Genomic DNA, 55,767 nt, shown 5'->3' with positions numbered 1-55,767 from the left:
CTCGCCCTGGCCGGCATCTGGTCGGTCTGGGAGTCCGACGCCGAGACCCGGCTCACCTTCAGCGTGCTGACGACCGCGGCGCTCGGCGACCTGACCGAGGTGCACGACCGGATGCCGGTGCTGCTGCCAGCGGAGCGTTGGTCGTCGTGGTTGGCCCCGACGGACGAGCCGGAGCGGCTGCTCAGCCCGGCGTCAGCGGAGCAGTTGGCGGGGTTGGAGATCCGCCCGGTGGGCGCGGCGGTGGGAGACGTCCGCAACGACGGGCCGCACCTGACCGCCCGGGTGCCGGTGGCGCCAACGGTGACGCCGCAGGAGTTGACCCTTTTCTGACGCTGTCGCGCATCGTTGGCCGCCGATTTGCCAGGGTTCCGCGTGATTCGTCTCCCGACTGTTCAGTCAGGTTCCCGGCAGACACTTGTCCCGATGTTGCGAAGTGCGATAGAACACAGCGCCGGTAGTGGACATCGATTCGCACGGGGCGGACGACGTCCACCGATTTTGCCGGTCCCACGGGGGAGGTGGGCGGATGACACGGGCACGTATGCCGCGTCCGCACGAGGTGGCGGCGGCGCGGCGAGATCCGCGACTGCTGCGGGCAGTGCGGGAACGGCGACAGGACGACGCGTGGCGTACCAGGGGTACCTGCCAGAGCGTCGATCCGGAGACCTTCTTTCCGGCACCGAACGAACCGGCGGACGCCGCCGTCGCGTTGTGCCGCAGTTGTGACGTACAGGGGTCCTGCCTGGCCTGGGCCCTCGACGTCGGCGACTGCCACGGCGTCTGGGGCGGCACCACGCCGCGGGAACGACGGGCGATGCTCGTCGCCTGGCGCGGTGAGGTCGACCCCGACCCGGACGCCATCGACGACGCCGGCCCGCCGGTGCGCGATCGCCTGCTCGCCCTGGTCCCGCTGAGCTGATCGGCGGCCGGGTTCACACCCGTCGGCGGTGCGGCGGCGCAGAATGGGGCGGTGCCACCCAGCGACGACATCGACACCCCGCGCGGTCCGGCGCGGATCGACACCGACCTGCCGGCCCGACCGGCCACCGCCCTGCTCGTCCTCGGGCACGGTGCGGGCGGCAGCGTCGACGCGCCTGACCTGCTCGCGGTCCGGGACGCGTCGGTCGCTGCCGGGCTGGCGGTGGTCCGGGTGACCCAGCCGTACCGGGTCGCCGGTCGACGGGCGCCGGCACCGGCCGGTCACCTCGACGAAGCCTGGGCGGCGGTGCTCGGCGTGCTGCGTGACCGGCACGCCGACGTGCCGACGGTGCTGGTCGGTGGGCGTTCCAGTGGCGCGCGGGTGGCCTGCCGGACGGCCCGCGCGGTGGGCGCGGTGGGCGTGGTCGCCCTGGCCTTTCCGCTGCACCCGCCCGGCCGGCCGGAACGCTCACGGGCCGCCGAGCTGGACACCGGCCTGCCGACGCTTGTCGTCAACGGTGACCGGGACCCGTTCGGGACGCCGGAGCCGGGGCCGGCGGTGCAGGTGGTGAGCCGTCCCGGTGAGACGCACGATCTGCGCCGGGATCCGGCCGGTACCGCCGCCGCCGTGCGCGACTGGCTGTCCGCCCAGGGCTGGGCGGCCGGCTGACCGGTCGCGTCGGCTCGCCGGGGCGACCGTTTCCGGTGCCGGGCACGGGTCGTTGCATCCGATGGTGCCGCCGGCCCGATCCGGGCTGGTGACACCAGTCCTCCCAGGCCCTTCCTGGTCCCAGCGCCGGCCGCCGTCGGGGCCGGGACCAGGAACGGGGAGAGCCGGCCGGAATGCCCCAGTGGTCATCTCGCGTTACTACCCCCGGACGACTTTTCTGCGAGGGGGGTGACCGGTGCCAACCGAGACACGAAGCCTGGAACAGGATGAACGGGACGCCCGGCAGTTGAAGCGGCTGCTGGACGGCCCGCAGTGGCCCGCCACGGCGGGACCGGGCGGGGTGGGTGCGGTGAGCACGGGCACACCAGCCGGAAGTGAATCTGTGGGTAGGTCTGTGCGCGTATCCTCGGCGGGAAAGCATCCGACGCGAGGGGATGTGCGGTTGACCACCGAGAAGACGGACGAGCGCAGGGCCCGATTCGAGCGGGACGCGATGCCATTCGTCGATCAGCTCTACGCTGCTGGGCTGCGAATGACGCGCAACCCGGCGGATGCCGAGGACCTGGTCCAGGAGACCTACCTGAAGGCGTACGCGGCCTTCCACCAGTTCGAGCAGGGCACGAACCTGAAGGCCTGGCTGTACCGGATCCTGACCAACACCTACATCAACTCCTACCGCAAGCGGCAGCGCCAGCCGATCCAGGCGCCCACGGAGGAGATCACCGACTGGCAGCTCGCCGAGGCCGAGTCGCACACCTCCAGCGGGTTGCGCTCCGCCGAGACGGAGGCACTGGACCGGCTGCCGGACAGTGACGTCAAGGAGGCCCTCCAGCAGTTGCCGGAGGAGTTCCGCCTGGCCGTCTACCTCACCGATGTCGAGGGCTTTTCCTACAAGGAGGTCGCGGACATCATGGGTACGCCGATCGGCACCGTGATGTCGCGTCTGCACCGTGGCCGTCGTAATCTGCGCAAGCTGCTCGAGCGCTACGCGGGGGAGCGGGGCTTCAGTGCGGCCCGCTCGGCGAAGGGTTCGACCGCCGCCGCTGCCGGCCGGGAGGTGTGACGTGAGCTGTGGGGAGCCGCACGAGACGGACTGCCGCGAAGTCCTCGCGGAGGTGTATCTCTACCTGGATCTGGAGTGCGCCGACGAGCGCCGCTCGCTGATCCGGCACCACCTGGACGAGTGCGGGCCCTGCCTGCGCGAGTACGGGCTGGAGCAGGAGGTGCGGGCGCTGGTGGCGCGTTGCTGTGGCAACGAGACCGCGCCGGACGAGCTGCGTGAGCGGCTGCGGGTCAAGCTCACCGAGCTGGTGGTCTTCGAGACCAGCGATTCCCGTGAGCTGGCCGACTGAGCGTCGGCATGAGCTGGCAAGACCGGTGGCCCGGGTCGATGTCGACCCGGGCCACCGGTGTATCCGGCCTCGGCCGGCTGAGCGACGACGGGCAGTGGGCCCGTCGACCCGTTCAGGAGTTGGGACGCTTGCCGTGGTTCGCGGCGCTCTTCTTACGAGCCTTCTTCTTCCGGGACTTCTTCGCCATGCTGACCTCCTCGTGATGGGTCGGATCCGTCCTGCGCACGACCTCGGCGCGGATGCGGCCACCGGCGGTCCGGCGTCGGGTCCGACCCGCTGATGGTAGTGCGGTCGGCACCCGCCGCCTCCCCCAGGGCGGGACTGCCGTCGCGGCTGTGCCGCTGCGCGCCCACCACCGGTCGACGCATGATTGGATACATCGGCAGGCACGTCGCGAAGAGGGAGGGCCTGAACATGGCCGAGGAGATCCGCGCCGAGATGGTGGCCAACGTCTGGAAGGTCGTCGCCGCGGCGGGTGACACGGTGGCCGAGGGTGACACCCTGGTGATCCTCGAGTCGATGAAGATGGAGATCCCGGTCGTCGCCGAGTCCGACGGTGTGCTGCAGCAGCTCGCCGTGCACGAGGGCGACGTCGTGCAGGACGGTGACCTGATCGCGGTGATTGCGTGACCGGTTTACTGGTCCGTCCGGCCGAGCCCGCCGACTTTCCGGCGGTGGCCCGGCTGACCGTTGCCGCGTACGAGGCGGACGGTCAGCTCAAGGGCGAGCACGGGTACGGCGAGGTGCTGGCCGACGTGGCGACCCGGGCCGCCAGCGGCGAGGTGCTGGTCGCTGTCGACGAGCTGACCGGCGCGGTGCTCGGCTCGGTCACGTTCGTGCTGCCGGGCACCCCGTTCGCGGAGCTGTCCGGGCCGGGCGAGGCGGAGTTCCGGATGCTCGCCGTCGACCCGGGCGCGCAGGGTCGTGGCGTCGGTGCCGTGTTGGTCGAGGCGTGCGTCGACCGGGCTACCGGGTTGGGTTGCACGGCGGTGGTGATCTGCGTCCGGGCCGGGATGGCCGATCCGGCGCACCGGCTCTACTCGCGGCGCGGGTTCGTCCGCTCGCCGGAGAAGGACTGGTCACCGGCACCGGGCGTGGACCTGCTCGGCCTGCGCCTGGAGCTGGCGCGCCGCTGAGCCGCCGGGCCGTTCCCGCTGAACCGCCCACCGCCGGGCCGTGCTGAGCCGCCGGGCGGGCCCGGGTCAGGCGTCGGGCTCTGTACCGATGGCGGCCAGCAGCTCGTCGGCCACGTCCAGGGCGAGCTTGCGACGTTCGTCGTCGCTGATGTGCGGGGCGCGGACCGCGAACCAGCTGGTGTGCACCGCGAACAGCGACAGCACGGCGCGCAGTTGGGCGGCGGGGGAGTCGTCGCCCCGGCAGAGCGCCCCGGCCAGCTCCATCATCCGGCCGCGCATCTTCTGGCCGGAGGAGAGACTCTTGAGCGCGGTCTGGTTCTGCTCGAAGAAGCGCATCACCGACGGCTGACTGCCGTCGAACATCGTGTCGGCGTATCGGGAGATCAGCTCCCGCCGGGTGGCCAGGGTGGCGGGCTGGGTGGCGGCCCAGGCGGTCAGCGCGTCCATCCGCTCCAGGCGGTCCTCGACGAAGCTGGCGACGATGTCGTCCTTGCTCTTGAAGTGGTAGTAGAGCGCAGCTTTGGTGACGTTGAGGCGCTCGGCGATCTCCCGGAGCGAGGTCTTCTCGTACCCCTGCTCGGTGAAGAGTTCGAGCGCGACGGCCTTGATCCGTTCCCGCGTTCCGCCGCCTGTGCTCTCGCTCACGCACGCCCTCCAAATGGCTTGACCGTTGCTCGTACCCAACTTACCGTGCGGCTAGTAAGGTGACTAGCCGGGCGGCAAGTAAGTACGGCAATCCTCGGGGGGAGCTTATCCATGACTCAGGCAACCCAGGTCGGCACACGACCCAACAACATCAGGGTCGTGCTGTTCGGGCTGATGATCGCGATGATGCTCGCGATGCTCGACAACATGATCGTCAGCACCGCGCTACCGCGGATCGTCGGCGAGTTCGGCGGGCTCAACCACTTCACCTGGGTGGTCACCGCGTACGTCCTGGGCACCACCGTCTCCACCCCGATCTGGGGCAAGCTCGGTGACCTCTACGGCCGCAAGTCGGTCTTCCTGACCTCGGTCGTCATCTTCCTGGTCGGCTCCGCCCTCTGCGGCATGGCCGGCTCCGGCATGTTCGGCGGCCCGCAGGACGGCATGGTCCAGCTCATCGCCTTCCGGGCCGTGCAGGGCCTCGGCGCCGGTGGCCTCATGGTCGGCGTGATGGCGATCATCGGTGACCTGGTCCCGCCCCGCGAGCGCGGGCGCTACCAGGGCATGATCGCCGGCATCATGGCCATCGCCATGGTCGCCGGCCCGCTGGTCGGCGGCTTCATCACCGACCACCTCTCCTGGCGCTGGGCGTTCTACGTGAACCTGCCGCTGGGCGGTGTCGCGCTGCTCGTGCTGATCACCACCATGCACCTGCCGAAGTACCGCACCGAGCACCGGATCGACTGGCTCGGCGCCGGGCTGCTCTCGGTCGGCATCACCGCGATCGTGCTCATCACCACCTGGGGTGGCAACGAGTACGACTGGACCTCGACGCAGATCCTCGGCCTGGCCGTGCTGGCCGTCGTCGCACTGGTCGTGTTCGGCCTCGTGGAACGCCGGGTCCAGGAGCCGATCCTGCCGTTGGCGCTCTTCGCCAACCGCAACTTCGCGCTGATCTCGGTGATCGGGTTCCTGCTCGGCTTCGCGATGTTCGGCGCGATGAACTTCCTGCCGCTCTACCAGCAGACCGTGCAGGGGGCGTCGGCGACAAACAGTGGTCTGCTGCTGCTGCCCCTGATGTTCGGCATGCTGGTCGTCTCGCTGGTCATCGGCCGGGCGATCACCCGCAACGGCAGGTACCGGGCGTACCCGATCATCGGTGGTGTGGTGATGACCGCGGGCATGGCGCTGCTGTCCATGCTCGACACCGACACCAGCAAGCTGATGTCCTCGCTGTACATGATCGTGCTCGGCGTCGGCATGGGCTTCCTCATGCAGACGTCGATGCTGATCGCGCAGAACAGCGTGGAGCAGAAGGACCTCGGCGCGGCCAGCGGCGCGGCCACCTTCTTCCGGTCGATCGGCGGCTCGTTCGGCATCTCGCTGTTCGGTGCGATCTTCGCCAACCGGCTGGCCAGCTCGGAGGGCGGTCGGGCCTTCGGCGGCGGCGAGGCCGGCGCCGGGATGGACCTGGCGAAGCTCAGGGAGCTGCCCGCTCAGGCCCGCGAGGCGGTGCTCGGCGGTCTCTCCGACGCCATCTCGCACGTCTTCCTCTGGGCGGTCCTGTTCACCATCGTGATCCCGGTGCTCGCCTGGTTCATCAAGGAGATCCCGCTGCGGACCGCGAACGAGGCCCCGCCGCAGGCCACCCCGGAGGAGGACGCCGAGGTCGCCCTCGGCAAGGCCCCCGTCGCGTAACCCCCCACCCCACCCCACCCCGCCCCTAGCCCCACACCCCCGCGATCTTGCACTTTGTGCGGTGACATAAGCCCTCTATACCGGCAAAACGCCGACAGAAAGTGCAAGATCGCGGGGATGGGGCGCGGGCAGGGCCGGGGGGTTGGCAGGGAGTCAGCGGCGGAGCAGTCGTTGCCAGAGGCGGCGTAGGGGGTTGCGGGGGCGGGGGAGTCGGGGGGAGTGGACGTTCAGCAGCTCGGTGGCCAGGGCGGCGGTCGCCGGGTCGAGCTGTGGGGCGGCCAGTGCCAGGTGCGCCAGTGACGCGGCGATCGGGACCGGTCGGGTCCGCGCCACGGCGGCCACGTCGGCCAGCCGCTCCGCCACCACCCGGGCCACGTCCGGCCGGACCGAAGGGTCCACCCAGGCCGCGGTGACGAGGGCGAACAGCGCCGCCTCGGTGACCCAGTCCTCGACGCCCCAGACCAGGTCGAGCAGCACCCGGCGGCGCGTCGAGCCCTCCCACGGCTCGTCGGTGCGGTGGTGCAGCAGCCCCAGACAGGCCCACACCTGCACGCCACGGACCCAGACCGACGGGTCGTGAGCGGCGAGCAGCCGACCTACCGCGTTGGCCGGCGCGGCCGGCGGGTGCACCAGCAGGCCGAGCAGGTCGGCCAGCTCAAGGCCGGCCAGGCCCACCGCCGCGTCGTACGCCGCGGGTGGGTGCGCCCACGCCGGGTGGGCGATCTGCCCGATCCGTTCGACAGCAGCCGCCGAGGGCGCGGCCAGCGCGGGCGTGGGGACGGCGTCCGCGTAGTGCCACAACCGCTGCGCGGACGCCCGTCGGGGTTCGCGCGGGTCGGGCTCCGGCGCGCCGACGACCTCGATCCGCAGCCCGGGGGCGGTGGCGATCGCCGTCCCGACCGCGCTGGGCGGGGCGGCGGCGGGTAGGCGTACGGCGCCGCCGAGACCGTTGTCGTCATCGGCGACCGCCTGGCGCATCGCGTCGACCAGGGGCCCGCCGGCCGGGGTGAGCTGGCCGAGCCAGGGCCGGCCCCGGCAGCACTGGGCCAGGTCGCCGTGCTCGTGGCTGTCGTCCGGGTGGTCCCGCACGAAGTCGGCGAGCGCGACCAGGTGGGCGAGGTCGCCGTCGCGCAGGTGCCGCAGGCGGTGGGCGGTGTGCACCGCGCAGTCGAACGACGGATCGCGGGCCAGCGCCCGCTCGGTCCACTCCAGCGCTTCGTCCAGTCGGCCGATCTCGGCCAGGGTGCCGGCGATGTCCGCGTAGATCGCCAGGTCGTCGGGGTCCAGCTCGACGGCCCGACCGAGGGCCGCGAGGCCGTCGCGGGTCCGGCCCGAGCTGCGGTACGCGTACCCGAGCCACACCTCGCCCATCTTCGAGGGCTGTGCGCGTACCCCTCGGGTGGCCCAGCGGACTGCCAGCTCGGTCTCGCCGAGGCGCCGGGCCAGCGCGGACGCCGCGCCCAGCAGCAGGCCGTGTTCGGGGTGCACGGTGGCCGCGTTGCGCGCGAGGGTGAGGTACGGGGACAGCGGGGCCCGGCCGATCCGCGGCACCGGGTCGGGCAGCGCGGCGCAGACCTGCATGAGGACGCGGGCGATGTGCTCCGGCTCCAGTCGTTCGGCCAGTTCGGGCGCGGTCACCCAGGGCACGGCTGCCCACTCGGTGCCGGGTGCGTACGCCGTCGCCGCGGCCAGCAGCTCCAGCCCTTCGGCGGGGCGGCCGGCGGTGGCGAGGAGGTGCGCGCGGGCGACCACCGCGCCCACGAAGGTGTGGTGGTTGATCGGGAAGAGGTCGAGGCCGCCGCCGCTCGTCGCAGCAAGCCGGGCCAGCGTCTCGTGCACCTCCGGAAGGGTGGGGGCCTGCGCCAACGCGCCGGCGAGGTGGCCGGCGGCGTGGTGCAGGTCGCCCTCGTCGAGGGCCAGCCGGGCCAGCGCCAGCTCCTCCGTCACGGAGAGCGCGGGATCGTCCGTTCCCTCAGGCACGTCGTCCTCTCGTGGCAGCTAGACCGGGTGCGGCGGGTGAAGCTTAGTTGATATTGAGATCAACTGGTGATCAGCTGCGCAGTCCTGCTCGTTCGATTGCTGAGATACGGTTAAAAGTGCAAGACTGAGCAAGAATCGCGCGGCAATCGCGCAGGGGAGGGGTTTCCGTGACACGTGCAGGGGCTGGAATGGCCGCCGACATCGACGAGCAGCCGGCTGGCTACGCGCGCCTGCTCTCCGCGGCCAACGCCGCGGAGATCGCCCGGGTCGCGGCGGTCATCGCCGAACGGCGGCCACGGCACGTCGTCTTCACCGCGCGGGGCACCTCTGACCACGCGGCGCTCTACGGGGCCTACCTGACCGAGATCCGGCTCGGCCTGCCCGCTGGGCTCGCCTCGCCCAGCGTCGTCACCCTGTTCGGGGCCCGCCCCGACCTGTCCGACGCGCTGGTCGTCGGGGTCAGCCAGAGCGGTGGCTCGCCCGACCTGGCCGAGGTGCTGCGCGCCGCCCGCGCCTCCGGGGCGCTGACCCTCGCGGTGACCAACGCCCCCGACTCGCCGCTGGTCGACGTGGCCGAGCTGAGCGTCGACATCGCCGCCGGGCACGAGCGGGCGGTGGCCGCTACCAAGACGTACACCGCCGAGCTGCTCGCCCTGTTGATGCTGGTGGAGGGGGTCCGGGCCGGCGACGGGGTGCTGCCGACCGCCGAACGGGAAGCGCTCGACGCGCTGCCCGAGCTGGCTGCCCGCACCCTGGCCGACGACACCCCGGCCCAGCTCGCCCCGCGCTACCGGTTCGCCCGCCAGTTGGTCACCACCGGCCGGGGGTACGCCTACCCGACCGCCCGGGAGGCCGCGCTCAAGCTGATGGAGACCTCGTACCTGCCGGCGCTCGCCTTCTCCGGTGCCGACCTGCTGCACGGCCCGCTCGCGATGACCGACCCGGAGGTCCCGGTGCTCGCCGTGGTCGGCTCCGGCCCCGGTGGCCGGTCGATGGGGGAGGTGCTGCCCCGCCTCGGCGAACGCCGCGCCGACGTCGTGGTGGTCGGCTCCGCCGACGTGCCGGGCGCGACCCGGCTGGCCGTTCCCGAGGTCGACGAGCGGTACGCCCCACTGCTGGACATCCTGCCGATGCAGCGGCTGGCGCTGGCCCTGGCGCTCACCCGGGGCGAGGATCCGGACGCGCCGCGCGGGTTGAAGAAGGTCACCGCGACGATGTGAGGCGTGGCGTGGCACCCTGGTCACCGTGTCCACGCTGCGCGACCTCGCCGAGGAGCACACCCATCTCCGTCCGGCCGACATCGACCACCTGCACCGGATCGCCGGCGACTGGCAGCTGCTCTCCGATCTGTCCTTCGCTGACCTGCTGCTCTGGGTGCCTGTCGACACCGAGGGCACGTTCCTCTGCGTCGCCCAGGTCCGTCCGACCACCGCGCCGACCGCGTACCAGGACGACCAGGTGGGTCGGATCGTCGGCGGACCGGAGGTGGCCCACCTGGGGGTGGCGTACTCCCAGGGTCGGATCTGGCGGGAGGGCGACCCGGTCTGGTACGGCGACGTGCCGGCCCGACACGAGGCGATCCCGGTTCGGCTGCGTACCGCCGAGGGGGAGGCCGGCGAGGTGATCGCCGTGGTGGGGCGGGACACCAACCTCTCCACCGCGCGTACGCCCAGCCAGCTGGAGCTCAACTACCTCACCACCGCCGACGACCTGGCGCAGATGATCGCGGACGGCACCTTCCCGCCGCCCCGGCATCCGGGCGAGACCACCTCGGCGCCCCGGGTCGGCGACGGTCTGGTCCGGCTCGATGCCGGCGGCAAGGTCACCTACGCCAGCCCGAACGCGCAGTCCGCGTACCGCCGACTGGGCTACGCCGCGCACCTGGTGGGCGAGGATCTGGCCGCGCTGCACCGCCGACTGGCCGGCGACCCGCTGGACGGCACCGAGGCGTCGAACGGCATCCTGGCCGCGCTGCGCGGTGAGGCGCCACCGCGCCGGGAGATCGACGCACGGGGTGCCACGATGCTCACCAGGGCGCTGCCGCTGATGCCGGCCGGGGTGCCGATCGGGGCGCTGGTGCTGGTCCGGGACATCACCGAGGTTCGACGCCGGGACCGGGCACTGATCACCAAGGACGCCACCATCCGGGAGATCCACCATCGGGTGAAGAACAACCTCCAGACGGTGGCTGCGCTGCTGCGGTTGCAGGCCCGCCGGGTGGCGATGCCGGAGGCCCGGGTCGCGTTGGAGGAATCGGTCCGACGGGTCGCCTCGATCGCCCTGGTGCACGAGACGCTCTCCATGTCCAGCGACGAGGCGGTCGAGTTCGACGGCATCGTCGACCGGGTGGCCAGCGCGGCGACCGAGGTCGCGGCGACCGAGGTGAGCGTCGGCATGCGGCGGCGGGGCAGCTTCGGCGTGCTGCCGGCGGAGATCGCCACCTCGCTGGTGATGGTCCTCAACGAGTTGCTGCTCAACGCCGTCGAGCACGGCTTCCCTCCGGCCGACGAGGCGGACGAGGTCCCGGTGCCCGCCGCGTCCGGCATGGTGCCGGTCGCCGCCCCCGAGGTCGACCCGTCGCTGCGGCCCGAGGTGGTGGTCTCCGCGCACCGGTTCCGCAAGATGCTGCACGTTTCGGTGACCGACAACGGCCGCGGCCTGCCGCCGGACTTCGACGCCGAACACGGCAGCCGGCTCGGCCTCCAGATCGTCCGCGCCCTGATCACCGGGGAGCTGCGCGGCACCATCGAACTGCGGGCCGGTGCCAACGGTGGCACCGAGGCGGTGCTGATCATCCCACTGGCCCGCAGCGCCCCGGAGGGCCGCTCCCAACCCTGACCCGCCCTGCCGCCTCCAATGGGGCGGGGTCCGCAGCGGGAGCGGATGTCGGGATGGGCGTGATGCCTCTCAGTCATCAGGATGACTGAGAGGCATCAGGCACATCGAGGTGGGCGGGCCTGGTCGCCGGCCGGCGCCCCGGGGCCGGGTCAGCGGTCGGAGCGGGTGGTCAGCAGGGCGACGGTCAGGCCGGGGCGCTGCCAGACCTGCGCGACGGTGAAGTCCGCACGGAGCGCGTCGCCCTTGGCGTCGGGCACGGCGGCCAGCGGGTCGGCGTGCCGGCCGGAGACGACGAGCCACACCCGCGTCGTACCGGCCAGGCACTGTGCCGGCTGGGGGCACTCGGCAGCCCACAGATCGCCGCGGCGTGCCTCGTCCTCGGTGACCAGCACGTCGCGTGGTGGGTCGGCGAGGTGGTACTCGATGCCGAGGTCGAGGAAGAGCCAGCTGCGCCTTGGCGAGTAGACCACCGCGTCCCCCGGTCGTTGACCGTCCGCGATCACCCGCGCCGCCCCCGCGTAGTCCACCGGGGCGCTGCGCGGCCACTCGTGGGTGCGTCGCAGCGCCGCCTGGTCGGGCAGGCCGAGCAGCCCGGCCAGGACCACCGCCACCAGCGCGCCCGGTGCGCTCACGGCGGCGAGCGCCGCCCCCGCCAACAGGCAGGCGAAGGGCACCACGAAGACCAGGTACCGGGGCACCCACAGCGGCACGACCGCGCCGGCGGCGAAGAGCAGCAGTACGGGCAGCAGCACCGCGCTGACCGGCAGCACCGCGCGTCGCCCGAGCCGGGCTGCGCCCAGCGCGGCGACCCCGACCAGCAGGCCACCCACCACACTGCTCTGGGCCACGCCGCCGGGCAGCGCGCTCAGGTCGTCCGGCCGGACCAGGTGGACCCAGTTCAACTGCCGGGACTGCTGGGTCCGGGCCTTGACCAGCAACGGGCTGACCAGCAGCGCGGCCGGCAGCACGGCGACCAGCCACCGCCACACCCGCCGGTCCCGCTCGGCGTCGAGGCGCGGGGCGGTGCTGCCGGCTGTGGTCGGGGCGGCGCTGGCCGGGGCGGCGATGCCGGCCGCAGCCGGGCCGCGCCACCAGGCGATGAGGACGACCAGCGCGTGCGCGGCGAGCAGTGTGAGTGCGATCAGATGGATGAGCCCGAGCGCGGCGACGGCGACGGCGTAACCGCCCCAACGGGCCCAGCCCGGTCGACGCAGCGCCGTCACCAGCAGCACTGTGGCCAGCACGGCGAGCATGGTGGCCAGCGCGTACGGGCGGGCCTCCTGCCCGTAGCGGGAGGTGCCGGGGAGCACCGCGAACAGCAGCCCGGCGAAGAGGCCGGCGCGCCGGTCGACGAGCCGCGCGCCGAGCACGGCGAGCAGCCCGGCGGCCACTGTCATCGCCAGCACCGCCGGTAGCCGCAGGGCGATCATGGAGTCGCCGACGACAGTGGTCCACCAGTGCATCAGCAGGTAGTACGGCCCGGTGGCGGCGTCGATGGTGCCGGCCAGCCGGGCCAGGTCGGTGGGCGAGCGGGTGGCCGCGCTCCACGTCGCCAGCTCGTCGCGCCAGAGCTGGGCGGAGCCCAGCCCGGTCACTGTCACCGCCAGGGTCAGCAGCGCCGGGGGGAGCCAGACCGGCAGGCGGCGCAGCCGCTCCCACGCCGACCCGGCCGACCTCTCGGACAATTGCCCCACGGTTCGAGCCTGCCACGGCCACCCCCTCCGTGGGCGTCACCCAGCGGCAGGGGGCGGGCGCCAGGCGGACATCACGTCGTTCGGTCTGGCGGTCTTCGCCGGATCACGCTCCACGAGTTCGTCGAGCACGGTGTCGATCCGGGCGATCAGCTCGTCGTCGAGCCGTACCGTGGCGGCCTTGGCCGTCTCGGCGAGCTGCTCCGGCCGGGACGCGCCGACGATCGCGCTCGCCACGGTCGGACGGGCCAGCACCCACGCCACCGCCAGCTGGGCTATCGTGCAGCCGGCCGCCTCGGCGACCGGTCGGAGCTGACGTACCCGGGAGAGCAGCAGATCCGAGGAGTAGCGGGCGATGAACGAGCCACCGAAGCCGTCGGTGGCCCGGGAGCCGGCGGGCGGACGTCGACCAGGTTCGTACCGACCGGTCAGCACGCCCATCGCGAGTGGCGCCCAGGCGAGCTGGCCCAGGCCGAGGTCCGCGCAGGCGGGCGACACCTCGGCCTCCACCACCCGCCACACCATCGAGTACTGCGGCTGGTTGGCGATGAACGGGATGCGCAGCTCGGCGGCGAGCCGCAGGCCCTCGCGCAGCTGCGGGGCGGTCCACTCGGAGGCGCCGACGTAGAGCACCTTGCCCTGGCGGACCAGGTCGGCGAAGGCGAGCATCGTCTCCTCCAGCGGCACGCTGTCGTCGTACCGGTGCGCCTGGTAGAGGTCGACGTAGTCGGTGCCCAGCCGGCGCAGCGAGGCGTGGCAGCCCTCGATGATGTGTTTGCGGGACAGCCCGGCGTCGTTGGCCCCCGGCCCGACCGGTAGGCACACCTTCGTGCACAGCTCGATCGAGCTGCGCCGGACGCCGCTCAGCGCCTTGCCCAACGCCTCCTCGGCCCGCCCCTGGGCGTACCGGTCGGCGGTGTCGAACGTGGTGATGCCCGCATCCAGGGCGGCCTTCACGCACGCGGCCGCCGCGTCGTCGTCGAGCTGGTTGCCGTGGGTGACCCAGTTGCCGTACGCGACCGCGCTGACGCGCAGGCCCGACCGGCCCAGTTGCCTGTACTCCATACCGAGGATCCTCGGGCCGCCCCGCGCTGTCGCCGAACCGTTCGACCGTGGTCGAATCCGTGGGTGATCGAGGTTCGGTTCTCGCCCGACGACCTGAGCCGGGTCCGGTTCGTGCACTCGCCGCTGGCCGAGTTGGTGGCCAGCTCCTGGGCGTTACGCAAGCCGACGAAGTACTGGATGCACCGCCCGTGGCGGGAACGCGCGGAGCGGCTGCTGCCGGACGCCGGCCTGGAGCCGCTGCTGACGGTGCTCAGGTCGTCCAACGGTTACGTACCGGATTTCCTCACCCCGATCGGGGCGGCACCGAACCTGGCCGCCGAGCTGCGGGCGGTCGCCGGCACCGACCCGTCCGTGGTGCGCCGGCAACTGGACCGGGCCGGCGCGCCCCGGCTGACACCGGACGAGCTGGTCGCGCAGCTCCACCGATACTTCACACTGCTGATCGCACCGGACTGGCCCCGACTGCGGGCGCTCGCACTGGCCGACATCCGGCGGCGGACGCTGCTCGCTGCCGAGCAGGGTGGGCGCATCCTGCTCCGCGAGCTGCACCCGTTGATCCGCTGGGACGGCGCGGCACTGCGGGTCGCCGTCGGCACGAGCCTGCCGGCCGGCCTGGACGGACGCCCGTGGACGCTGCTGCCCACCTCCTTCTCCGGGCCGACGGTGCACGCGATCATGGAGGGCGATGCCGGCCCGGCCCTCTGCTATCCGCCCAGTGGGCTGGGCGGGCTGTGGGCTTCGCCGCCGCCCAGCGCCGCGCTGGCCGCCCTGCTCGGCGGTACGCGGGCGGCGGCCCTCGCCCTGCTCGACGCACCGCTGAGCACCGGTGAGCTGGCCGCGATGCTGGGTCTCGCGCCGGCGACCGCGTCGCACCACCTCACCACGCTGCGGGACAACGGCCTGATCGTCGGCGTACGCCAGGGACGGGTGGTGCGTTATGCCCGAACTGTCCTCGGTGACCAACTGGTCGGCTGACCTCCGGCCCGTGATGTGGGATCCAGCACGCGGACATTGGCCGGCCCCCATGGGGTGTGGCAGCATGAGCCCATGACCGCCGCAGTAGTCCGCCGCTTCGTGGCACGTCGCCACGTCGATTACGGCCGCGTGCGCAGCGCGATCTGTCCGGCCAACTGACGACGCCCGACCAATCCGTCTCGGGCGCGCTCCGCGCCGGCTGTCCCCGACACCGTTGTCTTGCCCGCTTCGCCGGGCCGGCCGCCGCGCCCCGCGTGCCCCGAGGCACAGCAGACAACGGAGGACGCCGCGATGGCGGTCAGCAGCATCCCGGCCCGTTCCGAGGACCCGACGGCTCGCCCGACCCGAGCGCCGCGCCGGCCACGGGGTGAGGGTCAGTGGGCGCTCGGCCACCGTGAGCCGCTCAACCCCAACGAGCGGATCAAGAAGGACGACGACCCACTCAACGTTCGAGCCCGCATCGAAACCATCTACGCGCACCGCGGCTTCGCCTCCATCGACCCGCAGGACCTGCGCGGCCGGTTCCGCTGGTGGGGCCTCTACACCCAGCGCAAGGCGGGCATCGACGGTGGGCGCACCGCCGTGCTGGAGCCGCACGAGCTGGAGGACGAGTTCTTCATGCTCCGGGTCCGCATCGACGGCGGTCAGCTCAGCCTGGCCCAGCTGCGGGTGATCGCGGACATCTCCCGGGAGTTCGCCCGGGACACCGCCGACATCACCGACCGGCAGAACATCCAGTACCACTGGATCCGGGTCGAGGACATGCCGGAGATCTGGCGTCGGCTGGAGTCGGTCGGCCTGCAGACCACCGAGGCGTGCGGCGACTGCCCGCGGATCGTGCTGGGCAGCCCGGTCGCCGGGGTGGCCCGCGACGAGCTGCTCGACCCGACCCCGGCGATCGACGAGATCGTCTCGCGGTACGTCGGTGACAAGCAGTTCTCCAACCTGCCCCGCAAGTTCAAGACGTCGATCTCCTGGCTGGTGGACACCCCGTACGAGTCGAACGACATCGCCTTCCTCGGTGTCGACCACCCCGAACACGGCCCCGGCTTCGACGTCTGGGTCGGCGGGGGTCTCGCCACCAACCCGATGCTCGCCAAGCGGCTCGGCGTCTGGGTGCCGCTGGCCGAGGTGCCGGACGTGTGGGCCGGGGTGGTCGGGATCTTCCGCGACTACGGCTACCGCCGACTGCGCAACCGGGCCCGGCTGAAGTTCCTGGTGGCCGACTGGGGCGTGGAGCGCTTCCGCGAGGTGCTGGAGAAGGACTACCTCGGTCGTACGCTGCTCGACGGCCCAGCGCCGATCCTGCCCTCGAAGCCGATCGACCACGTGGGCGTGCACGAGCAGGCCGACGGGCGGCACTACGTGGGCGCCGCCCCGGTGGTCGGGCGGGTTTCCGGCGCGCAGCTCAGCCAGCTCGCCGACGTGGTCGAGGCGCACGGCAGCGACCGGGTGCGGCTCACTCCGTACCAGAAGCTGCTGGTGCTCGACGTGCCGTCGGAGCGGACGGAGTCGCTCGTCGACGCGCTGCGCGGGATCGGTCTGGAGGCCCGGCCGTCGGCCTGGCGGCGCGGCACGATGGCGTGCACCGGCATCGAGTACTGCAAGCTCGCCATCGTCGAGACGAAGGCCCGTGGCGAGGAGTTGGTGGCCCGGCTGGAGCAGCGGCTGCGCGACTTCGACGCGGACATCTCGATCCACATCAACGGCTGCCCGAACGCGTGTGCCCGCACCCAGGTGGCCGACATCGGGCTGAAGGGCCAACTGGTGGTCGGCCCGGACGGCCGGCAGGTCGAGGGTTTCCAGGTGCACCTGGGCGGCGGCCTGGGCATGGCGCAGGGGCAGACCGCCGGGTTCGGCCGCAAGCTGCGCGGCCTGAAGACCACCGCCGACGAGCTTCCGGAGTACGTGGAACGGCTGGCCCTTCGCTACCTGGCCGGTCGCAGCGAGGGCGAGACGTTCGCCAACTGGGTGATCAGAGTCGACGAGGAGGAACTGCGGTGAGCAGCGAGAACCGAGCGGCACCTCTGCACTGCCCGTACTGCGGCGAGGAGGACCTGCGGCCGCACGAGTCGGGGCACGGCGCCTGGGAGTGCCACGCCTGCACCCGGGTCTTCTCGGTGAAGTTCATCGGGCTGCTCAGCCGGACGGTGACCCGGTGAGCGCGGGTCTCGTCTCGGCCACGAGCCTGCGCCTGGTGGGCCCGGGCGCCTCGGCACCGGCCGACCCGAGCGGGCGCAGCCCGGACGAGCTGCGGGCCCTGGCCGAGCAGGCCGCTCGGGACCTGGAGGGCGCCCCGGCACTGGAGATCGCCCGCTGGGCGGCGCAGACCTTCGGCGAGCGGTTCTGCGTGACCAGCTCGATGGCCGACGCCGTGCTGGCGCACCTGGTGTCCCGGGTGGCTCCCGGGGTGGACGTGGTCTTCCTCGACACCGGGCTGCACTTCCCCGAGACGCTGCGGGTCCGTGACGAGGTGGCCCGGACGCTGCCGGTGAACGTCCGGTCGATCCGGCCCCGGCTCACCGTCGGCCAGCAGGACGGCCAGTACGGTCCGCGACTGTTCAACAAGTCACCGGACGACTGCTGCCAGCTGCGCAAGGTGGAGCCGCTGGAGCGGGCGCTGAGCGGGTACGACGCCTGGGCCGCCGGTCTGCGTCGGGACGAGTCGCCGACCCGGGCCAACACCCCGGTGGTGACCTTCGACGCGCGCCGCGGCAAGGTCAAGGTGAACCCGATCGCGGCCTGGTCGCAACGGGACGTGGACGCCTACATCGCCCGGTTCAACGTGCCGGTCAACGAACTCTTCAAGCAGGGGTACGGGTCGATCGGCTGCTGGCCGTGCACCCGCCGTACGAAGGCCGGCGAGGACGCGCGGGCCGGCCGGTGGGCGATGTTCGAGAAGACCGAGTGCGGGCTGCACGTCTGACCTCGCCGGGCACGACAGTGACCGGTGCGGCCGGCGGGGCGGACCCGGTGGTGCTCGTCGCGCACGGCAGCCGTGATCCGCGAGCGGCCGATGCCACCCGGGCGCTGGCTCGGGCGGTGTCGGCGGCCCGGCCCGGCACACCGGTGTGGGCGAGCTGGCTGGACCACACCGAGCCGGGGCCGACCGAGCTGCTGCGTCAGCTGGCCGTGGCCGGTCACCGTCGGGCGGTGCTGGTGCCACTGCTGCTGACCGCCGCGTACCACCATCGGGTGGACATTCCCGCGGCGGTCGCCGCGGCCACCCGGTCCGGGCCGCCACTGGCGGTACGGGTGACCGACGTGCTCGGCCCGGCGGACGACACCCCCGATCCGGCGCTGCTGGCCGGGCTGTGCCGTCGGCTGGGTGAGACGTGGCCGGATGGCTCGACCGCGTCGCGTCGGGGCGGCTTGGACGCGTCGCGTCGGGGCAGCTTGGACGCGTCGCGTCGGGGCGGTTTGGACGCGTCGCGTCGGGGTCGGTTCGACGCGTTGGTGCTGGCTGCGGCGGGCACCCGGGATGCGCGGGCGCGCCGCTCGGTGGGCCGGGTTGCCGATGCGCTCGGCGTGGAGTTCGGGGTGCCCTGCCGGGTGGCGTACGCGTCGGCGGCTCCACCGGCGGCCGGCGTGGCGGTGTCCCGGTTGCGGGCGTCCGGCGCGCGGCGGGTCGCGGTGTCCGCGTACTTCCTGGCGCCGGGGTTGTTCCATGACGCGGTGGCCGAGGCGGCCGGGGCGGCGGGTGCGGTGGCGGTTGCCGCGCCGTTGACCGACGCGCCGGAGCTGGTCGAGTTGGTGCTGCGCCGGGTCGACGATCGGCCCGTGCTGGCGTCGACGGGCTGATCCGGTGCCGGCCTCGACGGGGCTGATCCGGTGCCGGCCCGGTGCCGGACAGCGGAACGCCCCGGTGGGCGAACCCACCGGGGCGTACAGCTGTGTCGTTGGGGATCAGGCGGAGTGAGCGCGCAGCACCCGGAGACCGCCGCGCCGCTTGACAGCGCGCCGCTCCTCCTCGCTCATTCCGCCCCAGACGCCGGCGTCCTGACCAGACTCGAGTGCCCACTGCAGGCACTGGTCGGTCACGGAGCAGCGCCTGCAGACGGCCTTGGCCTGCTCGACCTGCAGGAGAGCCGGTCCGGACGTCCCAATCGGGAAGAACAGCTCCGGGTCCTCGTCGCGGCAGACAGCATGGTGACGCCAGTCCATGGCGGCAACACTCCTCATTCTGGATGGGTGGCAAATATTGCTTGTCGTGCTTTCCCTATATGCATCCGCAGTGCCGAGGTGACAGTTAGCGTTCGTCCATTCGGCAGTGCGTGAGCAGGCAGTTAGTGCCGGGGACCTGCTGGAACAGCTCAACCTGACGAGCATATCCAGGCAATGTCCCGGTAACTCAAGTTCGCTTGTGAATACTTTCACGAACAGTCGTGATGTCAAGGGTGACGCTCGGAAAAACTCCGGGCGGTGAGCAAGCCCACAACCCGTTTGTCCGGGTTTCCGCGCTTTCCTGGTTACCCGGCGTGCCACAGTCGAGGATCAATATAGTACAGTCCGCGTGACATTGCTGACATTTCCGGCACCTGCCCCTCGGTGTGGCGGCGACCCGGCCGATCGGTTGTGGCCACCGTGTCGACCAACTGCGGTACCCGAGACCTAGCAGATTACTCTCAGTGCGGCCGGAACGGAGGTGAATCTGACTTTCTCCCGCTCGCCGAGATAGTCCCCGTCCAGCTGGAACGCCTGCGGGCGGCTGGAGACCAGGGTAAACTCCGCCGTGTCATGGAGTCGTAACACCTGACGACCGCGCGGATTCGGTTGCCGGGACAGGAACTGCGTCACTGTCCGTGTTGTGCTAGCCACCCGGAGCTGACGCAACGCCAGTACGTCCAGCCCGAGATCGAACGACGCCTCCGGGTTCGGGTTGACCTCCCGGTCGCCCAGGTACGTCCACGGGGCAGTGTTCTGGATGATGACGGTGGCCAGCTCGGCCTCCGCCGGCTCGCCCGGGCGCTCCAGGACGATCGCCGGGTGCCGCCGGTCCGAGGCGAGGAAATACTGGTTCATGATCGAACGCAGGTAGAGCGACGGCGTGGACACCCGCCCCTTGCGCCGGGCCTGCTCCACCCGGTGGATCACCGCGGCGTCCAGGCCGAACCCGGCGCAGAAGGTGAAGTAGCGGTCGTCGGCGCGGCCCAGCCCCACCGTCCGGCTGCGGCCCAGCCGCAGCCCCTCCAGGATCATGCTGGTCGCCTCCGGCCACTCCCGGGGCAGCCCCACCGCGCGGGCGAACACGTTTGTCGAACCGCCGGGGACGGTGGCCAGCGCGGGCAGTCGCTCGGCCATCGGCGCATCACCGGCGCGGGTCGGCGGCTCGGCCGTCATCAGGCCGTTCACCACCTCGTTCACCGTGCCGTCGCCACCCAGGGTGACGACCAGGTCGACCCCCTCCGCGGCTGCCTCCCGGGCGAGCGCCACGGCGTGCCCGCGCCGACGGGTGTAGCGCACGCTGAGATCGACTTCGCTGCGCAGCGCCCGGACAAGCACGTCCCGGCTGCGTTCGCTGGTGGTGGTGGCCTTCGGATTGACCACCAGGACGGCCCGCATGGGCGGCACTGTACCTGCCGGCAGCCCGGGTATCGTGGCGCGCGTGACCATCGACTCGGACCCGATCCCCGTCACGCTCCGCTGGGCGGTCCGGCTGCTGTGGGCAGAGGCGGCAGTCGTCGGGCTGATCGCCGTCTGGCTGATCTGGGCCGACCTCACCGCCACCCGCACCGACCTGCTGGCGGCGTTGCTGGTGACCGGGTTCGCCATCGGCGCGGCCGTCGTGCTCTGGGCGCTGGGACGCGCGCTGCTGCGCCGTCAGGCGGGCGCACGCGCCCCCGCCATCGTGCTTCAGCTGATGCTGCTGCCGATCGGTTGGTTCATGATCCAGGCTGGGCTGGGCTGGCTGGGCGTGCCGCTGATGGCGCTCGGCCTGGGCGTGGGCTGGCTGCTGGTCTGCTCCCCGACGACCCGTGCCCTCGGCTTCCAGTGACCACCAGGGTGGGCCGGGTCGGTCAGTAGCCGCCGGAGCGGCGGGTGAGCAGCGCGATCGTGGCCCGGCCGTCGGCCGACGTGGCGGACGCCGACGTGGTCAGCGCGGTGAGCACCTTCCAGGCGAAGGACGACTCGGCGGGCAGGGTGGCACCGCGCACGGTCGGCACTGTCACCTCGACGGTGAGCGCGTCCTCGGTGACCGCGAAACGGCACTCCAGCTCGGCGTCGCGGGTGGCGATGGCGAGCAGCATGGCGCACGCCTCGTCGACAGCGATCCGCAGATCCTCGATCTCGTCGAGCGCGAACTGCAACCGGGCCGCGAGACCGGCGGTGGCGGTGCGAAGAACGCCGAGGTAACCGCCGTCGGCGGGCACCGTGAGGTGCACCACGTCGTCGTCGGTCGCTGGCTGGCCAGTCAGTTGAGTCACGCCTCATCCCCCCGGTCGGGGACTCTACCCGGTCAGTCGCCCGTACGCGTGCCGGCGGTGGTGACGTGATCGGCCAGCTGGCGGAGCGCGTCGCCGCTGAGCCGGTAGGGAACCCACTCGCTCATCTGCTCGGCGCCGATCGAGGCGTAGAAACCGGCGGCCGGGTTCCAGTCGATCATCCACCACTCCAGCCGCCGGTAGCCGCGTCGTACGCAGATGTCGGCCAGCGTGGCGAGCAGCAGCCGACCGGCGCCGGTGCCCCGGGCGGCCGGCCGGACGTAGAGGTCCTCCAGGTAGATGCCGTGCACGCCGGCCCAGGTGGAGAAGTTGAGGAACCACAGTGCGAAGCCGACCGGCTGGTCCTGCTCATCCACCGCGACGTGGCCGAAGAGCGCCGGAGCGCTCGGCTCTTCCGACGTCGCGCCGGCACCGAACAGGGCCGAGGTCAACTGCTCGGCGGTGAGGTGGCACTGCTCCGGCGCGCGTTCGTACTCGGCCAGCTCGTGCACCATGGCGACGACGGCCGGCACGTCCTCGGGACGTGCCGGCCGGATCGTCGGGATGACCGGAGAGGTCACGCCTTCTTGGTCTCCCAGAAGATCTTCGAGATCTCGTCGATCTTCGCGAGCAGCTTGTCGGCGGTGGCCGGGTCGAGGCTGCCCTTGACGCCACCGGCGCCGGCGAGCTTGGTGGCCTCGTTGAACAGGCTGTGCAGGTTCGGGTACTTCTCGAAGTGCGGCGGCTTGAAGTAGTCGGTCCAGAGCACCCAGAGGTGGTGCTTGACCAGCTCGGCGCGCTGCTCCTTGATGATGATGGCGCGGGTGCGGAACTCCGGGTCGGTGTTCGACTGGTACTTCTCGCAGATCATTTTGACCGACTCGGCCTCGATCCGGGCCTGGGCCGGGTCGTAGACACCGCACGGCAGGTCGCAGTGAGCGCTCGCGGTGACGCGGGGCGCAAGGATGCGCGGAAGTCGCATCGGGATCCTCCATGGGAAGTTTGCGATGATCAAAGGCGACATTACTCCTGGAGATGCTCCCCCAACCGGTTGAGGTGAAACCAGTGACCGCCGATCACCCGGCTGAGGCGCCCCGGCTGCGGAGGCCGCTGACCGCCGTTCTGGTGACCGGCCCGTCCATGGTCCCGACGCTGCGGCACGGCGACGCGGTGCTGGTTCGCGTCGGTGGCCGCCCGATCCGGGCCGGTGACGTGGTGGTCGCGGTCTTCCGGACCCGGCCCGATCTGCTGGTGGTGAAGCGTGCGGTCCGGTCGCAGGACGGCGGCTGGTGGCTGCGGGGCGACAACGACCTGATCACCGACGACTCCCGGGCGTACGGGGTGGCCGACGTGCGCGGACGGGTGGTGGCCCGCTACTGGCCGCGCCCGGGACGGGTACCTCGCCGGCAGTTATGACCCTGCTCACATCCGAGGGGTGGTGTCGACACTATGCTCGGAAAGTGCCCGGGTGACCCCCCGCACCGCGTGCCACCGCCCGCCGCCCACCTCGCGGCGGGGCCGGCCGCCTCACATCTGCTCGACAGATCCTGGAGTCACCACCATGTCTTCGTCCACCGTGGACCCCGCTGATCCCGTCTTCCAACTGCACCGGGGCGGCAAGATGGCCGTCACCTCGACCGTGCCGCTCACCAGCCGGGAGGACCTCTCCCTGGCGTACACCCCAGGGGTGGCCCGGGTGTGTGAGGCGATCGCCGCCGACCCGGCCCTGGTGGATGACTACACCTGGGTGTCGCACACGGTCGCGGTGGTCACCGACGGCTCGGCGGTGCTCGGGCTGGGCAACATCGGCCCCCGGGCCGCGCTGCCGGTGATGGAGGGCAAGGCCGTGCTGTTCAAGCAGTTCGGCGGCGTGGACGCGGTGCCGGTGTGCCTGGACACCCAGGACGTGGACGAGATCGTCGCGGTGGTGCGGGCGTTGGCACCCTCGTTCGGTGGGATCAACCTGGAGGACATCAGCGCCCCGCGCTGCTTCGAGATCGAGCGTCGACTCGACGAGGCGTTGGACATCCCGGTCTTCCACGACGACCAGCACGGCACCGCGATCGTGGTGCTCGCCGCGCTGCGCAACGCCGCGACGTTGCTCGACCGCAAGCTGGGTGACCTGCGGGTGGCGGTGAGCGGCGCGGGCGCGGCCGGCGTGGCGGTGACGAAGATGCTGATCGCCGGGGGCGTCAACCCCGACCAGGTGGTGGTCTGTGACTCCAAGGGGATCATCGGCCGCCACCGCACCGAGCTGACCGGCACCAAGGCCGAGTTGGCCGCGAGCACCAACGCCGACGGCCGGCACGGCGACGTCACCGAGGCGCTGCGCGACGCGGACGTGCTGGTCGGGGTCTCCGGCGGGCAGATCCCCGAGGCGGCGGTGGCTCAGATGGCGCCCGGCGGAATCGTGTTCGCGCTGGCGAACCCCACCCCCGAGGTGCACCCCGAGGTGGCCGCCCGGCACGTCGCGGTGGTCGCCACCGGGCGCAGTGACTACCCCAACCAGATCAACAACGTGCTGGCCTTCCCCGGGGTGTTCCGCGGTGCGCTGGACGCCGGCGCCACCAGGATCACCGAGGCGATGAAGGTCGCCGCCGCGGACGCCATCGCCGGTGTGGTGGCCGAGTCGCTGACCGCCGACGCGATCGTGCCGTCCCCGCTCGACCCGCGCGTCGCGCCGGCCGTGGCCGAGGCGGTCGCCGAAGCCGCCCGCCGCGACGGCGTCGCCCGCCGCTAGGACGCACGCGTGGCCAGGGGCGCTCGGGCGCGGCATGCGCCGCCGGCTCTACGCGCACGCCTGGGCCGGGGGTTCTCCGGGGCAGCATGCGCCGCCGGCTCTACGCGCACGCGTGGGCCAGGGGCGCTCCGGCGAAGCATGCGCCGCTGGCCTACGCGCACGCCTTCTTAACGAGCGCTCAGCTTGTTACCGTGCCGATCATGCGTGCTGCCTTTGCCTCCCGTTTCGACGACGCCGACCCGCTCGCCGCGCTCACCGTCGGTGAGCGGCCCGAGCCGACCCCTCCGGCGGACGACTGGGTGACCGTGCAGTTGCGGGCCACCTCGCTCAACCACCACGACCTCTGGTCGCTGCGCGGGGTGGGTCTCACCGAGGCCCAACTTCCGATGATCCTCGGCTGCGACGCGGTCGGGGTGGACCCGGAGGGGCGTCCGGTGGTCGTCTACCCGGTGGTCGTCACCCCGGGTGACCCGCGCGGGGTCTCCATCCTCTCCGAGCACTTCGCCGGGACGCTCGCCGAGCGGGTGGTCGTACCCCGGTCGAATCTGATCCCGCTGCCCGACGGCATGGCGGCGACCGACGCGGCGTGCCTGCCCACGGCCTGGCTGACCGCGTGGCGGATGCTGACCACCAAGGGCCGCGTCGCGGAGGCCGACAGCGTGCTGGTCCAGGGCGCGGGCGGTGGGGTGGCCACCGCGGCCGTCGCGCTCGCCGTCGCGATGGGCAAGCGGGTGTACGCGACCAGCCGCGACGCCGTGAAGCGTGACCGGATCTCCGCCCTCGGCGCCACCGCCGTGGAGCCCGGCGCCCGGCTGCCGGAGCGGGTCGACGTGGTGATCGAGACGGTCGGCGCGGCCACCTTCGACCACTCGCTGAAGTCGGCCGCGCCGATGGCCCGGATCGTGGTCTCCGGCGCGACCGCCGGGCACGAGCCGTCGGTCAACCTGCGCCGCGTCTTCGCCATGCAGCTGGAGATCCTGGGCACCTCGATGGGCACGCCCGGCGAGCTGTACGAGCTGCTGGCGTTCTGCTCGGACAACGAGGTGCGCCCGGTAGTCGACTGCGTCATCCCGTTCAGCCGGGTCGAGGACGCCTTCGCCCGACTGCACTCCGGCGACGCCTTCGGCAAGGTCGTCATCGACCACGAGGCCTAACGCCCGCCTGTCCGCGCCGCGCTCGCGTCGCGCCGCGCCATGATCTGCGCAACATCGGGGAAACTGCTGCATTCCGGCGTGCCGAGGCAGCAACATCCCCGATGTTGGCAGATCTTGGGCGTGCGGCGTGCGGCGTGCGGCGCGGGGCGCGGGGCGCGAGGCGCGGGATCAGAGGTGGTCGTCGAAGGTGGCGATGTCGCCGCGCGTCGCGTCGGTGGAGATGCGCTTCTTGGCGTCCGGGTCGCCGTAGAGCGACCAGCGTAGGAACTCGACCGAGGTGTCCGAGACGACCCGCAGCGTCGCGCCGTCGCTGAGCAGCGCCCGCCCGTGGTCGCCCTTCGGCAGGCTCAGCATCGCCTTCGGCCAGGGCACCTTGTCGTAGGCGGCCTTGCCGGCCGCGTACTCGACCACCTCGTCCAGCTCACCGTGCACGAACAACTGCGGGGCGGCGGCACCGGCGAACGCGGTACCCACCCCGAGCGCCGTGCCGGCGAACACCACTCCCGCGTCCAGCCGTTCGTCCCGGCTCGCGGTGAACAGGCCGATGGTGGTCACCCCGCCCGCCGAGTGCCCGGCGGCGGCCACCCGCTCACCGTCCAACCGGCCGCGCAACGCGTCGCCGGCCTTGCCGTCCAACGCCAACACCTGATCCAACGCGTACGACACGTCGGCGGGCTGGTTGAGCACGTCGAGGACGTTGTTGTCGGCGCCCCGGGAGGTGTGCGGGAACGCGGGCGCGGCCACCACGAAACCGGCCGCCGCCCAGCGGGTCAGCAGCGTGGCGTAGTCGTCCGGCCGCCCACCCAGGCCGTGACTGAACATCACCACCGGGAACCGGCCCTCCGCCGCCGTCGCCGACCGCTTGGCCGCGCCGCCGGACTGCCCGGCCGCCGGGTACCAGAGCGTCGTCGGCAGCGCGCGGCCGTCCCTGTTCAGCTTCAGCTGGCGTACGCCGACAGCGAAGGCGCGCTGCGGGGCTTTCCCGGCGGGTACCTGCGGTGTCGGGGTGGCGGCGGGCGGTGGTTCGACGGGCGCCTGCTGGCTCTCGGCCTTCCTGGCGTCCGCCGAGCAGCCGACCAGACCGGCCAGGAGCAGGGCGCTGGCCAGCAGGGCGGGGGTGACACGACGCGACATGAGTCCGATTGTGCCTCGCCCCGCAGACCTGCCCGGCGCACTTTGGCACTGTGTGCCCGCCCGCTCACCCACAGCTCAGGGGGCGCGCCGCGGGGCGGGGGCGAGATCGCGCAGCCGGGCCAGGTCGTCGGCGTCCTTCGGGCGGCGCTGACGTTCCGGCATCCAGACTGGGTACATCTGCTTGAACTCGATCTGGGCGGCCACCGAGATGGTCGGCACGGTGAGCGGGCCGATCCGGCCGGGTGGGGCGGCCAGCATCCCGGCCGGCAGTGGGGTGCCGGCCCAGGACCCGGCACCCACCGTCGGTCGGCCGGCGGCATCCCGACCCAGGTACGCGAAGCTGACCTCCACGTCGGCGGCGAACAGGTCGAGCTGCAACCGGGCGGGCATCCGCGGGTCGGGAAGCCAGCCCCGGGCCAGCAGCAGGTCGGCCAGCCGGTCCGCGTCGTCGCGCCAGCAGTACCAGTCGACGTCGACGTGCGGGCGGGTCACAGTGCCGAGCTGGAAGTCCATCGCCCAGCCGCCGCGCAGCCACACCGGGATGCCACAGGCCCCGGTCACCGTGATGACCTCGGCGATGCTCGCCAACTGCCGGCGCGCAAGCTCGTCCACCGCACGACCGTACCGACAGCGGCAGGGGTCAGTGGGCCGGGCGGGACTCGTAACGGGTCAGGTTGGGGGAGTGGGCGTCGGTGCGGAGGCGGGCGGCGGCAACCTGATCGCCGTAGAGGGTCCAGCGCAGGAAGTCGGTGGTGGTGGCGAGGACCGGGGCGAAGCCCGGGTGGCCCGGCGTGAGGTACGCCCCGTGGTCCTGGTCGAGCAGGCTGAGGAACGCGGCCGGCCCGGGGGTGCGCGCGTACGCGGCCCGGCCGACAGTCACCGGCACCACCGGGTCAGCCGTGCCGTGCACGAAGAGCACCGGCGCGGCTGGCCCGGCGAAGCTGCCCGGCAACCCGCCGCCGGCGATCACGATCCCGGCGCGTAAGCGGGTCTGGTGGCCCTCGCTGAACATGCCGGAGGTGGTGAAGCCGCCCGCCGAGTGCCCGGCGGCGGCGATCGAGGTCAGGTCGAGGTGCCCGGCGAGCGGATCGGCGCGGTTGCGGTCGAGCCGCCCGAGGTGCCGGATCAGCCGCCAGGCGTCGGCCGGCTGGTGGCGTACGTCGGCCCGGGTGAAGTGCGCGGCACCCTGCCGGGTGTGCGGGTACGCGGGTGCGGCCACCACGAAACCGGCCGCCGCCCAGCGGGTGGTCAGGCCGGCGTGCAACTCGGGTCGGCTGCCCAGGCCGTGGCTGTAGATCACCACCGGGAACCGTCCGGCCGCCACCTGACCGGTCGACGTCGGGTACCAGATCGTCACCGGCAGCGGGCGCGCCGAACGCGGATCGAGGGTGAGCGTACGCACGCCGACGGCGTACGACCCCTCGGGCGCTCGACGCGCCGGCACCGGGTCGGTGGCCCCGCCGGCCACTGCCGTGGCCGGCGCGCAGCCGGCCAGCAACGCTGTCACCAGTACGGCCAGCAGCCGGCCCGCCCCCATCGTTTCACGGTAGGTGCCCGGGAGGGCGTAACAGCCCCGCCGTCCGGTTCGGCTGCACCGGCCACCCGGTCGGGTCACCTCCACCGGCCGGGTCCACCCCCGCGACGGCGCGGGCCGGGGACGGTGCCGCGTGACCAGCTTCGCTAGGGTCACCGACATGCCTGAGAACTACACAGACCCCAGCGGCAACACCGAGGCGTTCCGTGCCTTCAGCCAGACGCCGGAGGCCGCGGCACCGGCGGAGGCCCCGTCCCGCCTGCCGCTCATCATCGGCGCGGCGGTGGTCGTCGTGGTGCTGGTGGCCCTCGTCGCCTGGCTGGCGACCGGCTGAGTTCGTCGCCTGGCCGGCGACCGGCTGAGCTGGTCGCCTGGCTGGCGGCCCGGTGATCCGTGGCCTGGTCGGGCGGGCGGCTGAGCTGGTGGCCCGGTCGCGCGGGCGACTGACCGAGCCGTCAGGCCGCCTCGATCAGGTCCCGGGTCTGTCGTGCGATCTCCCGCTCCTCGTCGGTGCGGATGACGCAGACGCTCACCTCGGCGCCGTCCGGTGAGATCACCCGGTCGCCGTCACCGTCGTTGCGGGCGTCGTCCACGCTGATGCCGAGCCGACCCAGGCCGGCCAGCGCGGCGGCCCGCACCGGCGCGGCGTGCTCGCCGACCCCGGCGGTGAAGGTGATCGCGTCGACCCGGCCGAGCAGCGCGTAGTACGCCCCGACGTAGCCGGTGATGCGCCGGCAGTACACCTCGAAGGCCAGCGTCGCCGCCTGGTCACCGGCAGCCCGACGCTCGAGGACCTCGCGCATGTCGTTGACGCCGGTCAGCCCGAGCAGGCCGCTGCGGTGGTTGAGCAGGTCGTCGATGTCGTCCACCGACAGCCCACCCTCCCGACGCAGGTGGAAGATCACGGTGGGGTCGATGTCGCCGCTGCGGGTGCCCATCACCAGCCCTTCGAGGGGGGACATGCCCATCGAGGTGGCGACGCTGCGACCGTTCTCGACCGCGCACGCGCTGGCCCCGTTGCCCAGGTGCAGGGTGATCGTGTTGACCTGCTCGTACGGCCGGCCCAGCAGTTCGGCGGTGCGGCGGGACACGTACGCGTGTGAGGTGCCGTGGAAGCCGTACCGGCGGATGCCGTACCGCTCGGCGGTGTCCCGGTCGATCGCGTATGTCGCGACGGCCTCGGGCAGGGTGTGGTGGAACGCGGTGTCGAAGACGGCGACCTGCGGCACGTCCGGCAGTGCCGAGCGGGCCACCTCGATGCCCGCCAGGTTGACCGGGTTGTGCAGTGGGGCGAGCGGGATCAGCTCGCGGATCGCGGCCAGCACCGCGTCGTCGACGAGCACCGGCGCGCTGAACTTCCGGCCGCCGTGCACCACCCGGTGCCCGACCGCCGCCAACCCGGTCAGGTCCAGCCCGTCCAGGATCTGCTGGACCGCCTCGGTGTGGTCAGTCGGGCCGCCACCGGGCTCACCGATGCGTTCGACGGTGCCGTGGTCCAGCGCCCGCTCACCGTCGTAGCGGCGCCACTTCACCGACGACGACCCGCAGTTGAGCACCAGCACCTGACTCACGACGCCTCCTCGGTGGCCGCCTGGATGGCGGTGATCGCCACCGTGTTGACGATGTCCGTCACCAACGCGCCCCGGGACAGGTCGTTCACCGGTCGGCGTAGGCCCTGCATGACCGGGCCGACGGCGACCGCCCCGGCGGAGCGTTGCACCGCCTTGTACGTGTTGTTGCCGGTGTTCAGGTCCGGGAAGATGAAGACCGTGGCGTGGCCGGCGACCGGGCTGCCCGGCAGCTTCGTCGCCGCCACCGCCGGGTCGATCGCCGCGTCGTACTGGATGGGCCCCTCGACCAGCAGGTCGGGCCGGCGTTCCCGGACCAGCGCGGTGGCCGCGGCGACCTTCTCCACGTCCGCGCCGGCACCGGAGCTGCCGGTGGAGTACGACAGCATCGCCACCCGGGGTTCGATGCCGAACCGGGCTGCGGTGTCGGCCGACGAGATCGCGATGTCGGCGAGCTGGGCGGCGTCGGGGTCGCGGTTGACGGCGCAGTCGCCGTAGACCAGCACCCGGTCGGCGAGCAGCATGAAGAAGACGCTGGAGGCCACCGAGACGTCCGGCAGCGTACGGATGATCTCGAACGCGGGCCGGATGGTCGCGGCGGTGGTGTGCGTCGCGCCGGAGACCATGCCGTCGGCTCGGCCGGTCGCCACCATCAGGGTGCCGAAGTAGTTGGGCTGCGCCACGATGTCGTGCGCCAACTCGGCGGTGACGCCCCGGTGGGCGCGCAGCCGGGCGTACTCGGCGGCGAAGTCGTCGCGCCACCCGCTGGTGACCGGGTCGACCAGGTGCGCGTCGCCCAGGTCGATGCCCAGCTCGCGGGTGCGCCGGGCGATGTCGTCCGGCCTGCCGAGCAGCGTCAGCTCGGCCACTCCGCGGCGTAGCAGGATCTCCGCCGCGCGCAGGATCCGCTCGTCGGTGCCCTCCGGCAGCACCAGGTGGCGGGGCTTCGAGCGGGCCCGGTCGATCAGCTCGTTCTCGAACATCAGCGGGGTGACCCGCGCCGACCGGCTGACCCGCAGCCGGCGGGCCAGGTCGTCGGTGTCCACGCAGCGTTCGAACGCGCCGAGCGCGGCCTCCACCTTGCGGGGATTGGCCGCGCTGGGCCGGCCCTCGATGCGGCTGGACGCGGCCACCGTGTCGTAGCTGTCGCTGCGCACGGAGAGCACCGCCAGCCCGGTGTTGAGCCCCTCCACCAGCCGCATGACCCGGGGGTCGGGCTGCTCGCCGAGGGTGAGCACCAGCCCGGCCACCGACACCTGCCCGGCCACGTGCGCGGCGCTCGCGGCGACGAGCAGGTCGGCCCGGTCCCCGGGGGTGATCACCAGGGCGCCCTCGGTGAGGTGGCCCAGCAGGGTCGGCACATGCGCCGCGCCGACCACGAAATCCAGCACGTCGCGACCGAGCGCGGCGTCGTCCCCGGCCAGCAGGGTGGCGCCGAGCGCCGCCGCCACCTCGGCCACCGTCGGCGCCGACACGCTCGGCACCTCCGGGATGGCGTACGCGGGCACCGGCAGGTCGGGCAGCGTCATCGGCTCGGACACCCGGTTGGCGATCACCGCGAGCACTGTCGCGCCCAGGTCGGCCAGGTCGTGGTACGCCCCCCGCATCGCCGCCGCCACGGCCGCCGGCTCCTGCCCGAAGCCGTCCACCACCGGCACCACCACGCTGCCGAACTCCGTGGCCAGCCGGGCGTTGAAGGCCAGCTCGCGGGGGCGGGCCGGATCACCCGGGTCGTCGAAGTCGCTGCCCACCACGACCACCGCCGGGCACTGCCGTTCCACCGCCCGGTAGCGCTCGACGATCGCGGAGATCAGCTGTTCCCGTCGGCCGTCCGCGACCAGCGCGGCGGCCTCGGCGTAGCTCGCCCCGGCCAGCTCGGCCAGCGGCACCTCGACCCGGTACCGCTCGCTGAGCAGGGCGAGGATCGGATCCTGCCCGGTGTCGGCGACCAGCGGCCGGAACACGCCGATCCGCCCGACCTGGCGGGACAGCAACTCCGCCAGCCCGAGGGCGATCGTCGACTTGCCTCCGCCCGAACCAACGCTGGTCAGATACACGCTGCGAGCCACAGCCCCCACCCTAGAAGATCGCGAGACTCCCCACCCGGGCCCTACGGCCCCTGAGCCGCCGCCGTCACCGGCCGCAGGCCGGGTACGAATCCTCCCTGACGACGAGAAGGCGGCGGTCGCGGCGACCCCCTCGTGGCCCCGACGGTGCGGTCGGCGTCTCAGTCAGTGAGCCGTCAGCAAAGCTGAGAAAAACTCACGCCTAGACTCGCGTCCCATGACCACCCGGGGCTTGAGCAGCGACGATACGTCGACTGGGAGGTCGACGCCCGCCGGGTCCGGCGACCCTCGGTCCCGACCGGCGGCGCCGGTCGACGAGCCCACCATGGTGGCCAACCGCACCGACGGCCCCACCGAGCTGATCGCCGCCGCGCCCCAACCGCCCCCGGTCTTCGTCGACCCCAGTGGCCGACGCCGCTCCCGCCTGCGCTGGCTCGCATACGTCGTCGGTCTGCTGGGCCTGACCTACACCGGGCTGGTGGCCGTCAGCTTCGCCGGCGGCATGGTGGAGCCGCACACGGTGCTCCCGTTCGTGGACGAGGCCGAGCAGCCTGAACGGACCCAGTCGCCACAGGCCGAGGCGATTACCGCCATCCCCGAGCCGTCGACAGCCGTCCCCCGTACGCCGGCGGCCAGGGTGGCACCCACCGTCGCCCCGCCGGCTCCCCGCTCGCCTGCCCCCACGCGGTCACGGAGCGCCGCCAGCCCGGCGAGCGGTGACCCCACCAGCGTGCCGCCCTCGCCCAGCTCGGGGCGGCCCACCTCGGTGGCCCCGACACCCGCCGTCTCACCCTCGACCGAGGACCCGCCGCTCCCACCCGAGGAACCGGCCGAACCCGGCGGACTCCCCACCGACCTCCTCCCCGCGGATGGCTGAGCCGGCGATCACGGCCCGCCGTCGTCGGGCCGTACCTCCACCGCGCTGGGTCCTGCTCGGCATGCTGCTGGCGGTTCTGGCCGGCGTACTTCTGGTCAACGCGTACACCAACGCCTCCTTCACCCCGGACCACCAGCACAGCAACCAGGGGCAACGCGAGGTCCCCACCTCAGTGGTGAACGGGGGGCCGATCATCAGCGCCAACAGCGAGCAGGTCCGCTCCTACCGCTTGCCGGACCGGACCATCGCGCTCACCTTCGACGACGGCCCCGACCCCGTCTGGACCCCCGAGGTTCTGCGCGTCCTCGACGCCCACCAGGTCACTGGCACGTTCTTCGTGCTGGGTTCGCAGGTCGCCCGGCACCCCGACATGGCCCGGAACCTGGTCGCGGGTGGCCACGAGCTCGGCGTGCACACGTTCACCCACCCCGACCTCACCGAGCTGTCCGGATGGCGGCAAGAGCTGGAGTACGCCCAGACCCAGCTCGCCCTCGCCGCCGTCACCGGCGTGCGCACCTCGCTGGTCCGGTTTCCGTACTCCTCGCATGCCGACGCGATCGACAACCAGGACTGGCCGGTGCTGATCGCCGCCGGTGACCTGGGCTACCTGACGGTGCTCAACGACACCGACAGCCAGGACTGGGCGCTGCCCGGCGTAGACAAGATCGTCGAGAACGCCACCCCGGACGGCGACTCGGGTGCGATCACCCTCTGGCACGACGCCGGCGGTGACCGCGCGCAGACCGTCGCCGCCCTCGACCGCTTCATCCCGATGATGAAGCAACGGGGATACCGCTTCGTCACCGCGACGGACGGACTGAACCTCGCCTTCGCCGCCGCCGGGGTCGACTACCGGGCGGAATCCGGTGCGGCGGCCACCGCTGGGGACCGTTGGCGCGGCCAGATGCTGGTCTGGGCGGTACGGGGCGCCGACCAGGTGCTGACCGTGTTCGGGATCCTCTTCGTGCTCGTCGGGGTGCTCACCGTCGGGCGTACCGCCGTGCTGTTCCTGCTCGCCGGGCGACACGCCCGTCGCCGTCGGGCCACGGACTGGACGTGGGGGCCGCCGGTCACCGCGCCGGTGTCGGTGATCGTCCCGGCGTACAACGAGAAGGAGGGGATCGCCGCGGCGGTCCGTTCACTCGCTGGCGGCGACCATCCCGGCGGAATCGAGGTGGTTGTCGTCGACGACGGCTCCACCGACGGGACCGCGGACATCGTCGACGCGCTCCGCCTGCCCAACGTCCGGGTGGTCCGCAAACCCAACGGTGGCAAGCCCAGCGCATTGAACACCGGCGTGGCGTTCGCCCGGCACGACCTGATCGTCATGGTCGACGGGGACACTGTCTTCGAACCCGACGCCGTCCGCCGGCTCGTGCAGCCCTTCGCCGACCCGCAGGTGGGCGCGGTGGCCGGCAACGTGAAGGTCGGCAACCGGCGCAGCCTGATCGCCAAGTGGCAGCACATCGAGTACGTCATCGGGTTCAACCTGGACCGGCGCCTCTACGAGACGCTGCGCTGCATGCCGACGGTGCCCGGGGCGATCGGCGGTTTCCGGCGACAGGCGCTGCGGTACGCCGGGGGGATGACCGATGACACCCTGGCCGAGGACACGGACGTCACCATCGCGCTCGGTCGGGCCGGCTGGAAGGTCGTCTACGAGGAGACGGCCCGCGCCTGGACCGAGGCGCCGACGAGCATCGGCCAGCTCTGGAAACAGCGCTACCGGTGGAGCTACGGCACCATGCAGGCGATGTGGAAGCATCGCCGCTCCGTATTCGACCGGGGTGCGTCGGGCCGGTTCACCCGGCGTTGCCTGTTCTTCCTCAGCCTCTTCGGCGTGCTGTTGCCGCTGCTCGCGCCGGTGATCGACCTACTGGCCCTGTACGGCCTCTTCTTCCTCGACCGGACCGCCACGGCGGTGGCCTGGCTGGTCATGCTCGGCGTGCAACTGGTCACCGCGGTGGTGGCGTTCCGGCTGGACCGGGAGAAGTTGGGGGTGCTGTGGGTGTTGCCGCTCCAACAGTTCGTCTACCGGCAGTTGATGTATCTGGTGATGGTTCAGGCCGTGGTCACCGCGTTGACCGGCGGCCGGCTGGGCTGGCAGAAACTGCGACGCACGGGCCTGGAACGGGTCACTTCGCGGACCGGCTGACCGGCCGGCACCGGCCAGCTGCCAGCCGCCCGTCAGCTGCCCAATCGGGCGGTGGTTCCCGGCACCGGGTGGGTCAGTCCTCGTCGGGGTCGTCGAGCCGGGCCAGCCAGGTGGCGAAGCGCTCGATCGGTGTCTCGAACTCGGGGTTGAGGTCGACGAAGTCGCGCAGCCGCTCGCCGAGCCACTCCAGGGTCACCTGCTCGTCGCCCCGGCGCTCGACCAGCTCCTCGATGCCACGGTCGGTGAAGTACATGGGTAGGTCCTCTTACTCGGCCCGGCGCAGGCCGGGCGGGTGGTTGGGTCGACCGACGGAGCCGGGGCAGGACCGTGGAAACGGCCCTGCCCCGGCTGTCGCGGTGCGGTCAGGTCACGGGCGCGGAAGTGCCGCCTCGATCAGCGCGTTCTGCTCGACCTCGTGGGTCTTGGCCGAGCCGACCGCCGGGGCGGCCGCGGCCGGGCGGGAGATCCGCCGCAGCCGAACGTCGGTGAGGTGCTCCAGCAGGTTGAGCGCGACGAACGACCAGGCGCCCTGGTTGGCCGGCTCCTCCTGCACCCAGGCGAAGTCCTCCGCGTTCGGGAACTGCGCCAGGGCGGCCCGGATCTCCTCCACCGGCAGCGGGTACAGCTGCTCGAGCCGGAGGATCGCGGTGTCGGTGACGCCGCGCTCCTGCCGGGCCTGGAACAGGTCGTAGTAGACCTTGCCGGAGCAGAGCAGCACCCGCTTCACCGCCTCCGGCGCCGGGGCGGCGGTGTCGCGCAGCACCGGCTGGAAGGTGCCGGTGGTGAAGTCCTCCACCGACGAGACGCAGAGCTTGTGCCGCAGCAGCGACTTCGGCGTGAACACCACCAACGGCTTGCGCTTGGGCGACAGGGCCTGGCGGCGCAGCAGGTGGAAGTAGTTCGCCGGGGTGGTCGGGATGGACACCCGCATGTTGTCCTCGGCGCACATCTGCAGGAACCGCTCCGGCCGGCCGGAGGTGTGGTCCGGGCCCTGACCCTCGTGGCCGTGCGGCAGCAGCAGGGTGATGGCGGAGCGCTGGCCCCACTTCACCTCACCGGACGAGATGAACTCGTCGATCACCGACTGGGCGCCGTTGACGAAGTCGCCGAACTGGGCCTCCCAGGCGACGAGGGCGTTGATGTTCTCCACCGAGTAGCCGTACTCGAAGCCCATCGCCGCGTACTCGCTGAGCAGCGAGTCGTGCACGAAGAACCGGGAGCGGTCGCCGTCGCCGGTGAGCGACTTCAACGGCAGGTAGTCGTCGCCGGTGCGGGAGTCGACCACCGAGGCGTGCCGCTGGACGAACGTGCCGCGACGCGAGTCCTGCCCGGCGAGCCGGACGGTGACCCCGTCGTGCAGCAGCGCCCCGAGCGCGATGATCTCGCCGAAGCCCCAGTCGATGTTGCCCTCGACGGACATCTTGGCCCGCCGGTCCAGCAGTTGCTGGATCCGCTTGTGCGGGGTGAAGCCCTCCGGCAGGTTGATGTGCGCCTCGCCGATGGCCTTGACCACCGACGCGTCGGTGGCGGTGTCGACCTGCGGCTCCGGCTCCTCCTCACGGCGCGGCCGGTTGAGCTGGCGCGGTGCCGAGGCGGCGTCCCGGGTGGCCTTGAAGACCTTCTCCAGCTGCGCCTGGTAGTCGCGCAGCAGCTCCTCCGCGTCCTCCACGGTGATGTCGCCGCGACCGATCAGCTCCTCGGTGTAGAGCTTGCGAACCGAGCGCTTCGAATCAATGATCTTGTACATCTGGGGGTTGGACATCGACGGGTCGTCGCCCTCGTTGTGCCCGCGCCGGCGGTAGCAGACCATGTCGATCACGACGTCCTTGTTGAACGTCTGCCGGTACTCGAACGCCAGCCGGGCCACCCGGACCACGGCCTCCGGGTCGTCGCCGTTGACGTGGAAGATCGGCGCCTGGATCATCCGGGCCACGTCGGTGCTGTAGAGGCTGGACCGGCTGTACTCCGGGGCGGTGGTGAAGCCGACCTGGTTGTTGACCACCACGTGCACGGTGCCGCCGGTGCGGTAGCCGCGCAGCTGCGACAGGTTCAGCGTCTCGGCCACCACGCCCTGCCCGGCGAAGGCGGCGTCACCGTGCACCGCCAGCGGCAGCACGGTGTAGCCCTCCAACTTGAGGTCTATCCGGTCCTGCTTGGCCCGGACGATGCCCTCCAGCACCGGGTCGACGGCCTCCAGGTGCGACGGGTTGGCCACCACCGACACCTTGACCGCGTGCTCGCCGTCGGGGGTGGTGAACTTGCCGTTCTGACCCAGGTGGTACTTCACGTCGCCGGAGCCCTGCGTCGAGCGCGGGTCCAGGTGGCCCTCGAACTCGGAGAAGATCTTCTCGTACGGCTTGCCGACGATGTTGGCCAGCACGTTGAGCCGACCCCGGTGGGCCATGCCGATGACGACCTCGTCCAGCCCGCTCTCGGCGGACGACTCCAGCACCTCACCGAGCAGCGGGATCAGCGACTCGCCGCCCTCCAGCGAGAAGCGCTTCTGGCCGACGTACTTCGTCTGCAGGAAGGTCTCGAACGCCTCGGCGGCGTTGAGCCGGTTGAGCACGTGCTTCTGCTCGTCGGCGGACGGCTTCTCGTACTTGCGCTCGATCCGTTCCTGGACCCAGCGGCGCTCCTCCGGGTCCTGGATGTGCATGTACTCGATGCCGACCCGGCGGCAGTACGAGTCGCGCAGCACGCCGAGGATCTCGCGCAGCTTCATCCGCTGCCGACCGGCGAAGCCGTTGACCGGGAACTCGCGGTCCAGGTCCCACAGGGTGAGCCCGTGCTGGAGGACGTCCAGGTCGGGGTGCTTGCGGATCTTGAATTCCAGCGGGTCGGTGTCGGCCATCAGGTGACCGCGCACCCGGTACGCGTGGATCAGCTCGTGCACCCGGGCGGTTTTGTTGATCTGCCCCTCGGAGTTGACCGCCACGTCGCGCATCCACCGCACCGGCTCGTACGGGATGCGCAGCGAGGTGAAGATCTCGTCGTAGAAGTCGTGCTCGCCCAGGATCAGCTCGTGCATCACCTTGAGGAACTCGCCGGACTGCGCGCCCTGGATGATCCGGTGGTCGTACGTGCTGGTCAGCGTGATGATCTTGCTGACCGCCAGCTCGGCCAGGGTGGCCTCGGACATCCCCTGGTAGGGGGCCGGGTACTCCATCGCGCCGACACCGATGATCGCGCTCTGCCCCTGCATGAGCCGCGGCATCGAGTGCACGGTGCCGATGCCGCCCGGGTTGGTCAGCGAGATCGTGGTGCCGGAGTAGTCCTCCATGGTCAGCTCGTTGCGCCGGGCCCGGCGGACCACGTCCTCGTACGCCTGCCAGAACTGCCGGAAGTCCATCTGCTCGCAGCCCTTGATGGAGGGGACCACCAGGTTGCGGCTGCCGTCCGGCTTGGCCAGGTCGATCGCGATGCCGAGGTTGACGTGTGCCGGGCGGACCACCGCCGGCTTGCCGTTGGCCTCGGCGAAGGAGTTGTTCATCTCGGGGTGCTGGACCAGCGCGCGCACCATCGCGTAGCCGACCAGGTGGGTGAAGCTGACCTTGCCACCCCGCCCTCGGGCGAGGTGGTTGTTGATCACGATGCGGTTGTCCACGAGCAGCTTGGCCGGGACCGCGCGCACGCTGGTCGCGGTGGGCACGCTCAGCGAGGCGTCCATGTTCTGGACGATCTTCGCGGCGACGCCCCGCAACGGGGTGGTCTGCGGGCCGTCGGCGCTCGGCTCGGTGGCCTTGGCGGCCGGCTTGGCCGGGGCCGCCTTCTCCGGCGCTGCCTTCGCCGGGGCGGCCTTGGGCGTGGCCGGAGCGGCGGACTTGGTCGGCGCCGGCTGGGCGGCGGCCGGCTTGCTCGGGGCGGCCGGCTTGCTCGCGGTCGCCGGCTTGGCCGGGGCGCTCGGCTGGGCGACGCTGACGGCGGCCTCGGGCTGGCCGTCCGGCTCGGGGGCGGCGGCCGGCTTGTCCGACGATTCGGCACCGCCCGGGGTGCCCGCCCCTGGTGCCGGCCGGTAGTCGGCGAAGAAGTCGTGCCAGGCCGAATCGACGCTCGATGGGTCGGCGAGGTAACGCTGGTACATCTCCTCGACGATCCACTCATTCGGGCCGAAACCCGCCAGTGGGTTCTCCTGCGAAGTCTGCTGGGTCGACACGGCCGGTAATCGCCTCTTTCACGCGGGTTTGTGTGGCACGCGGTGTGTCCTGTCGCGCCCGATTAGGAGCACGGACTGGACGGCTCCCAGGCTACGCCGTACCGATCCCGCAGGCATTTCCGCCTCGGTCCCGTGGCCGGTTTCACAGAAGATGCCAGAAGTTCGGCAACCGCTGCGCGTCCGGTGGAGAGCTGGTAGCGCGTCAGTTCCACGATGTCCCGGGCCCGCCGATGGCGGTGACGACCCCGGAGCGGCCAGCTTGTCACGGCCACCCCGGGGTCGGGTGCGCTGTCAGGCGATGTCGCGCCGCCGGGTGAGCAGGACGCCGACAACCCCACTGACCAGCGCATAGCCGATCAGCACCAGGGCGCCGACCCACCAGGACGGGGTGAACTCAGAGGTGCCCTCCGTGATCATGACCTGGGATGCCACCGCCGGCCAGATCACCTGCCACTTGAGCACCGCCTCGCTGTCGAGCAGGTTCGACAGGAGCAGGAACAGCAGACCCACCACCTGGGTGCCGATCAGATAGAGCACCGCCGCCGTGATCACCGCTCCGAGCTGGTTGGTGATCAGCGTGCCGATGCCCACCCCGAGGATCGTCCAGATCGCGTAGGCGAGCAGGTTGAACAGCAGTGCCCGCTGCACGGGCCACTCACCGAGCTGGGTGCCGTAGTCGTTCGCGGACAGGAAGATCGCGCCCGCGGCCAGGTCGATCAGCGTGGTCGCCAGCCAGAACATGAAGCCGAGCAGGCTCGCGGCGACGAGCTTGCTGACGATGACCGACGTTCGCCGCGGGGTCGTCAGGAACGTGGTGGTCGCGGTCTGGTGGAAGAACTCGTTGGTGACCATCAGGATGCCGATGAGCATCACGAACATCAGCCCGAGGTACTGGCCCGAGGTGTAGAGGTTCGCCGCCTGCGCCGGCGCGGTCGCCTGCTCGGCGCTGACGCCGATCTCGTCGGCGTCGCCGCCGAGCGCCGTGACGGCCAGCCACGCGTTGACCGCGAACGCCAGCGCGATCGAGAGGAACGCGCCGAGAGCCAACCACCACCAGGTGCTGGTGGTGCGGATCTTGAGTAGCTCGGATCGGACCAGGTTCATCGGATGCCCGCCTTTCCGGCCGTCAGCTCCAGGAAGACCCGTTCCAGATCGGGCCGTTCGGTGGTCAGTTCGTGCAGCTCCACCCCGGCGGTGAGGGCGGCGCGACCGATCGTCGGGGCGTCCACCCCGGCGACCAGCAGCACGCCGTGCTCGTCGACGTCCACTGTCGCCGACTGCGCCTTCAGGGCGGCGGTCAGCGCCTCGGCCTGCGGGGTGCGGACCCGGACCCGGGCACCCTGGGCCATCGACCCGAGCACCTGGTCGACCGGGCCCTGCCGGACCAGCTGCCCGGCCGCGATGATCACCACGTCGTCGGCGAGCAGCTGCATCTCCGACAGCAGGTGACTGGAGACCAGCACCGTACGGCCCTCGTGGGCGAGGTTCTTGAGGAATCCGCGCATCCACCGGATGCCCTCCGGGTCGAGCCCGTTGGCCGGTTCGTCGAGGATCAGCACCCGAGGGTCACCGAGCATCGCGGCGGCGATACCGAGCCGCTGCTTCATGCCCAGCGAGTAACCCTTGAACTTGCGCTTCGCCGCCGGGCTCAGCCCGACCAGGGCCAGCGCCTCGTCGGCCCGCTGCTTGGGCAGCCCGGCCGCCGCGCAGATGACCCGCAGGTGGTTGATGCCGGTACGGCCCTTGTGCGCGCTGGACGCCTCCAGCACCGCGCCGACGTGCCGCAGCGGGTCGGTGAGGTCGGCGTACCGCTGACCGCTGATGGTGGTCGTGCCGGCGGTCGGCGTGACCAGGTTCAGCAGCATGCGCAGCGTGGTGGTCTTGCCGGCGCCGTTCGGGCCGAGGAAGCCGGTCACCCGTCCCGGTGCCACGGTGAAGGACAGGTTGTTCACCGCCCGGACGTTCTTGTACTGCTTTGTCAGACCGGACACCACGATCTGACCGTCGCTGGTGGGGCTTCGCTGCCCGTCAGTCATCGTTCTCCTCCCGTGTGTGGCGTCGAGGTACGCCGTGGCACAGCGTGACGGCCCAATGCAACAAGGTCAATCAGGCGCGGTCCGTATGTCCTGATCCGTCGCAGGGCGGAGGCGACTCCTCCCTGCGGACTACGGTCGGGTTCAGCGGGCGATCCAGGTTGCCCGCGCCGCGCCGAGCAGCGCGCCGTCCGGCCCGTACAGGCTGGTGTGCACGAGCGCCTTGCGGCCGTCGACGCGCAGCAACGCCCCGGTCACCACGCACTCGTCGTCCGGCCGCGGCAGCGCCGCGACCACTGCGGCGATGCGGCCCAGCAGGTACGGGCGGCCCGGCGCGAGCACCGCCCAACCGCCGGGGCAGTCCAACGCCGCCCAGACCGTGGCCGCACTGACCTGCGCGGGCGCGCGGAACGGCGCGGCGGTCCGCCCGTCCGGCAGCCGGCCGGGGAAGATCCGCAGCCCGTCGACCCGTTGCGGTCCGCACACGTAGCAGCTGGGGAACGGATGCTCGACCAGGCCGGGGTAGCGGGTCGCGGCGGCCACCGCCGTCTCCAGGTCGACCGGGGGTACGACGGCATCGACCACCCCGGCCGCGCGCACCTCGGCCACGAGTTCACCGGTCGGGCCCCGGACCTCGCCGCCGATCAGGGTCAGCTCGGTCTCCAGCGGTGGTGGCCGGCGCAGCGTCACCTCGACCGGCCCGCTGCCGCCCGCCGCGGCGGCGAAGGTCCCCGCGCTCCAGCCGCCGTTGCCGGAACCGGCCGGCCCGTTGTATCGGGACTCGATGCGCATCGTCGACCTCCGATGGTGCGTGTCGGCGCCGTCGCCAGTCTGCCCCGGGCAGCCTCGCACGGTCCCCGCCGGGCGTCGCCAGCGGTCTCGCCGGCCGGCGTTCACCCGATCGACACCAGTGGTCCCCGTGGATGGCAACCCGGGCACCTACACAGATCCCATGGCCGTTCTGCATGCCGCTGGCGCACCCTTGACGACCAGCGGATACACCCTGCTGATCGCCGACGACCCCATCCAGGTCGCGGCCGCGCAACGCCTGCGCCACGAGGTGTTCGCCACCGAGTTGGGCGCCACCCTCCTTCCCGGCGAGGCCGGGCTGGACGTGGACCCCTTCGACGCGTACTGCGACCATCTGATCGTCCGCGAGGACAGCACCGGCGAGGTGGTCGGCACGTACCGGCTGCTGCCACCGGGACGCACCGCTCGGCGGTACGCCGAGAACGAGTTCGACCTCACCGCGCTCGACCCGCTCCGTGACGACCTGGTCGAGACGGGCCGGTCCTGTGTGCACCCGGACCATCGCTCCGGGGCGGTGATCAACCTGATGTGGGCTGGCCTCACCCGCTACCTGCACCTGCGTGGCTCGCGCTGGCTCGGCGGCTGTGCGTCGGTGCCGGTGGCCGACGGCGGGCGGACGGTCGCCGAGGTGTGGGCCCAGGCCCAGGCCCGGCACCTGTCGCCCCCGCCGCTGCGGGTCCGCCCGTTGCGGCCCTGGTTCGCCGAGGCCGCCTCCGCGCCCGGCCCGCTCCCCGCCGCCACCGGCCCGCTCCCCGCCGCCACCGGCCCGCTCCCCGCTGCCAGGGCCGGGCGCGTCACCATTCCGCCACTGCTGCGGGGTTATCTCCGGCTGGGTGCGTGGATCTGCGGCGAGCCGTCGTACGACAGCGACTTCGGCTGCGCGGACTTCTACGTCCTCTTCTCCCTGGACCGGATGAACCCGCGCTACCTGCGGCACTTCCTGGGTGGGGAGCAGCGGTGACCGGCGTACCGCGCGACCTGTGGCGGCCCTTTTCGGGCTGCGACGACGACTGCCTGCCGGTGGCCGGCGAGGTGCCCACCGTGCCGGTGGCCCGCCGGGTGCTCCGGCTGGTCGCCGCGTCCGGCATGCTGCTGGCCGGGATCCCGGTGGCGCTGCTGTCGCCAGTGCTTCCCACCCGGGAGCGGCAGACGCTGATCAGCGGCTGGGCGCGGGCCACCGTGCGCGCGTTCGGTGTCCGCCTCGTGGTGAAGGGGCGGCTGCCCCGGCGGCGTGCGCTGCTGGTCGCCAACCACGTCTCCTGGCTGGACATCCTCGCGGTGCTGGCGGTCGCGCCCACCCGGATGGTCGCGAAGCGGGAGGTCCGCTCCTGGCCGGTGCTCGGGCTGCTGGCCGCGGCGGCGGGCACCGTCTTCGTGGACCGGTCCCGGCCGCTGGCGTTGCCGACCACCGTCGGCCGGGTCGCCGACGCGCTGCGCGCCGGGCGGTCGGTGACGGTTTTTCCGGAGGGTACGACGTGGTGCGCCGGAAGCACCGCGACCGACTGTCGTCCCGGCGGTGGCTTCCGGCCCGCGACGTTCCAGGCGGCCATCGACACCGGCAGTCCGGTGGTGCCGCTGCGGCTCAGCTACCGCTGTGCGGCCACCGGGTCGACCACCACGGTCGCCGCCTTCCTCGGCGCGGACACCCTGCTGCGCTCGGTGGCCCGGGTGGTCACGGCGCGGGAGCTGGTGGTCTCGGTGACGATCGCCGGAGCGCTGCACCCGGCCCGTGGCGCCGACCGGCGGTGGCTGGCCCGGGCCGCCGAGTCGGCCGTACACCTGTTGCCAGCGGCGGGTGCCCCGACGCCGGCCCGGCTGCGGGCGGTCCCCACGGCGAGCCCGACTGTTCCGGTCCCGACGCACACCCCCGATCGGGAGCTGGACCTGGCGGCCTGAGGGAGAGCCGCCCGCGCCCCGCGCGCCAAGACCGCGCGCCCCGCGCCAAGATCGCGCTCGATCCAGGAAAGAGTGGCCTCGGTCGTGCGGGAAGCCACTGGATCCAGGATCGAGGGCGATCTTGAGGTGCGGAGGTGCGCGACACTCGCGACTGTCTTGTGATATCGCGATGTATCGCGTTACATTCTTCTCCTGTTCGGCGTGCGTCCGCGCGTCGGCGAGAGGGGGACGCCATGGCCGGATGGACGATCGAGAGCCCGCAGCGGCTCACCGTGGACGATCCCGTCGTCAGGCTGGACGTGCGACTGATCAGTGGGCGGGTCAACGTGGTCGCCACCGACGGGCCGACCCGGATCGACGTGACCCAGGTCGGCCGTCGGCCGGTCCTGATCGACCACGTCGACGGCCGGCTCAGCATCCGCCAGGAGCGCGGTCGGGGCTGGTCGGACGTCCTGCGGTGGTTCCGGATGATCCACCGCTATCCCCGGGTGGACGTCTCCATCGCCGTGCCCGCCGACGTCCTCGCCGATCTGGGCCTGGTCGCGGGCTCACTCGTCGCCTCCGGCCTGCGCCGGCAGACCACCGTCGACGTCGTCGCCGGCCAGATCACCCTGATGGGGCTCCGCGGCAGCACCTCCGCGAAGATCACCTCCGGGCCGGTGGAAGCGCTCGGCGTCCGGGGCGACCTCACCCTGGAGACGGTTTCCGGAGAGGTGATCCTCGCCGACAGCGCCGCCGACCGGGTGCGGGCGCAGACCGTCTCCGGCGCGATCACCTGCGATCTGGACAACCCTCGGCGCAGCGAGATCCGGCTGACCACCATCTCGGGCAGCATCACCGTCCGGGTCCGCGAGGACAGCGACCTCGCCGTCCGGCTGAACACCGCTTCCGGCCGCATCACCAGCGGCTTTCCGCAGCTGAGCACCTCGACCTTCCCACTTCCCAGCAGCGAGGGGGTGCTCGGCGCCGGCGACGGTAAGCTCTGGGCTTCCGCGACCTCGGGGAGCATCGCCCTGCTCCCCCGAGCGGTCGACGACGACGGGGAGGAGCTGCCGTGACCGCCGTGTTCAGCCACGGTCGGCTCCGGCTCTACCTGCTCAAGCTGCTCGACGACGGCCCGAAGCACGGCTACGAGCTGATCCGACTGTTGGAGGACCGGTTCCTCGGGCTGTACGCCCCCAGCGCCGGCACCATCTACCCCCGGCTGCAACGGCTGGAGGCCGAAGGGCTGGTCAGCCACACCGCGGCCGGTGGCCGCAAGACGTACGAGATCACCGACGCCGGGCGTGCCGAGCTGCGCCAGCGGGCCGGCGAGCTGACCGCGCTGGAGACGGACATCGCCGCCTCCGTGGCGGACCTCTCCAGCCTGGCCGGCGAGATCCGCAGCGAGGTACGCGGATCGGTGCGCGACCTCAAACGGGAGCTGAGCGAGGCCACCCGGCAGACCCGGCGAGCCCGGTGGGAGGCGCCCCCGCCGCCGCCCCGCCCGACGTCGACCACCGGCCCGCAGGCCGAGCTGTTCGACGAACTCGACCAGCGGTTGACCGCGTTCACCGCCGAGGTGGGCCGGCTGATGCGTGCCCGGCAGTTCAGCGACACCCAGCTGCGCACCGCGATCCGGCTGCTCGACGGCGCCCTCGACGGGCTGCGTCGCCTGCTGCGCTGACCGACGGCGACTCACAGCCTTTTTGCAGGAAGCGTCCAGCGCTGGCGCAGTGACGTCACCGATGATTGGCACATGCCCGCTACCCAGACCGAGGCGCGACTGCTTGTCGTCGAGGACGACCCCAACATCCTCGAACTGCTCTCCGCGAGCCTGCGGTTCGCGGGCTTCGACGTGGCCACCGCGACAAGCGGGAGCGCGGCGCTCAACGCCGCCAAGGACCACCGGCCCGACCTGGTGGTGCTCGACGTGATGCTCCCCGACCTGGATGGTTTCGAGGTCATCCGGATGCTCCGCGAGGGCGGCACGCGTACCCCGGTGGTGTTCCTGACCGCCCGGGACGCCACCGACGACAAGATCCGTGGGCTGACCCTGGGCGGGGACGACTACGTCACGAAGCCGTTCAGCCTGGAGGAGTTGACCGCCCGGATCCGCGCCGTGCTGCGCCGCACCACGACCGGCGAGCAGGCCCCGTCCCGGCTCACCTTCGCCGACCTGGAGTTGGACGAGGAGACCCACGAGGTGCACCGGGCAGGCCAGCGCGTGCAGCTCTCGCCGACCGAGTTCAAGCTGCTGCGGTACCTGATGCTCAACGCCAACCGGGTGCTGTCCAAGGCGCAGATCCTCGACCACGTCTGGAACTACGACTTCCGGGGCGACGACAACATCGTCGAGTCCTACATCTCGTACCTGCGGCGCAAGGTCGACACCACCCAGCCCCGGCTGATCCACACTCTCCGCGGTGTGGGGTACGTGCTGCGCAAGCCGGCGGCGTGAACGCGGTCCAGCAGGCGAAGGGTCGGGTACGCAGCGTCCCGCTGCGGGTGAAGCTGGTCACCTCGGTGCTCGCGCTGGTCGCCGTCGCGCTGCTGGTGATCAGCTCGCTGACCGCCTACTTCCTGCGCAACTACCTGCAGGGGCAGGTCGACGGGCAGGTCAGGTCGACCGCCCAGGGCCTGGGTCAGCTGCTCCCGAAGCTGCGCAGCGGGCAGGTCAACGCCATGCTGCCCAGCGACTACGTGGTGTCGGTGGCTGACGAGCAACAGGTCTACCCGGCGATCTACGACGACATCAGTCTCGACCCCGCGCAGCTGCCCACATTCCCCACCAGCCGGGACGGCTTCGAGGACCTGGAGGGGGAGCCGCGGACCGTCGTGTCCCATGACGGCTTCACCAGATGGCGGGTCTACTACGCGGCCCAGCCGGACGGCTCGGTGCTCGCCGTGGGTCAGCCGCTCACCGAGGTGGACCGGGCGGTGAAGCAGCTCGTCTGGATAGACCTACTGGTCGGCGGTGCGGTGTTGATCATGTTGGCCTCGGTCGGTGCGGCGATCGTCCGGACCAGCCTCAAACCGTTGGTGGAGATCGAACGCACCGCCGCCGCGATCGCCGGCGGTGACCTGTCCCGCCGGGTGCCCGACCCGGAGGAGGGGCAGGAGTATCCGACCTCTGAGCTGGGCCGGCTCTCCCGCGCGCTGAACGCGATGCTCACCCAGATCGAGGTGGCGTTCACCGCCCGAGCCGCCTCGGAAACCTCGGCCCGTTGGGCGGAGAGCGCCGCCCGCGACGCCGCCGCCGCCGCTCAGGCGTCCGAAGCGCGGGCCATCCGCTCCGAGGAGCGGATGCGGCAGTTCGTCGCCGACGCCTCCCACGAGTTGCGTACCCCGCTCACCACCATTCGTGGCTTCGCCGAGCTGTACCGGCAGGGTGCGGCCCGCGCGCCGGAGCAGACCGCCGGTCTGCTGCGCCGGATCGAGGACGAGGCGGCCCGGATGGGGCTGCTGGTGGAGGACCTGCTGCTGCTCGCCCGGTTGGACCGGGAACGGCCCCTCGCGCTGACCCCGGTGGAGCTGCCGGTGCTCGCCTCTGACGCCGTGCAGGCCGCGCGGGCGATGGCACCGGACCGGCGGATCGAGCTGGAGATCGAGCCCGAATCGGGCCCGCTGGTCGTCTCCGCCGACGACGCGCGGTTGCGGCAGGTGATCGGCAACCTGGTCACCAACGCGCTGACCCACACCCCGCCGGAGGCCGAGATCCGGGTACGGCTGCGCGCCGAGCCGGGCGGCTTCGCCGTCGTGGAGGTGGCCGACACCGGCCCCGGTCTCTCGCCTGAGCAGGCGGAACGGGTCTTCGAGCGGTTCTACCGGGCCGACGCGGCCCGTACCCGGCGGGCCGACGGCAACACCGGCACTGGTCTCGGCCTGGCCATCGTGGCCGCCCTGGTCGCCGCCCACCACGGCTCGGTCGAGGTGACCGAGACACCCGGCGGTGGGGCCACCTTCCGGGTCCGCCTGCCGTTGCTGCCACAGGTCGACGACGCGGCCGAGTGACTTTCAGCCAACTTCCAGGACGGTTCCAGCTTGATTGCAGTGCTGGGGGAGAAGGTAGTGCCATGACCGAGTTCGAGTCCGACCCGCAGCGCCGGCCGGCCCCCACCGACGCCGAGCCGTCGCACCCCACCGCCGAGCTGCCGCGCGACGAGCGCGTGCAGTCCGACTCCCCGACCACCCCCATGCAGGCCGTGTCGACCGACGGTGACCCGACGGTCGTCTCGACCGCCGCCGACCCGGAGACCACGGCCGCCACCCCGGCCGCCGCGCCCGCCGGTGCCCCGGCCGCCGCCCCGTCGACCGGCTACGAGCGCCCGGCCGCCACCCCGTCCGCGCCGCCGTACCCGGTCTCCGGTCACCCGGCGCCCGGCCAGCCCGGCTACCCACAGCCGGCCGCCGGTCACTACCCCGGTGCCCCCTGGTACGCGGGTCAGCAGTCCGGCTGGGCCGGCGGGGGCCAGCCGGGCATGGCGTACGGCCAGCACCAGCAGCACCCTCAGCACCAGCAGCACCCGGGTCTGCACGCTCAGCACCCGGGCCAGCCGGTCCCGCCGTGGGGCCCGCAGGTCGCGCCGCCCGGCAGCGGTCCCCGACCGGGGCGAATCGCCAAGTTCGCCGGTGCCGGCGTCGCGGTGTTCGCGCTGATGCTCGGTTCCGGCGTGGCCGGTGGGGCGCTCGCGCTCGCCCTCGACGGCGACAGCGGCGGCATCACCCGCACCTACTCCGCGGCCCCCGTGATCAATGGCGCGGACCTGCCGAAGATCGCCGCGTCGGTGCAGGACAGTGTCGTCTCGATCACCACCGACAGCGGTGAGGGCTCCGGAGTGGTGCTCAGCGCCGACGGGTACGTGCTGACCAACAACCACGTTGTCGCGTCCGCCGCCGGTGACGCCGTGCGGGTGGTCTTCGCCGACGGCAAGACCGCCGATGCGAAGATCATCGGCACCGACCCGAAGACCGACCTGGCCGTGGTGAAGGCCAGCGGGGTGAGCGACCTCAAGCCGGCGAAGTTCGGTGACAGCGACGCCATGCAGGTCGGCGACCAGGTGCTCGCCCTGGGCAGTCCGCTCGGCCTGCAGGGTTCGGTGACCTCGGGCATCCTCAGCGCCCGCGACCGCACCATCCGCGCCGGTGAGGGCCAGCCGCAGGACCCGCGCCAGCAGCAGAGCCAGACCGTCAGCTCGATCTCCGGCCTGCTCCAGACCGACGCGCCGATCAACCCCGGCAACTCCGGCGGCGCGCTGGTCAACACCCGGGGTGAGGTGATCGGCGTCAACACCGCCATCGCGACCTCCGGGCAGAGCACCGGCAACATCGGCGTCGGGTTCGCCATCCCCAGCAACAAGGCCAAGGACGTCGCCGGCAAGCTCCAGCGTGGCGAGAAGGTCAGCCACCCGTCGCTCGGGGTCGGCGTCAACCAGGCCGAGGGCGGCGGCGCGCTCGTCGCGTCGGTCACCCCGGGCAGCCCGGCGGAGAAGGCCGGCCTCCAGCGCGGCGACGTCGTCACCCGGTTCGGCGACAAGCCGGTCAACGACTCGGACGACCTGGTCGGCGCGGTGCAGGCCGGCAAGGTCGGCGACCGGGTCGAGGTGCAGTTCAAGCGCAACGGCGCCGAGAAGTCGGTGACCGTCACGCTCGCCGAGACGTCCTGACCACCACCTGAACCTGCTTCCTCCCTCCGGCGGCGGGTGGCGGGGCCGAGGGGGTCGGCTCCGTCACCCGCCGCTTCTTCCGCCGGACGGCGGTTCACCCGGATCGGGTGAACCGCCGTCACCCGTCTGCCCGGCAGATTCGGTTGGCGAGTTTCGGCGACCGGAACCGGGGGTGGGTGCCATGACCGACGTGGTGGGTGTGCGTGACGACCAGCGGATCCAACGCGACGTCCTGGCCGAGCTGGCCTGGGACGCCCAGCTGCAACCGAACGAGATCGGGGTGACCGTCGACCAGGGCGTGGTGACCCTGACCGGATTCGTGGACGGTGCCGCTCGCGGTTGGGCCGCGACCCGCTGTGCGCAGCGGGTTCGCGGCGTACGGGCGGTGGCCGACCAGATGGAGGTGCGGCTGCCCGGCACCCCCGGACGTACCGACGCCGAGGTCGCCATCGCCGCCACCCGCGCCCTGGAGTGGGACAGTTTCGTGCCCGCCGAGCGGCTGGACGTGACAGTGGCCAACGGCTGGCTGATGCTGCGCGGCGAGGTCGAGTTCGGGTGGCAGCGGCGGGCCGCCGAGGCCGAGGTGCGTCGCCTCGACGGCATCCGGGGCATCACCAACCTGATCGAGGTACGACCCCCGGTGGCGCCGGCCGGCGAGCGGCTGCGGCAGGACGTCCAGCGGGCGTTGGCGCGCACCCTCGGCGGCGAGCGGGTGACCGTCGAGGTGGACGGCGACACGCTGGTCCTCGCCGGAGTGGTCCGGTCCTGGTGGGAACGCGACCAGGTGGAGCGGGTGGCGTGGTCCGCGCCCGGGGTGCGCTCGGTCCACGACCAGCTTCTGGTGGGCGGGTGATCGTCCGCCGTGTCCGGTTTACCGGGGACACCATGGGGGAACCCGCCGCCGACCGGCCCGACCGGCTTGACCGGCGGTGCCACCGCACCGGGGACCAACGGGAGGATTCGTGACCGTGAGCCACCCGCCTGCGGGCCGCCCCGAGGAGCGGTCACTGCGCATCGCGATGGTGGTTCCGCCGTGGTTGTCCGTACCTCCGCCCGGTTACGGCGGCCTTGAGCAGGTCGTCGCCGCCCTGGTGGACGCGCTCTGCCGGCAGGGGCACGCGGTGACCCTCTTCGGTGCCGGCGACGACCACGGCACGGCAGCCGACGGCTTCGTCTCCACCGTCGCCGAGGTCCAGTACGAGCGGCTCGGCGAGTCACTGCCGGAGCTGGCTCACCTGGCCCGGGTGAAACGGCTCATCAGCGCTGCCGACTTCGACGTGATCCACGACCACACCACCATCGGCCCGCTGGTCGCCGGCCGCCGGGCCGTGCCGACGGTCGCGACAGTGCACGGAAACCCCGTGGGGGAGTACGGCGACGTGCTGAGCGACGTCGACGCGGGGGTCGCCCTGGTGGCGATCTCACACGCCCAGCGCCGGCTGAACCCGAACCTGCAGTGGGCCGGGACGGTGCACAACGCGCTGGACATCCGCGGCTTTCCGCGTAAGCACACACCCGGCGCGGGGCCGGTGCTGTGGCTGGCCCGGTTCAGCCCGGACAAGGGCCCGGACACCGCCATCCAGGCGTGCCGGGCCGCCGGGTTGCCGCTGCTGCTGGCCGGCAAGTGCAACGAGCCGGCCGAGCGCCGCTACTACGAGCAGGTCGTCGCGCCGATGGTCGGCGACGATGTGACAGTCGTGCTCAACGCGGACCGCGCGACAACGCTGCGGATGCTGGTCGACGCCCGCTGCCTGATCATGCCGATTCAGTGGGACGAGCCGTTCGGCATGGTGATGCTGGAGGCGATGGCCACCGGCACACCGGTGGTCGCGCTCAACCGGGGTGCGGTGCCGGAGCTGGTCCGGCCGGGGCTGACCGGGCTCGTCGTCGAGCGGTCGGAGGATCTGCCCGCGGCGTTGCTCGCGGCGGAGCGACTCGACCCGGAGGACTGCGTGGCGCACGTCGCGCAGAACTTCTCGGTCGAGCGGATGGCGAGCGGCTACGCCGAGGTCTATCGGCGCTTCGCCCTCGGTCGGCACGACGTCCGCGCACCGCTCCGGGTGCCGGTGCGCTGACCCGGCCGGGCCGCCCGGTCAGGCCCCGGTCGCGCCCAGCTCGGCGATGGCCGCGTCGAGCCGACCCGCGTACGTCGGACTGATGCCGCCCTCACCGACGCGGACGGTGACCTTCGTGCGCAGCCGGGCCACCGGTGGGGCCAGCTCTTCTCGGCCCGAGCTGACCGCCGCGGTCAGGTTGCGCAGCTCGTTGCGCAGGTCGAGGGCCACGTCCTCGCGGATCTCCCCGGCGCTCAACCCGGCGGTGATCAACCCGTCGACCCGGTTGGCGACCTCGGCCAGGGTGCCCGGGTTCGAGGTGGGCGCACCGGTCGTCGGCTTCGCCGACGGTGGCGCGGTCGGCGGGGTCGGTGTGATCGGCGCGGACGACCCGGGGGCCGGTGGGTCGGCCGACGGGGTCGCCACCGGCGCGGCGGAGGGCTGCGCCCGGCGGGTCGGCTGCTGTTCGGGCAGCAGAGCCACCCCGGCCAGCGTCACCCCGACGGCCAGCACCAGCAACAACACCAGCCGCCGCCGGGACCAGCCGGCCCCGGTCTCCGGCTCGCCCGGGGCGGCGGAGGCCCCGCCGTCCGCTGCCCCGCCGTCCGTTGCCATCCCGGCCTTTGCCACGGCCGGCGTCGCCACGGCGGGAGACGGCGGTGGCGGGGGCTCGGTGGGCACCCGGATGGTCGCGGTCGGAGGCTCGGCCGGCAGCGCGTGGTCGCGGAGCGCGGTGGCGACCTGCCGGGCGGTCGGCCGATCGGCTGGGTTCCGGGCGAGACTGCGCAGACAGATCTGGGCCACTGTCGGGGGCAGGTCCGGCAGGTCGGCCAGCGTCGGCGCAGGACCGCTGGCCAGGGCGGAACTGAGCTGCTCCCAGGTGTCCGCCGGGTACGGAACCCGGCCGGTGAGCGCCTCGTGCAGCAGTACGCCCAGCGAGTAGACGTCGGTGGACGGCTGGGCCGGCGCGCCGTCGAGGCGTTCCGGGGCGACGTACGCGGGGGTGCCGAAGGTCTCGCCGTCCTCATCCTCGTCGGGTGCGCCGATCCGGGTGGCGATGCCGAAGTCGAGCACCTTGGCGCCCGTCCCGGTCATCATCACGTTGGCCGGGGTGATGTCCCGGTGCACGATGCCGAGGCGGTGCGCGGCGGCCAGCGCGTCCGCGACCTGCGCGCCCACCTGGACCGCCTCGGTCCACGGCAACGGCCCCTCGGTGAGCCGGAGCTTCAACTCCTCGCCGCTGAGCAGCTCCATCACCACGAACGAGGTGATCGAGCCGTCCGGGTCGACAGTCTCGCCGTAGTCGTGCACGGAGGTCAGGTGCGGGTGCACCAACTGGGCGGCGGCCCGCGCCTCGTCGCGCACCATGCCCCGGAACCGCGCGTCGGCGGCGAGTGACGGGGCGAGCACCTTGAGCGCCACCACCCGGTCCAGCACCTCGTCCCGGGCACGCCAGATGACCGACATGCCGCCGGCGCCGATCTGGTCCAGAAGTCGGTATCTGCGAGCCAGTAATCGGCCCGGATGCAGTGCTGCCTTCACAGATCGCACCTGCCTCAGGGGTGGGAGCGGTATCAGGTTGCGCGAATGTGTCCGGCCTGTCAACGCCGTCGCCGCCGGCCGTCGGCGGACGGTCCCTGCCGTGCGGTGACCGTCGGCTGACCACGCCCCACCGGGCCGGCGGCGGGCCCGTGCCAGGATGGGAGACATGGCGGGGGGACCGGTGGCGTTCGTGCTCGGCGGCGGGGGAGTGCTCGGCGCGGTCGAGGTCGGCATGTTGCGCGCGCTGTTCCGCGCCGGCATCCAACCCGACATGGTGCTCGGCACCTCGATCGGCGCGGTGAACGGTGCGCTGGTCGCCGCCGACCCGTCGGAGGCGGTGACCGACCGGCTGGTCCGGCTGTGGGCCTCGCCGGAGGCGAGCGAGGTGTACGGCGACTCGGTCGCCCGGCAACTGCGCCGCTTCGCCGCCCGGACCCACCTGCACTCACCCCGGCCGCTGCGCCGCCTGCTCGAAAGCGAGCTGGGGGTGGACACCACCTTCGCCGACCTGCGGGTGCCGTTCCGCTGCTGCGCCGCCCACATCGAGCGGGCCGCCGAGCACTGGTTCGACAGCGGTCCGGTGGTCCCGGCGGTGATGGCGTCGGCGTCGGTGCCGGGGCTGCTTCCGCCGATGCAGATCGACGGCGCGCACTACGTGGACGGCGGGATCGTCAACTCCATCCCGATCGGCGAGGCGGTGGCCGTCGGCGCCCGCCGGATCTACGTCCTCCAGGTGGGCCGGATCGAACGGGAGCTGACCCCGCCCCGCCGGCCGTGGGAGATCGCGCAGGTCGCGTTCGAGATCTCCCGCCGGCACCGGTTCTTCCGGGAGATGGCGGCGCTGCCCGAGGGGGTGGAGGTGCACGTCCTGCCGACCGGCGGGCTGAACCCACGCGACGACACGCCGTGGGCGTACCGGGACATGGCGGCGGTGGGACGGCGGATCAGCCGCGCGTACACCGCCTCCCGGCGCTACCTCGCCACCCACGCGGAGCGGTGATGCCGCTGCCTCCCCGGTGGCTGCGTCGGCTGTTGCTGGCCCCCGCCGTCGTGCTGCTCGCCTTTTTCGTGGTCACCACGCTGCCGGTCTGGGCGCTGCTCGCCGCGGCCGCGTCCCCGCTGGTCCCGGGCCGGTTGCGCCCGCTGCGGCTGCTCTGGATCGGCTGCTTCTACCTGGTCTGGGACGCTGCGGCGCTCCTCGCGCTCTTCGTGCTCTGGGCCGTCTCCGGCTTCGGCTGGCGCACCAGGTCGCCGGCCTTCCAGCGCGCCCACTACGTGCTGGCCGGCTGGTTCCTGCGGGTGCTGTTCTGGCAGGCACGTTGGACACTGCGGTTGAGCATCGACGTGGTGGGCACGGACCCGGACACCGCGCTGCCCGGCCGACCCGAGCTGGTGCTGTGTCGGCACGCCGGGCCGGGTGACTCGTTCATCCTGATCCACGGGTTGGTCAACTGGTTCCACCGGGAGCCACGCATCGTCCTCAAGGACAGCCTCCAGTGGGATCCGGCGGTCGACGTGCTGCTCAACCGGCTGCCCAACCGGTTCATCGCGCCGACCCCGGAGCGCGGCGAGGATACGGTCCGTCAGGTCGGGCACCTGGCCAGCGGCCTGGACGACAACGACGCGTTCGTGATCTTCCCCGAGGGCGGCAACTTCACCCCCAAGCGGCGGTTGCGCGCCATCGCCCGACTGCGCTCACTCGGCCTGGAACGGATGGCGCTGCGCGCCGAGCGGATGCGCCACGTGCTCGCCCCGCAGCCCGGCGGGATGCTCGCCGCGCTGGACGCCGCACCGGACGCCGGGGTCATCTTCGTCGCCCACACCGGACTGGACCGGATGCTCACCGTCGCCGACGTGTGGCGGGAACTGCCGATGGACAAGCGGATCGTGATGCGGTTCTGGTCGGTGCCGCCGGAGGAGGTTCCGACCGGGCGTCAGCAGCGCATCGACTGGCTCTTCGACTGGTGGGCGCAGATCGACTCCTGGATCGCCGCCAACCGGTGAGCGCGAGGAGTGCAGCGAAGCGGAGCCCCGCAGTCGCGAGGTAAAGCGGGCTCCGGTGAGCGCGAGGAGTGCAGCGAAGCGGAGCCCCGCAGTCGCGAGGTAAAGCCGGCTCCGGTGAGCGCGGCGATGCGCAGCGTAGCGGTCGCGAGCGATTGACGGGCTCAGCGGCGTATGGCCGCGTAGGGTGCGGGCGTGGACGAGATCTGCGTGGTGACAACTGTGGTTGACGCGCGTTCGGTCGCCGATGTGCTGGCCGCCGCCGCCGTCGCCGGCAGGCTCGCCGCCTGCGCCCAGGTGGGTGGTCAGGTGGACAGCACCTACTGGTGGCGGTCCGGAATGGAGACGAGCACCGAATGGTCGGTGCAGTTCAAGACCGCACCGGACCGGCTCGCCGCGTTGCTGGACCAGATCCGGGTCAGTCACCCGTACGAGGTGCCGGAGATCCTGGTGTCCAGGGTGGAGAGCGGCAACCCCGACTACGCCACCTGGGTGTACGAGCACACCCGTTCCTGAGTACGCGCACTCTGGGGCGTACCCGGTGGGCTGTCGATGATGACCGGGTGGACGACACCCGTTACCCCTGCCCCGCCTGCGGTGCGCCGGCCGATCTGAGTGCCGGTTGCTCCGGCTGCCGGCGCGCGCCCGACCCGATCGCCGCCGAGGTGGTCCGGCTGAGCCGGGAGGTCGCCGAGCTGGAGCCGCAGGTGGAGCGGGCCCGCCGCGCGTACACCGAGCTGGCCGGACGCCTGACGGCCGTGTCGCGGCGGCGGGCCGAACTGGCGGCGGTCGTCCGTGCCGGGTTGGCTGCCTCGGTCGTGGCGCGCCCGCCGTCGCTCGTCGGGCCGGCGCCGGCCATCGGCCCGGGCCCTGGCGTCGCGGCGGATTCGCGGCCGGGTGCGGCGGAGACCTCGACGCGGACGGTCCAGGGTCTGCTCTTCGTCCTCGGTGGACTCCTGCTGGGCACCGCGGCGGTGGTGTTCACGGCTGTCGCCTGGGCGGCGGTGGGGGT

55 protein-coding genes and 1 pseudogene (1 of these 56 only partly in view) are annotated in these 55,767 nt (G+C 72.3%); 35 read left to right on the top strand and 21 right to left on the bottom strand.

Annotation, left to right across the window (positions count from 1 at the left end):
* From KBX26_RS28040 to rsrA, 5 genes are all read left to right on the top strand, one after another.
* Window positions 1-330, top strand: partial view of an SOS response-associated peptidase gene (locus KBX26_RS28040; RefSeq protein WP_030336651.1) — the 3' end only. 381 nt of this gene lie to the left of the window's left edge; 330 of the gene's 711 nt are visible here — the last part of the coding sequence; its start codon lies beyond the left edge, outside the window; its stop codon occupies window positions 328-330.
* Between the two features lie 196 nt (window positions 331-526).
* On the top strand, window positions 527-919 hold the full coding sequence (locus KBX26_RS28035; RefSeq protein WP_030336652.1) for a WhiB family transcriptional regulator: 393 nt from the start codon (window positions 527-529) through the stop codon (window positions 917-919).
* Window positions 920-970: 51 nt separating this feature from the next.
* A complete protein-coding gene (locus tag KBX26_RS28030; protein ID WP_030336654.1) occupies window positions 971-1,588 on the top strand; it encodes an alpha/beta family hydrolase in 618 nt (205 codons plus the stop codon).
* A gap of 235 nt (window positions 1,589-1,823) precedes the next feature.
* A complete protein-coding gene (locus KBX26_RS28025; RefSeq protein ID WP_030336656.1) occupies window positions 1,824-2,651 on the top strand; it encodes a sigma-70 family RNA polymerase sigma factor in 828 nt (275 codons plus the stop codon).
* A gap of 1 nt (window position 2,652) precedes the next feature.
* Window positions 2,653-2,940: a mycothiol system anti-sigma-R factor gene (rsrA, locus tag KBX26_RS28020; RefSeq protein WP_030336658.1), complete on the top strand. Its 288-nt coding sequence runs from the start codon at window positions 2,653-2,655 to the stop codon at window positions 2,938-2,940.
* 112 nt (window positions 2,941-3,052) lie between these two features.
* On the opposite strand, the gene KBX26_RS33270 is transcribed toward rsrA, so the two are convergent.
* Window positions 3,053-3,127 carry a 50S ribosomal protein bL37 gene (locus KBX26_RS33270; RefSeq protein ID WP_369814844.1) on the bottom strand — a complete coding sequence of 25 codons (75 nt, stop codon included), beginning with the start codon at window positions 3,125-3,127 and terminating at the stop codon, window positions 3,053-3,055.
* A 221-nt stretch (window positions 3,128-3,348) separates the two neighbouring features.
* Here KBX26_RS33270 and KBX26_RS28010 point away from each other — a divergent pair, with 221 nt between their 5' ends.
* Entirely contained in the window at window positions 3,349-3,570 is a 222-nt protein-coding gene (locus tag KBX26_RS28010; protein ID WP_210858367.1) for a biotin/lipoyl-binding carrier protein, read from the top strand.
* Window positions 3,567-4,076 carry a GNAT family N-acetyltransferase gene (locus KBX26_RS28005; RefSeq protein WP_210858363.1) on the top strand — a complete coding sequence of 170 codons (510 nt, stop codon included), beginning with the start codon at window positions 3,567-3,569 and terminating at the stop codon, window positions 4,074-4,076. Before KBX26_RS28010 ends, KBX26_RS28005 begins: the two co-directional genes overlap by 4 nt.
* 66 nt (window positions 4,077-4,142) lie before the next feature.
* On the opposite strand, the gene KBX26_RS28000 is transcribed toward KBX26_RS28005, so the two are convergent.
* On the bottom strand, window positions 4,143-4,721 hold the full coding sequence (locus KBX26_RS28000) for a TetR/AcrR family transcriptional regulator (RefSeq protein WP_030336665.1): 579 nt from the start codon (window positions 4,719-4,721) through the stop codon (window positions 4,143-4,145).
* Window positions 4,722-4,832: 111 nt separating this feature from the next.
* Here KBX26_RS28000 and KBX26_RS27995 point away from each other — a divergent pair, with 111 nt between their 5' ends.
* Window positions 4,833-6,419 carry an MDR family MFS transporter gene (locus KBX26_RS27995; RefSeq protein WP_030336667.1) on the top strand — a complete coding sequence of 529 codons (1,587 nt, stop codon included), beginning with the start codon at window positions 4,833-4,835 and terminating at the stop codon, window positions 6,417-6,419.
* A gap of 153 nt (window positions 6,420-6,572) precedes the next feature.
* Here the strand turns inward: KBX26_RS27995 and KBX26_RS27990 are convergent, their stop codons facing one another.
* Window positions 6,573-8,399, bottom strand: coding sequence for a tetratricopeptide repeat protein (locus KBX26_RS27990; RefSeq protein WP_210866762.1), 1,827 nt, complete (start codon window positions 8,397-8,399; stop codon window positions 6,573-6,575).
* Between the two features lie 188 nt (window positions 8,400-8,587).
* Between KBX26_RS27990 and KBX26_RS27985 the strand changes: the two genes are divergently transcribed.
* Window positions 8,588-9,619 (top strand): SIS domain-containing protein, encoded by a 1,032-nt coding sequence (locus KBX26_RS27985; protein ID WP_210858365.1) that lies wholly within the window; start codon window positions 8,588-8,590, stop codon window positions 9,617-9,619.
* 25 nt (window positions 9,620-9,644) lie between these two features.
* Entirely contained in the window at window positions 9,645-11,237 is a 1,593-nt protein-coding gene (locus KBX26_RS27980; RefSeq protein WP_030336671.1) for a PAS domain-containing sensor histidine kinase, read from the top strand.
* A 149-nt stretch (window positions 11,238-11,386) separates the two neighbouring features.
* Here the strand turns inward: KBX26_RS27980 and KBX26_RS27975 are convergent, their stop codons facing one another.
* Together KBX26_RS27975 and KBX26_RS27970 are read right to left on the bottom strand one after the other, a co-directional pair.
* Window positions 11,387-12,886 carry a glycosyltransferase family 39 protein gene (locus KBX26_RS27975; protein WP_374224337.1) on the bottom strand — a complete coding sequence of 500 codons (1,500 nt, stop codon included), beginning with the start codon at window positions 12,884-12,886 and terminating at the stop codon, window positions 11,387-11,389.
* A gap of 81 nt (window positions 12,887-12,967) precedes the next feature.
* Entirely contained in the window at window positions 12,968-13,993 is a 1,026-nt protein-coding gene (locus tag KBX26_RS27970) for an aldo/keto reductase family protein (protein WP_210866760.1), read from the bottom strand.
* Between the two features lie 63 nt (window positions 13,994-14,056).
* On the opposite strand from KBX26_RS27970, the gene KBX26_RS33095 reads away from it, so the two are divergent.
* The 5 genes from KBX26_RS33095 (at window position 14,057) to KBX26_RS27945 (ending at window position 18,769) form a co-directional block, all read left to right on the top strand.
* Window positions 14,057-14,968: a helix-turn-helix domain-containing protein gene (locus KBX26_RS33095; RefSeq protein ID WP_036412359.1), complete on the top strand. Its 912-nt coding sequence runs from the start codon at window positions 14,057-14,059 to the stop codon at window positions 14,966-14,968.
* A 291-nt stretch (window positions 14,969-15,259) separates the two neighbouring features.
* Window positions 15,260-16,972: a nitrite/sulfite reductase gene (locus tag KBX26_RS27960; RefSeq protein WP_030336675.1), complete on the top strand. Its 1,713-nt coding sequence runs from the start codon at window positions 15,260-15,262 to the stop codon at window positions 16,970-16,972.
* Window positions 16,969-17,130 carry a hypothetical protein gene (locus tag KBX26_RS27955; RefSeq protein WP_167337345.1) on the top strand — a complete coding sequence of 54 codons (162 nt, stop codon included), beginning with the start codon at window positions 16,969-16,971 and terminating at the stop codon, window positions 17,128-17,130. The genes KBX26_RS27960 and KBX26_RS27955 overlap by 4 nt, the downstream gene beginning before the upstream one ends.
* Window positions 17,127-17,894, top strand: coding sequence for a phosphoadenylyl-sulfate reductase (locus KBX26_RS27950; RefSeq protein ID WP_030336676.1), 768 nt, complete (start codon window positions 17,127-17,129; stop codon window positions 17,892-17,894). The genes KBX26_RS27955 and KBX26_RS27950 overlap by 4 nt, the downstream gene beginning before the upstream one ends.
* Window positions 17,876-18,769 (top strand): sirohydrochlorin chelatase, encoded by an 894-nt coding sequence (locus KBX26_RS27945; protein WP_210866759.1) that lies wholly within the window; start codon window positions 17,876-17,878, stop codon window positions 18,767-18,769. Before KBX26_RS27950 ends, KBX26_RS27945 begins: the two co-directional genes overlap by 19 nt.
* A 105-nt stretch (window positions 18,770-18,874) precedes the next feature.
* Here the strand turns inward: KBX26_RS27945 and KBX26_RS27940 are convergent, their stop codons facing one another.
* Together KBX26_RS27940 and KBX26_RS27935 are read right to left on the bottom strand one after the other, a co-directional pair.
* The gene (locus tag KBX26_RS27940; protein WP_007072794.1) at window positions 18,875-19,132 is read right to left on the bottom strand and encodes a WhiB family transcriptional regulator; all 258 of its coding nucleotides are present in this window, start codon (window positions 19,130-19,132) and stop codon (window positions 18,875-18,877) included.
* Window positions 19,133-19,579: 447 nt separating this feature from the next.
* Window positions 19,580-20,530 carry a diacylglycerol kinase family protein gene (locus tag KBX26_RS27935; RefSeq protein ID WP_030336678.1) on the bottom strand — a complete coding sequence of 317 codons (951 nt, stop codon included), beginning with the start codon at window positions 20,528-20,530 and terminating at the stop codon, window positions 19,580-19,582.
* A gap of 43 nt (window positions 20,531-20,573) precedes the next feature.
* On the opposite strand from KBX26_RS27935, the gene KBX26_RS27930 reads away from it, so the two are divergent.
* Window positions 20,574-20,963: a hypothetical protein gene (locus KBX26_RS27930; protein WP_030336679.1), complete on the top strand. Its 390-nt coding sequence runs from the start codon at window positions 20,574-20,576 to the stop codon at window positions 20,961-20,963.
* 22 nt (window positions 20,964-20,985) lie between these two features.
* Here KBX26_RS27930 and KBX26_RS27925 read toward each other — a convergent pair whose 3' ends face one another.
* Genes KBX26_RS27925 through sodN form a run of 3 tightly spaced genes read right to left on the bottom strand, consistent with a single transcriptional unit; the run spans window position 20,986 to window position 22,372 of the window.
* A complete protein-coding gene (locus tag KBX26_RS27925; RefSeq protein WP_030336681.1) occupies window positions 20,986-21,393 on the bottom strand; it encodes an ATP-binding protein in 408 nt (135 codons plus the stop codon).
* Window positions 21,394-21,425: 32 nt separating this feature from the next.
* Window positions 21,426-21,971 (bottom strand): GNAT family N-acetyltransferase, encoded by a 546-nt coding sequence (locus KBX26_RS27920; RefSeq protein ID WP_030336683.1) that lies wholly within the window; start codon window positions 21,969-21,971, stop codon window positions 21,426-21,428.
* Complete coding sequence (gene sodN, locus KBX26_RS27915; RefSeq protein ID WP_030336684.1) at window positions 21,968-22,372, bottom strand: superoxide dismutase, Ni; 405 nt, start codon at window positions 22,370-22,372, stop codon at window positions 21,968-21,970. The genes KBX26_RS27920 and sodN overlap by 4 nt, the downstream gene beginning before the upstream one ends.
* Window positions 22,373-22,425: 53 nt before the next feature.
* On the opposite strand from sodN, the gene KBX26_RS27910 reads away from it, so the two are divergent.
* The 3 genes from KBX26_RS27910 (at window position 22,426) to KBX26_RS27900 (ending at window position 25,284) form a co-directional block, all read left to right on the top strand.
* Window positions 22,426-22,806 carry a S26 family signal peptidase gene (locus tag KBX26_RS27910; protein WP_051708804.1) on the top strand — a complete coding sequence of 127 codons (381 nt, stop codon included), beginning with the start codon at window positions 22,426-22,428 and terminating at the stop codon, window positions 22,804-22,806.
* Between the two features lie 145 nt (window positions 22,807-22,951).
* Entirely contained in the window at window positions 22,952-24,130 is a 1,179-nt protein-coding gene (locus KBX26_RS27905; protein ID WP_030336688.1) for an NADP-dependent malic enzyme, read from the top strand.
* Between the two features lie 191 nt (window positions 24,131-24,321).
* Window positions 24,322-25,284 carry a zinc-binding dehydrogenase gene (locus KBX26_RS27900; protein ID WP_030336689.1) on the top strand — a complete coding sequence of 321 codons (963 nt, stop codon included), beginning with the start codon at window positions 24,322-24,324 and terminating at the stop codon, window positions 25,282-25,284.
* Between the two features lie 168 nt (window positions 25,285-25,452).
* On the opposite strand, the gene KBX26_RS27895 is transcribed toward KBX26_RS27900, so the two are convergent.
* The 3 genes from KBX26_RS27895 to KBX26_RS27885 all read right to left on the bottom strand — a co-directional run bounded on the left by KBX26_RS27895 (window position 25,453) and on the right by KBX26_RS27885 (window position 27,955).
* Entirely contained in the window at window positions 25,453-26,418 is a 966-nt protein-coding gene (locus tag KBX26_RS27895; RefSeq protein WP_030336691.1) for a dienelactone hydrolase family protein, read from the bottom strand.
* A 75-nt stretch (window positions 26,419-26,493) separates the two neighbouring features.
* Window positions 26,494-27,030, bottom strand: a complete 537-nt coding sequence (locus tag KBX26_RS27890; RefSeq protein ID WP_210861704.1) for a nucleotidyltransferase domain-containing protein — start codon at window positions 27,028-27,030, stop codon at window positions 26,494-26,496.
* Between the two features lie 28 nt (window positions 27,031-27,058).
* Window positions 27,059-27,955: an alpha/beta hydrolase gene (locus KBX26_RS27885; RefSeq protein WP_210866758.1), complete on the bottom strand. Its 897-nt coding sequence runs from the start codon at window positions 27,953-27,955 to the stop codon at window positions 27,059-27,061.
* Window positions 27,956-28,112: 157 nt separating this feature from the next.
* On the opposite strand from KBX26_RS27885, the gene KBX26_RS27880 reads away from it, so the two are divergent.
* Window positions 28,113-28,286, top strand: coding sequence for a hypothetical protein (locus KBX26_RS27880; RefSeq protein ID WP_167337346.1), 174 nt, complete (start codon window positions 28,113-28,115; stop codon window positions 28,284-28,286).
* Window positions 28,287-28,407: 121 nt separating this feature from the next.
* Here the strand turns inward: KBX26_RS27880 and KBX26_RS27875 are convergent, their stop codons facing one another.
* On the bottom strand, window positions 28,408-29,523 hold the full coding sequence (locus KBX26_RS27875; protein ID WP_030336697.1) for an acetate/propionate family kinase: 1,116 nt from the start codon (window positions 29,521-29,523) through the stop codon (window positions 28,408-28,410).
* Window positions 29,520-31,598, bottom strand: a complete 2,079-nt coding sequence (gene pta / locus KBX26_RS27870) for a phosphate acetyltransferase (protein WP_210866757.1) — start codon at window positions 31,596-31,598, stop codon at window positions 29,520-29,522. The genes KBX26_RS27875 and pta overlap by 4 nt, the downstream gene beginning before the upstream one ends.
* Window positions 31,599-31,911: 313 nt before the next feature.
* On the opposite strand from pta, the gene KBX26_RS27865 reads away from it, so the two are divergent.
* Entirely contained in the window at window positions 31,912-32,463 is a 552-nt protein-coding gene (locus KBX26_RS27865; RefSeq protein ID WP_210862860.1) for a hypothetical protein, read from the top strand.
* Window positions 32,456-34,618, top strand: a complete 2,163-nt coding sequence (locus tag KBX26_RS27860) for a bifunctional polysaccharide deacetylase/glycosyltransferase family 2 protein (RefSeq protein ID WP_210866756.1) — start codon at window positions 32,456-32,458, stop codon at window positions 34,616-34,618. Before KBX26_RS27865 ends, KBX26_RS27860 begins: the two co-directional genes overlap by 8 nt.
* A 73-nt stretch (window positions 34,619-34,691) precedes the next feature.
* Here KBX26_RS27860 and KBX26_RS27855 read toward each other — a convergent pair whose 3' ends face one another.
* From KBX26_RS27855 to KBX26_RS27835, 5 genes are all read right to left on the bottom strand, one after another.
* Window positions 34,692-34,871, bottom strand: a complete 180-nt coding sequence (locus tag KBX26_RS27855) for a DUF6104 family protein (protein ID WP_030336704.1) — start codon at window positions 34,869-34,871, stop codon at window positions 34,692-34,694.
* 114 nt (window positions 34,872-34,985) lie between these two features.
* Complete coding sequence (locus KBX26_RS27850; protein WP_210866755.1) at window positions 34,986-38,774, bottom strand: multifunctional oxoglutarate decarboxylase/oxoglutarate dehydrogenase thiamine pyrophosphate-binding subunit/dihydrolipoyllysine-residue succinyltransferase subunit; 3,789 nt, start codon at window positions 38,772-38,774, stop codon at window positions 34,986-34,988.
* A gap of 291 nt (window positions 38,775-39,065) precedes the next feature.
* A complete protein-coding gene (locus KBX26_RS27845; RefSeq protein ID WP_030336708.1) occupies window positions 39,066-39,878 on the bottom strand; it encodes an ABC transporter permease in 813 nt (270 codons plus the stop codon).
* Window positions 39,875-40,810, bottom strand: coding sequence for an ABC transporter ATP-binding protein (locus tag KBX26_RS27840; RefSeq protein WP_030336710.1), 936 nt, complete (start codon window positions 40,808-40,810; stop codon window positions 39,875-39,877). The genes KBX26_RS27845 and KBX26_RS27840 overlap by 4 nt, the downstream gene beginning before the upstream one ends.
* 141 nt (window positions 40,811-40,951) lie before the next feature.
* Window positions 40,952-41,599 (bottom strand): hypothetical protein, encoded by a 648-nt coding sequence (locus KBX26_RS27835; protein ID WP_030336712.1) that lies wholly within the window; start codon window positions 41,597-41,599, stop codon window positions 40,952-40,954.
* 160 nt (window positions 41,600-41,759) lie between these two features.
* Between KBX26_RS27835 and KBX26_RS27830 the strand changes: the two genes are divergently transcribed.
* The 9 genes from KBX26_RS27830 to KBX26_RS27790 all read left to right on the top strand — a co-directional run bounded on the left by KBX26_RS27830 (window position 41,760) and on the right by KBX26_RS27790 (window position 51,233).
* Window positions 41,760-42,578, top strand: coding sequence for a GNAT family N-acetyltransferase (locus KBX26_RS27830; protein ID WP_210866754.1), 819 nt, complete (start codon window positions 41,760-41,762; stop codon window positions 42,576-42,578).
* The gene (locus tag KBX26_RS27825) at window positions 42,575-43,513 is read left to right on the top strand and encodes a 1-acyl-sn-glycerol-3-phosphate acyltransferase (protein WP_210866753.1); all 939 of its coding nucleotides are present in this window, start codon (window positions 42,575-42,577) and stop codon (window positions 43,511-43,513) included. The genes KBX26_RS27830 and KBX26_RS27825 overlap by 4 nt, the downstream gene beginning before the upstream one ends.
* 233 nt (window positions 43,514-43,746) lie before the next feature.
* A complete protein-coding gene (locus KBX26_RS27820; RefSeq protein WP_210866752.1) occupies window positions 43,747-44,571 on the top strand; it encodes a DUF4097 family beta strand repeat-containing protein in 825 nt (274 codons plus the stop codon).
* Complete coding sequence (locus KBX26_RS27815; RefSeq protein WP_210866751.1) at window positions 44,568-45,179, top strand: PadR family transcriptional regulator; 612 nt, start codon at window positions 44,568-44,570, stop codon at window positions 45,177-45,179. The genes KBX26_RS27820 and KBX26_RS27815 overlap by 4 nt, the downstream gene beginning before the upstream one ends.
* 72 nt (window positions 45,180-45,251) lie before the next feature.
* Window positions 45,252-45,953: a response regulator transcription factor gene (locus KBX26_RS27810; RefSeq protein WP_030336721.1), complete on the top strand. Its 702-nt coding sequence runs from the start codon at window positions 45,252-45,254 to the stop codon at window positions 45,951-45,953.
* Entirely contained in the window at window positions 45,950-47,506 is a 1,557-nt protein-coding gene (locus tag KBX26_RS27805) for a HAMP domain-containing sensor histidine kinase (RefSeq protein ID WP_030336723.1), read from the top strand. Before KBX26_RS27810 ends, KBX26_RS27805 begins: the two co-directional genes overlap by 4 nt.
* Window positions 47,507-47,568: 62 nt before the next feature.
* A complete protein-coding gene (locus KBX26_RS27800; RefSeq protein ID WP_030336725.1) occupies window positions 47,569-49,158 on the top strand; it encodes a trypsin-like peptidase domain-containing protein in 1,590 nt (529 codons plus the stop codon).
* 181 nt (window positions 49,159-49,339) lie between these two features.
* Window positions 49,340-50,011: a BON domain-containing protein gene (locus KBX26_RS27795; protein WP_030336727.1), complete on the top strand. Its 672-nt coding sequence runs from the start codon at window positions 49,340-49,342 to the stop codon at window positions 50,009-50,011.
* A gap of 166 nt (window positions 50,012-50,177) precedes the next feature.
* The gene (locus tag KBX26_RS27790; protein ID WP_210866767.1) at window positions 50,178-51,233 is read left to right on the top strand and encodes a glycosyltransferase family 4 protein; all 1,056 of its coding nucleotides are present in this window, start codon (window positions 50,178-50,180) and stop codon (window positions 51,231-51,233) included.
* Between the two features lie 18 nt (window positions 51,234-51,251).
* Here the strand turns inward: KBX26_RS27790 and KBX26_RS27785 are convergent, their stop codons facing one another.
* Complete coding sequence (locus tag KBX26_RS27785; RefSeq protein ID WP_210866750.1) at window positions 51,252-52,754, bottom strand: serine/threonine-protein kinase; 1,503 nt, start codon at window positions 52,752-52,754, stop codon at window positions 51,252-51,254.
* A gap of 166 nt (window positions 52,755-52,920) precedes the next feature.
* On the opposite strand from KBX26_RS27785, the gene KBX26_RS27780 reads away from it, so the two are divergent.
* The 4 genes and pseudogenes from KBX26_RS27780 to KBX26_RS27765 form a co-directional block, all read left to right on the top strand.
* Window positions 52,921-53,754, top strand: coding sequence for a patatin-like phospholipase family protein (locus KBX26_RS27780; RefSeq protein ID WP_030336732.1), 834 nt, complete (start codon window positions 52,921-52,923; stop codon window positions 53,752-53,754).
* Window positions 53,754-54,758 (top strand): 1-acyl-sn-glycerol-3-phosphate acyltransferase, encoded by a 1,005-nt coding sequence (locus KBX26_RS27775; protein WP_030336733.1) that lies wholly within the window; start codon window positions 53,754-53,756, stop codon window positions 54,756-54,758. The genes KBX26_RS27780 and KBX26_RS27775 overlap by 1 nt, the downstream gene beginning before the upstream one ends.
* A 192-nt stretch (window positions 54,759-54,950) precedes the next feature.
* Window positions 54,951-55,271, top strand: coding sequence for a divalent-cation tolerance protein CutA (cutA, locus tag KBX26_RS27770; protein WP_030336735.1), 321 nt, complete (start codon window positions 54,951-54,953; stop codon window positions 55,269-55,271).
* A gap of 47 nt (window positions 55,272-55,318) precedes the next feature.
* A pseudogene (locus KBX26_RS27765) lies at window positions 55,319-55,767 on the top strand (hypothetical protein); the annotation flags it as partial.

Origin of the sequence: Micromonospora sp. C97, from assembly GCF_018070385.1 — a bacterium.
GTDB lineage: Bacteria > Actinomycetota > Actinomycetes > Mycobacteriales > Micromonosporaceae > Micromonospora > Micromonospora parva.
The sequence above is the reverse complement of the archived record's forward strand: the minus strand, read 5'-3'. Positions and strand labels throughout refer to the sequence as shown.

Bases quoted from the DNA above. Each gene is read 5' to 3' on its own strand.
- KBX26_RS27855 (WP_030336704.1), bottom strand. From the start codon at position 34,871: ATGTACTTCACCGACCGTGGCATCGAGGAGCTGGTCGAGCGCCGGGGC.
- sodN (WP_030336684.1), bottom strand. From the start codon at position 22,372: ATGCGACTTCCGCGCATCCTTGCGCCCCGCGTCACCGCGAGCGCTCAC.
- KBX26_RS27835 (WP_030336712.1), bottom strand. From the start codon at position 41,599: ATGCGCATCGAGTCCCGATACAACGGGCCGGCCGGTTCCGGCAACGGC.
- KBX26_RS27940 (WP_007072794.1), bottom strand. From the start codon at position 19,132: ATGGACTGGCGTCACCATGCTGTCTGCCGCGACGAGGACCCGGAGCTG.
- KBX26_RS27970 (WP_210866760.1), bottom strand. From the start codon at position 13,993: ATGGAGTACAGGCAACTGGGCCGGTCGGGCCTGCGCGTCAGCGCGGTC.
- KBX26_RS27895 (WP_030336691.1), bottom strand. From the start codon at position 26,418: ATGTCGCGTCGTGTCACCCCCGCCCTGCTGGCCAGCGCCCTGCTCCTG.
- KBX26_RS27910 (WP_051708804.1), top strand. From the start codon at position 22,426: ATGCTCCCCCAACCGGTTGAGGTGAAACCAGTGACCGCCGATCACCCG.
- KBX26_RS27905 (WP_030336688.1), top strand. From the start codon at position 22,952: ATGTCTTCGTCCACCGTGGACCCCGCTGATCCCGTCTTCCAACTGCAC.
- KBX26_RS27885 (WP_210866758.1), bottom strand. From the start codon at position 27,955: ATGGGGGCGGGCCGGCTGCTGGCCGTACTGGTGACAGCGTTGCTGGCC.
- KBX26_RS27960 (WP_030336675.1), top strand. From the start codon at position 15,260: ATGGCGGTCAGCAGCATCCCGGCCCGTTCCGAGGACCCGACGGCTCGC.
- KBX26_RS27800 (WP_030336725.1), top strand. From the start codon at position 47,569: ATGACCGAGTTCGAGTCCGACCCGCAGCGCCGGCCGGCCCCCACCGAC.
- KBX26_RS27860 (WP_210866756.1), top strand. From the start codon at position 32,456: ATGGCTGAGCCGGCGATCACGGCCCGCCGTCGTCGGGCCGTACCTCCA.
- KBX26_RS27840 (WP_030336710.1), bottom strand. From the start codon at position 40,810: ATGACTGACGGGCAGCGAAGCCCCACCAGCGACGGTCAGATCGTGGTG.
- KBX26_RS27790 (WP_210866767.1), top strand. From the start codon at position 50,178: ATGGTGGTTCCGCCGTGGTTGTCCGTACCTCCGCCCGGTTACGGCGGC.
- KBX26_RS27865 (WP_210862860.1), top strand. From the start codon at position 31,912: ATGGTGGCCAACCGCACCGACGGCCCCACCGAGCTGATCGCCGCCGCG.
- KBX26_RS27780 (WP_030336732.1), top strand. From the start codon at position 52,921: ATGGCGGGGGGACCGGTGGCGTTCGTGCTCGGCGGCGGGGGAGTGCTC.
- KBX26_RS27775 (WP_030336733.1), top strand. From the start codon at position 53,754: ATGCCGCTGCCTCCCCGGTGGCTGCGTCGGCTGTTGCTGGCCCCCGCC.
- KBX26_RS28035 (WP_030336652.1), top strand. From the start codon at position 527: ATGACACGGGCACGTATGCCGCGTCCGCACGAGGTGGCGGCGGCGCGG.
- KBX26_RS27995 (WP_030336667.1), top strand. From the start codon at position 4,833: ATGACTCAGGCAACCCAGGTCGGCACACGACCCAACAACATCAGGGTC.
- KBX26_RS27880 (WP_167337346.1), top strand. From the start codon at position 28,113: ATGCCTGAGAACTACACAGACCCCAGCGGCAACACCGAGGCGTTCCGT.
- KBX26_RS27985 (WP_210858365.1), top strand. From the start codon at position 8,588: ATGGCCGCCGACATCGACGAGCAGCCGGCTGGCTACGCGCGCCTGCTC.
- KBX26_RS27795 (WP_030336727.1), top strand. From the start codon at position 49,340: ATGACCGACGTGGTGGGTGTGCGTGACGACCAGCGGATCCAACGCGAC.
- KBX26_RS27845 (WP_030336708.1), bottom strand. From the start codon at position 39,878: ATGAACCTGGTCCGATCCGAGCTACTCAAGATCCGCACCACCAGCACC.
- KBX26_RS27820 (WP_210866752.1), top strand. From the start codon at position 43,747: ATGGCCGGATGGACGATCGAGAGCCCGCAGCGGCTCACCGTGGACGAT.
- KBX26_RS27810 (WP_030336721.1), top strand. From the start codon at position 45,252: ATGCCCGCTACCCAGACCGAGGCGCGACTGCTTGTCGTCGAGGACGAC.
- KBX26_RS27830 (WP_210866754.1), top strand. From the start codon at position 41,760: ATGGCCGTTCTGCATGCCGCTGGCGCACCCTTGACGACCAGCGGATAC.
- KBX26_RS27935 (WP_030336678.1), bottom strand. From the start codon at position 20,530: ATGCGGGCCGTCCTGGTGGTCAATCCGAAGGCCACCACCACCAGCGAA.